At 68.8% G+C, this 52672-nt stretch carries 53 protein-coding genes and 7 pseudogenes; 32 read left to right on the top strand and 28 right to left on the bottom strand.

Going from position 1 to position 52672, the window contains the following annotated elements; all coding sequences use genetic code 11:
* The coding region (locus AC07DC_RS38225) for an MFS transporter (RefSeq protein ID WP_478919363.1) at positions 1-652 on the bottom strand (652 nt) is incomplete at its 3' end.
* 137 nt (positions 653-789) lie between these two features.
* Between AC07DC_RS38225 and AC07DC_RS38220 the strand changes: the two genes are divergently transcribed.
* On the top strand, positions 790-1734 hold the full coding sequence (locus AC07DC_RS38220) for a LysR family transcriptional regulator (protein WP_478919361.1): 945 nt from the start codon (positions 790-792) through the stop codon (positions 1732-1734).
* Between the two features lie 14 nt (positions 1735-1748).
* Positions 1749-2414, top strand: a complete 666-nt coding sequence (locus AC07DC_RS38215) for a nitroreductase (RefSeq protein WP_478919359.1) — start codon at positions 1749-1751, stop codon at positions 2412-2414.
* 611 nt (positions 2415-3025) lie between these two features.
* On the opposite strand, the gene AC07DC_RS38210 is transcribed toward AC07DC_RS38215, so the two are convergent.
* Together AC07DC_RS38210 and AC07DC_RS38205 are read right to left on the bottom strand one after the other, a co-directional pair.
* Positions 3026-3595, bottom strand: a complete 570-nt coding sequence (locus AC07DC_RS38210) for a GNAT family N-acetyltransferase (RefSeq protein WP_478919358.1) — start codon at positions 3593-3595, stop codon at positions 3026-3028.
* Positions 3596-3684: 89 nt separating this feature from the next.
* Positions 3685-5055 (bottom strand): MFS transporter, encoded by a 1371-nt coding sequence (locus AC07DC_RS38205; RefSeq protein WP_478919356.1) that lies wholly within the window; start codon positions 5053-5055, stop codon positions 3685-3687.
* 71 nt (positions 5056-5126) lie between these two features.
* On the opposite strand from AC07DC_RS38205, the gene AC07DC_RS38200 reads away from it, so the two are divergent.
* The gene (locus AC07DC_RS38200; RefSeq protein ID WP_478919355.1) at positions 5127-6116 is read left to right on the top strand and encodes a GlxA family transcriptional regulator; all 990 of its coding nucleotides are present in this window, start codon (positions 5127-5129) and stop codon (positions 6114-6116) included.
* A 93-nt stretch (positions 6117-6209) separates the two neighbouring features.
* Entirely contained in the window at positions 6210-6629 is a 420-nt protein-coding gene (locus AC07DC_RS38195) for a hypothetical protein (protein WP_478919353.1), read from the top strand.
* A 141-nt stretch (positions 6630-6770) separates the two neighbouring features.
* Here AC07DC_RS38195 and AC07DC_RS38190 read toward each other — a convergent pair whose 3' ends face one another.
* The 3 genes from AC07DC_RS38190 to AC07DC_RS38180 all read right to left on the bottom strand — a co-directional run bounded on the left by AC07DC_RS38190 (position 6771) and on the right by AC07DC_RS38180 (position 9516).
* Positions 6771-7970, bottom strand: a complete 1200-nt coding sequence (locus AC07DC_RS38190) for a cytochrome P450 (RefSeq protein ID WP_478919352.1) — start codon at positions 7968-7970, stop codon at positions 6771-6773.
* Positions 7971-8024: 54 nt separating this feature from the next.
* Positions 8025-8795, bottom strand: coding sequence for a class I SAM-dependent methyltransferase (locus tag AC07DC_RS38185; protein WP_478919351.1), 771 nt, complete (start codon positions 8793-8795; stop codon positions 8025-8027).
* Positions 8796-8967: 172 nt separating this feature from the next.
* Positions 8968-9516, bottom strand: a complete 549-nt coding sequence (locus AC07DC_RS38180) for a nitrobindin family protein (protein WP_478919350.1) — start codon at positions 9514-9516, stop codon at positions 8968-8970.
* A gap of 507 nt (positions 9517-10023) precedes the next feature.
* Between AC07DC_RS38180 and AC07DC_RS38175 the strand changes: the two genes are divergently transcribed.
* Complete coding sequence (locus AC07DC_RS38175; protein WP_478919348.1) at positions 10024-11379, top strand: phosphoribosyltransferase family protein; 1356 nt, start codon at positions 10024-10026, stop codon at positions 11377-11379.
* Between the two features lie 99 nt (positions 11380-11478).
* Here AC07DC_RS38175 and AC07DC_RS38170 read toward each other — a convergent pair whose 3' ends face one another.
* On the bottom strand, positions 11479-11805 hold the full coding sequence (locus AC07DC_RS38170) for a winged helix-turn-helix transcriptional regulator (protein WP_478919451.1): 327 nt from the start codon (positions 11803-11805) through the stop codon (positions 11479-11481).
* A gap of 140 nt (positions 11806-11945) precedes the next feature.
* Here AC07DC_RS38170 and AC07DC_RS38165 point away from each other — a divergent pair, with 140 nt between their 5' ends.
* The 3 genes from AC07DC_RS38165 to AC07DC_RS38155 all read left to right on the top strand — a co-directional run bounded on the left by AC07DC_RS38165 (position 11946) and on the right by AC07DC_RS38155 (position 15141).
* Positions 11946-12518 carry a carboxymuconolactone decarboxylase family protein gene (locus tag AC07DC_RS38165; RefSeq protein WP_478919346.1) on the top strand — a complete coding sequence of 191 codons (573 nt, stop codon included), beginning with the start codon at positions 11946-11948 and terminating at the stop codon, positions 12516-12518.
* Entirely contained in the window at positions 12515-13507 is a 993-nt protein-coding gene (locus AC07DC_RS38160) for a PhzF family phenazine biosynthesis protein (RefSeq protein WP_478919345.1), read from the top strand. Before AC07DC_RS38165 ends, AC07DC_RS38160 begins: the two co-directional genes overlap by 4 nt.
* Positions 13508-14295: 788 nt before the next feature.
* The gene (locus AC07DC_RS38155) at positions 14296-15141 is read left to right on the top strand and encodes a hypothetical protein (protein WP_478919344.1); all 846 of its coding nucleotides are present in this window, start codon (positions 14296-14298) and stop codon (positions 15139-15141) included.
* A 53-nt stretch (positions 15142-15194) separates the two neighbouring features.
* Here the strand turns inward: AC07DC_RS38155 and AC07DC_RS38150 are convergent, their stop codons facing one another.
* The gene (locus AC07DC_RS38150; protein WP_478919342.1) at positions 15195-16277 is read right to left on the bottom strand and encodes a sugar ABC transporter substrate-binding protein; all 1083 of its coding nucleotides are present in this window, start codon (positions 16275-16277) and stop codon (positions 15195-15197) included.
* A 385-nt stretch (positions 16278-16662) separates the two neighbouring features.
* Positions 16663-16839 (bottom strand): N-acetyltransferase, encoded by a 177-nt coding sequence (locus AC07DC_RS38145; RefSeq protein ID WP_478919340.1) that lies wholly within the window; start codon positions 16837-16839, stop codon positions 16663-16665.
* Between the two features lie 463 nt (positions 16840-17302).
* Here AC07DC_RS38145 and AC07DC_RS38140 point away from each other — a divergent pair, with 463 nt between their 5' ends.
* Positions 17303-17530, top strand: coding sequence for a hypothetical protein (locus AC07DC_RS38140; protein ID WP_478919339.1), 228 nt, complete (start codon positions 17303-17305; stop codon positions 17528-17530).
* A gap of 285 nt (positions 17531-17815) precedes the next feature.
* Positions 17816-18058 (top strand): ricin-type beta-trefoil lectin domain protein, encoded by a 243-nt coding sequence (locus AC07DC_RS38135; protein WP_478919450.1) that lies wholly within the window; start codon positions 17816-17818, stop codon positions 18056-18058.
* A gap of 56 nt (positions 18059-18114) precedes the next feature.
* On the opposite strand, the gene AC07DC_RS38130 is transcribed toward AC07DC_RS38135, so the two are convergent.
* The 3 genes and pseudogenes from AC07DC_RS38130 to AC07DC_RS38120 all read right to left on the bottom strand — a co-directional run.
* On the bottom strand, positions 18115-19068 hold the full coding sequence (locus AC07DC_RS38130; protein ID WP_478919337.1) for an expansin EXLX1 family cellulose-binding protein: 954 nt from the start codon (positions 19066-19068) through the stop codon (positions 18115-18117).
* 133 nt (positions 19069-19201) lie between these two features.
* Positions 19202-19372, bottom strand: a complete 171-nt coding sequence (locus tag AC07DC_RS38125; RefSeq protein ID WP_478919335.1) for an RICIN domain-containing protein — start codon at positions 19370-19372, stop codon at positions 19202-19204.
* Positions 19373-19407: 35 nt separating this feature from the next.
* A pseudogene (locus AC07DC_RS38120) lies at positions 19408-19506 on the bottom strand (hypothetical protein); the annotation flags it as partial.
* 433 nt (positions 19507-19939) lie between these two features.
* Between AC07DC_RS38120 and AC07DC_RS38115 the strand changes: the two are divergent.
* Positions 19940-20347, top strand: a complete 408-nt coding sequence (locus AC07DC_RS38115) for a hypothetical protein (protein ID WP_478919334.1) — start codon at positions 19940-19942, stop codon at positions 20345-20347.
* Between the two features lie 241 nt (positions 20348-20588).
* Here AC07DC_RS38115 and AC07DC_RS38110 read toward each other — a convergent pair whose 3' ends face one another.
* Together AC07DC_RS38110 and AC07DC_RS38105 are read right to left on the bottom strand one after the other, a co-directional pair.
* Positions 20589-21155: a hypothetical protein gene (locus AC07DC_RS38110; RefSeq protein WP_478919333.1), complete on the bottom strand. Its 567-nt coding sequence runs from the start codon at positions 21153-21155 to the stop codon at positions 20589-20591.
* Between the two features lie 344 nt (positions 21156-21499).
* Complete coding sequence (locus AC07DC_RS38105; protein ID WP_478919449.1) at positions 21500-22951, bottom strand: amidase; 1452 nt, start codon at positions 22949-22951, stop codon at positions 21500-21502.
* A gap of 176 nt (positions 22952-23127) precedes the next feature.
* Here AC07DC_RS38105 and AC07DC_RS38100 point away from each other — a divergent pair, with 176 nt between their 5' ends.
* Positions 23128-23343: a hypothetical protein gene (locus tag AC07DC_RS38100; RefSeq protein WP_478919331.1), complete on the top strand. Its 216-nt coding sequence runs from the start codon at positions 23128-23130 to the stop codon at positions 23341-23343.
* A 264-nt stretch (positions 23344-23607) separates the two neighbouring features.
* On the opposite strand, the gene AC07DC_RS38095 is transcribed toward AC07DC_RS38100, so the two are convergent.
* Positions 23608-24063 carry a hypothetical protein gene (locus AC07DC_RS38095; RefSeq protein ID WP_478919329.1) on the bottom strand — a complete coding sequence of 152 codons (456 nt, stop codon included), beginning with the start codon at positions 24061-24063 and terminating at the stop codon, positions 23608-23610.
* 320 nt (positions 24064-24383) lie between these two features.
* Here AC07DC_RS38095 and AC07DC_RS38090 point away from each other — a divergent pair, with 320 nt between their 5' ends.
* Genes AC07DC_RS38090 through AC07DC_RS38080 form a run of 3 tightly spaced genes read left to right on the top strand, consistent with a single transcriptional unit; the run spans position 24384 to position 27105 of the window.
* Positions 24384-25028: a helix-turn-helix transcriptional regulator gene (locus AC07DC_RS38090; RefSeq protein ID WP_478919328.1), complete on the top strand. Its 645-nt coding sequence runs from the start codon at positions 24384-24386 to the stop codon at positions 25026-25028.
* Positions 25029-25033: 5 nt separating this feature from the next.
* The gene (locus AC07DC_RS38085) at positions 25034-26167 is read left to right on the top strand and encodes an aminotransferase class I/II-fold pyridoxal phosphate-dependent enzyme (protein ID WP_478919326.1); all 1134 of its coding nucleotides are present in this window, start codon (positions 25034-25036) and stop codon (positions 26165-26167) included.
* Entirely contained in the window at positions 26146-27105 is a 960-nt protein-coding gene (locus tag AC07DC_RS38080; RefSeq protein WP_478919325.1) for an ornithine cyclodeaminase family protein, read from the top strand. Before AC07DC_RS38085 ends, AC07DC_RS38080 begins: the two co-directional genes overlap by 22 nt.
* Before the next feature lie 118 nt (positions 27106-27223).
* On the opposite strand, the gene AC07DC_RS38075 is transcribed toward AC07DC_RS38080, so the two are convergent.
* The gene (locus AC07DC_RS38075) at positions 27224-27781 is read right to left on the bottom strand and encodes a pyridoxamine 5'-phosphate oxidase family protein (RefSeq protein ID WP_478919324.1); all 558 of its coding nucleotides are present in this window, start codon (positions 27779-27781) and stop codon (positions 27224-27226) included.
* 386 nt (positions 27782-28167) lie between these two features.
* Positions 28168-28830 (bottom strand): histone deacetylase, encoded by a 663-nt coding sequence (locus AC07DC_RS38070; RefSeq protein WP_478919323.1) that lies wholly within the window; start codon positions 28828-28830, stop codon positions 28168-28170.
* Positions 28831-29413: 583 nt separating this feature from the next.
* On the opposite strand from AC07DC_RS38070, the gene AC07DC_RS38065 reads away from it, so the two are divergent.
* The 5 genes and pseudogenes from AC07DC_RS38065 (at position 29414) to AC07DC_RS38045 (ending at position 31239) form a co-directional block, all read left to right on the top strand.
* Positions 29414-29560 (top strand): hypothetical protein, encoded by a 147-nt coding sequence (locus AC07DC_RS38065; RefSeq protein WP_478919322.1) that lies wholly within the window; start codon positions 29414-29416, stop codon positions 29558-29560.
* 155 nt (positions 29561-29715) lie between these two features.
* Positions 29716-29862, top strand: a pseudogene (locus tag AC07DC_RS38060) (IS256 family transposase); the annotation flags it as partial.
* Positions 29861-30175: pseudogene (locus AC07DC_RS38055) on the top strand (hypothetical protein); the annotation flags it as partial. The pseudogenes AC07DC_RS38060 and AC07DC_RS38055, both read left to right, overlap by 2 nt.
* 69 nt (positions 30176-30244) lie before the next feature.
* Positions 30245-30829 carry a dihydrofolate reductase family protein gene (locus AC07DC_RS38050; protein ID WP_478919320.1) on the top strand — a complete coding sequence of 195 codons (585 nt, stop codon included), beginning with the start codon at positions 30245-30247 and terminating at the stop codon, positions 30827-30829.
* Positions 30826-31239, top strand: coding sequence for a VOC family protein (locus AC07DC_RS38045; protein ID WP_478919319.1), 414 nt, complete (start codon positions 30826-30828; stop codon positions 31237-31239). The genes AC07DC_RS38050 and AC07DC_RS38045 overlap by 4 nt, the downstream gene beginning before the upstream one ends.
* 137 nt (positions 31240-31376) lie before the next feature.
* Here the strand turns inward: AC07DC_RS38045 and AC07DC_RS38040 are convergent, their stop codons facing one another.
* Both AC07DC_RS38040 and AC07DC_RS38035 read right to left on the bottom strand, forming a co-directional pair.
* Entirely contained in the window at positions 31377-31724 is a 348-nt protein-coding gene (locus AC07DC_RS38040; RefSeq protein ID WP_478919318.1) for a VOC family protein, read from the bottom strand.
* 15 nt (positions 31725-31739) lie between these two features.
* Entirely contained in the window at positions 31740-31901 is a 162-nt protein-coding gene (locus tag AC07DC_RS38035) for a hypothetical protein (RefSeq protein WP_478919317.1), read from the bottom strand.
* Between the two features lie 141 nt (positions 31902-32042).
* Between AC07DC_RS38035 and AC07DC_RS38030 the strand changes: the two genes are divergently transcribed.
* Positions 32043-32651 (top strand): TetR/AcrR family transcriptional regulator, encoded by a 609-nt coding sequence (locus AC07DC_RS38030; RefSeq protein ID WP_478919316.1) that lies wholly within the window; start codon positions 32043-32045, stop codon positions 32649-32651.
* Positions 32652-32732: 81 nt separating this feature from the next.
* Here AC07DC_RS38030 and AC07DC_RS38025 read toward each other — a convergent pair whose 3' ends face one another.
* Positions 32733-33392 carry a hypothetical protein gene (locus tag AC07DC_RS38025; protein WP_478919315.1) on the bottom strand — a complete coding sequence of 220 codons (660 nt, stop codon included), beginning with the start codon at positions 33390-33392 and terminating at the stop codon, positions 32733-32735.
* Between the two features lie 416 nt (positions 33393-33808).
* Here AC07DC_RS38025 and AC07DC_RS38020 point away from each other — a divergent pair.
* Both AC07DC_RS38020 and AC07DC_RS38015 read left to right on the top strand, forming a co-directional pair.
* Positions 33809-34623, top strand: a pseudogene (locus AC07DC_RS38020) (oxidoreductase).
* 510 nt (positions 34624-35133) lie between these two features.
* Positions 35134-35724 carry a TetR family transcriptional regulator gene (locus AC07DC_RS38015; protein ID WP_478919314.1) on the top strand — a complete coding sequence of 197 codons (591 nt, stop codon included), beginning with the start codon at positions 35134-35136 and terminating at the stop codon, positions 35722-35724.
* A gap of 342 nt (positions 35725-36066) precedes the next feature.
* Here AC07DC_RS38015 and AC07DC_RS38010 read toward each other — a convergent pair whose 3' ends face one another.
* Positions 36067-37071 carry an NADP-dependent oxidoreductase gene (locus tag AC07DC_RS38010; protein WP_478919312.1) on the bottom strand — a complete coding sequence of 335 codons (1005 nt, stop codon included), beginning with the start codon at positions 37069-37071 and terminating at the stop codon, positions 36067-36069.
* A 130-nt stretch (positions 37072-37201) separates the two neighbouring features.
* Positions 37202-37888 (bottom strand): SDR family oxidoreductase, encoded by a 687-nt coding sequence (locus tag AC07DC_RS38005; protein ID WP_478919310.1) that lies wholly within the window; start codon positions 37886-37888, stop codon positions 37202-37204.
* A gap of 111 nt (positions 37889-37999) precedes the next feature.
* Here AC07DC_RS38005 and AC07DC_RS38000 point away from each other — a divergent pair, with 111 nt between their 5' ends.
* Positions 38000-38560, top strand: coding sequence for a TetR/AcrR family transcriptional regulator (locus tag AC07DC_RS38000; RefSeq protein ID WP_478919309.1), 561 nt, complete (start codon positions 38000-38002; stop codon positions 38558-38560).
* A 313-nt stretch (positions 38561-38873) separates the two neighbouring features.
* Here AC07DC_RS38000 and AC07DC_RS37995 read toward each other — a convergent pair whose 3' ends face one another.
* Positions 38874-40553, bottom strand: coding sequence for a carboxylesterase/lipase family protein (locus AC07DC_RS37995; protein WP_478919308.1), 1680 nt, complete (start codon positions 40551-40553; stop codon positions 38874-38876).
* Positions 40554-40728: 175 nt separating this feature from the next.
* On the opposite strand from AC07DC_RS37995, the gene AC07DC_RS37990 reads away from it, so the two are divergent.
* Both AC07DC_RS37990 and AC07DC_RS37985 read left to right on the top strand, forming a co-directional pair.
* Entirely contained in the window at positions 40729-41712 is a 984-nt protein-coding gene (locus tag AC07DC_RS37990) for a MerR family transcriptional regulator (protein WP_478919307.1), read from the top strand.
* 188 nt (positions 41713-41900) lie between these two features.
* On the top strand, positions 41901-42404 hold the full coding sequence (locus AC07DC_RS37985; RefSeq protein WP_478919306.1) for a P-loop nucleotide/nucleoside kinase family protein: 504 nt from the start codon (positions 41901-41903) through the stop codon (positions 42402-42404).
* Between the two features lie 38 nt (positions 42405-42442).
* Here AC07DC_RS37985 and AC07DC_RS37980 read toward each other — a convergent pair.
* Positions 42443-42520 (bottom strand): annotated as a pseudogene (locus AC07DC_RS37980) (integrase); the annotation flags it as partial.
* A 4-nt stretch (positions 42521-42524) separates the two neighbouring features.
* Positions 42525-42959 (bottom strand): VOC family protein, encoded by a 435-nt coding sequence (locus AC07DC_RS37975; RefSeq protein WP_478919305.1) that lies wholly within the window; start codon positions 42957-42959, stop codon positions 42525-42527.
* Between the two features lie 519 nt (positions 42960-43478).
* Between AC07DC_RS37975 and AC07DC_RS37970 the strand changes: the two genes are divergently transcribed.
* On the top strand, positions 43479-44063 hold the full coding sequence (locus AC07DC_RS37970; protein WP_478919303.1) for a TerD family protein: 585 nt from the start codon (positions 43479-43481) through the stop codon (positions 44061-44063).
* 107 nt (positions 44064-44170) lie between these two features.
* Entirely contained in the window at positions 44171-44311 is a 141-nt protein-coding gene (locus tag AC07DC_RS37965; RefSeq protein ID WP_478919302.1) for a hypothetical protein, read from the top strand.
* A 282-nt stretch (positions 44312-44593) separates the two neighbouring features.
* On the opposite strand, the gene AC07DC_RS37960 is transcribed toward AC07DC_RS37965, so the two are convergent.
* Complete coding sequence (locus tag AC07DC_RS37960; RefSeq protein WP_478919301.1) at positions 44594-45232, bottom strand: nucleotidyltransferase domain-containing protein; 639 nt, start codon at positions 45230-45232, stop codon at positions 44594-44596.
* 131 nt (positions 45233-45363) lie between these two features.
* Between AC07DC_RS37960 and AC07DC_RS37955 the strand changes: the two are divergent.
* The 3 genes and pseudogenes from AC07DC_RS37955 to AC07DC_RS37945 form a co-directional block, all read left to right on the top strand.
* Positions 45364-45483: pseudogene (locus AC07DC_RS37955) on the top strand (helix-turn-helix domain-containing protein); the annotation flags it as partial.
* A gap of 67 nt (positions 45484-45550) precedes the next feature.
* A pseudogene (locus tag AC07DC_RS37950) lies at positions 45551-45712 on the top strand (transcriptional regulator); the annotation flags it as partial.
* 494 nt (positions 45713-46206) lie between these two features.
* Complete coding sequence (locus AC07DC_RS37945) at positions 46207-47040, top strand: SCO2400 family protein (RefSeq protein ID WP_478919300.1); 834 nt, start codon at positions 46207-46209, stop codon at positions 47038-47040.
* Positions 47041-48048: 1008 nt separating this feature from the next.
* On the opposite strand, the gene AC07DC_RS37940 is transcribed toward AC07DC_RS37945, so the two are convergent.
* Positions 48049-50472, bottom strand: coding sequence for an ATP-binding protein (locus AC07DC_RS37940; RefSeq protein ID WP_478919299.1), 2424 nt, complete (start codon positions 50470-50472; stop codon positions 48049-48051).
* A 64-nt stretch (positions 50473-50536) separates the two neighbouring features.
* Between AC07DC_RS37940 and AC07DC_RS37935 the strand changes: the two genes are divergently transcribed.
* Positions 50537-51682, top strand: a complete 1146-nt coding sequence (locus tag AC07DC_RS37935) for an epoxide hydrolase family protein (RefSeq protein ID WP_478919298.1) — start codon at positions 50537-50539, stop codon at positions 51680-51682.
* Between the two features lie 146 nt (positions 51683-51828).
* On the opposite strand, the gene AC07DC_RS37930 is transcribed toward AC07DC_RS37935, so the two are convergent.
* On the bottom strand, positions 51829-52149 hold the full coding sequence (locus AC07DC_RS37930; RefSeq protein ID WP_478919296.1) for a hypothetical protein: 321 nt from the start codon (positions 52147-52149) through the stop codon (positions 51829-51831).
* Positions 52150-52672: the final 523 nt, after the last annotated feature.

Raw genomic sequence — 52672 nt, 5'->3', positions numbered from 1 at the left:
GGTACCGCCACCATGCGTCCTGGGGCCGGGCCCGGCGCCGCCCCCGGGGCGCCCGGGGGCCCCGGGGGCGCGGCTCACTGCCGCCGATCGCACGGATCCCTGCGGCCGAGAGCAGATAGCTGACCGCATTGGCCACCACGGTCATCGAGGGGCCGAACAGCCCGATCGCGGCCGTGCCGGCCGGCGGTCCGAGCACGGTTGCGGTCCAGGTGGTGGATTCGAATCGCCCGTTCGCGACGAGCAGGTCTTCCGGCCGCACGAGCGCCTTCAGATACGCGCCACTGGCCGCGTTGAAGGCGATGTCGGCCGCACCGACGACGACGGACACGACCAGGAGTTGCACGAAACTGAGCAGACCGAGTGCGTACGCGGCGGGAACACTCAGCAGTGCCACGAACCGGGTCAGGTCCATCGCCACCATCACCGGCCGCTTGCGGCGGAACTCCACCCACGGCCCGAGCGGTACCGCGACCACCGCCCCCACTGCCAGCCCCGTGGCTGCCAGGACCGAGACCTGGGTCGGCCCGGCGTGCAGCACAAGGATCGCGATCAGGGCGAACGCGTCGAATGCGAGCCACGTGCCGAACGTACTGACCGCATACGCCGTCCACAGCCATCCGAACTGCCGGCCCAACCGTCTCCTGCCCACCATGCTCAGCGCCCCCCTTGATGTCCCGCTCGAACAAACCAACGTTGGCCAGTGAGAGCAAAGCCAGTAAGCAACAGCAGGTCAAACAACCAACCAGCAAGCAAGCCACAACCAGAAGTTGTGCACTAAGGTGCATCAGTGTGGACCTCGACACCGTACGCACCTTCGTCGCCGCCGCCGACGCGGGCCAGTTCCAGGAGGCCGCCGCCGACCTGTCGATCACCCAGCAGGCCGTCTCCAAACGCATCGCCGCACTGGAGAAGGACCTCGGTGTGCGGCTGTTCACCCGCACCGCGCGCGGAGCCCAGACCACCATCGACGGCCAGGCATTCCTGCCCCACGCCCGCGAGCTGCTGCGCGTCGCCGAGCGCGCGGCCGCATCCGTACGCCCCGGCCGCCGTCCGCTGCGCGTCGACGTGATCGCCTCACGCGTCGCGGCGTCGGGCCTGATGCGCGGCTTCCACCGCGCGCACCCCGAGATCGAGCTCGACGTGCTGATGCTGTTCGACATCGAGACAGCCGTCGCCGCCATCCGGTCCGGTGCGATCGACGCGTCCTTCCGCGCCGTCGCCGTGCCCGGCCGGCCCCTTCCCGAAGACATCGAGTCCGTCCGAGTGCTCGACGAGCCGCTCCAACTTCTCACCGGCCCCGCCCACGCGCTGGCGGGCGCCCGGTCGGTGACCGTCGCTCAGCTCGTCGGGCACCGGATCTGGATGCCCGGCATCGTCCCCGGTACCGAGTGGTCCGCCTACTACGACGAGCTCGTCGCCGAATTCGGCCTCAGCATCGAGGTGACCGGCCCCAACTTCGGCTCCGACGCGCTCCTCGACACCATCGCCGACACCCCGGCCCTGGCCACCTTCATGGGCGAGCAAACCCGCCTCGTCTGGCCCGCAGGCCACGGCCTGCGCCGCATCCCGGTGACCGACCCGACGCCCGTCTACCCGCACTCACTGATCTGGCGCCGCGACAACCCACACCCCGCACTCACCACACTCCGCAACTACCTCGGCTCCACACAGCCAGACCACCCCGACGGCGAGACGTGGACACCCACATGGACACAGCGGCAAGCAGCACCGTGAGAGGTCGAAAAGCCGTGGATGTGTATGAAGCCGTAGACAGTCGCAGGGCTGTGCGGGCGTTCAGCGATGAGCCGATACCCAAAGAGGTACTCGAACGAGTGCTGGCTGCAGCAACGCGGGCTCCGTCGAGTGGGAACCTTCAGCCGTGGCATGTGTACGTCGTGACCGGCGAGCCCCTGGCCGAACTGAAGAGGCGCGCAACGGCCAGAGCACTGGCGGGAGACCCGGGTGACGAGCGGGAGTATCCGATGTACCCGGCCGAACTGACCTCACCGTATCTGGACCGTTTCTCCGCCGCGGCTGCCCAGCGGTACAAAGCGCTGGGAATCAAGCGCGACGACCTCGACAGGCCCACGAAGATCGCCGCCTTGAACTCGGAGGCGTTCGGGGCTCCGGTCGTGCTGTTCTGCTACCTCGACCGGACGATGGGGCCCGGGCAGTGGGGGGACGCAGGGATGTATTTGCAGACAGTCATGCTGTTGCTGAGGGCGGAAGGATTGCACAGCTGCCCCCAGGTGATGTGGACGATGTATCGCAAGACCGTCAGCCAGATGGTCGGAGCCGATGACGAGCTCGTGCTGTTCTGCGGTGTCGCGGTGGGTTTCGAGAAGGAAGGCGTGCCACGGCTGCGTACCGGGCGGGCGGACATGACGGAGACAGTGAGCTTCATCGGCGTGTGACCTGCTGACCAGTGGCCCTCACAACAGTCGGGTCGTCAGCCCGTGTTGTCCGCTCAGTGCGGGCGGCCCGGGCTTGGGGGCGGTGCCCATGTTCCGACAGACCTGACGGAGCTGAGCTGTCGTGTTCCACCAGCCCGGGCCGGAGATGGCGCACCGTCAGGTCCTACTCATCCGGGCTCCAGTCCAGGAGCAGGTCGAAGAGACGTTGGTCCACGTCGAGTTTCAGGGAATCCACCGGATTACGGCCGTACAGGACCATGACCAGCTCACTGGCCGCGCCTCGGGCGGAGGCGTAGGCCGCGTCCGGGTCCTCGCCGGCAGCGGCGGGGGCACGGTGCCGGGTCTGGGCAGCCGGGCGGTCCGTGCGCCGTCGGCGGAGAGCCAGAGGCGCCAGGAGCGGCCCTCAGCGGCGTGGTAGTCGACGGCAGCGGGCTCGTGCGGCCAGGTAGCCGTCGTTGTGCAGCAGGTGGACAGCAACTCCTCGACGCCGTCGAGTGCCACCTCGTGCGGCAGCGACTCGGATGACGCGGTGTCCTTTGTGAAACGGCCAGCATGAGGTCGTCTCGTTCGGTGTGGAAGGGATAGAAGCTGACCTCGGTGGGTTCAGAGATTCAAGCGTGGTGAGTGCCGTTGACGGGCGGTGTGGAGCGGTTCAGGCGCCAGACCACGTCGATCCCGATGCCCGAGGGAGCTGCGGGCGGCGTTGCTTGTTCACGGCGGACTTCGGTGAAACCCAACCGGCGCGGTATGGCGGCGCTGGAGGTGTTGGCCATGTCGTGTGCGATTTCCAGGTACTCCACGTCCGGCAGGGCAAACATTTCGGTGACCAGGGCGGCTGTCGCTCGCGTGGCGATGCCCTGGCCGGTGGCGGCGGGGTGCAGCCAGTACCCGATACGCCGGCCCTGAGGTTCGGGCCCGCGGTAGGTCTGGCACATGCCGATGAGGGTGCTGTCCTGGGCGATGGCGTAGTTGTACACGTCACCGCTTGCCCACTTCGACCCGGACTTGGCGAGGAAGTCTCGGGTGCTCTCCTCGCTGTGCCGGGTGACCCACGGCTCCCAGGGGCGCAGGTGCTCCACTGACTCCTTGATCAACGTGAACGCCGCAGCGAAGTCGCTCTGTCCCCGCCAGCGTCGCAGGGCGAAGTCTCCGCACTCGATGATCTGCCTCGGTCGCTCCATGACGGCCATGATTGTTCGCAGATCGGTTCTCGGCAACGAGATACAGAAGAACCGGCCGGCCACCCCCCGGTGGGCTCCACAGTCCGCGCTCATTCTCCGTCCGGACCGTCCGGCGCCCCCGGTTTGGCGCCGTCCGCGGGAGCGGCGCGGCGCAGCGTGCGGATCGCCGGCGTCGCGAGCAGCGCCACGCAGCCCGCCAGGCAGGCGCCCGCCGACACCAGCAGCAGCCGCTCCGGGGAGGCCAGCGAGAGGGCCGGCCCCGCCAGCATCTGGCCGAGCGCGATCCCGGAAACGGAGCCGGCCAACTCGTACGCGGAGACCCGGTTGAGCACCGCGGACGGGGTGTGGGTCTGCACGCTGGTCGCCCACATCACCGACCAGAACGCCAAGGCGCCGCCGCCGAGGACGTGGCCCGCCAGCAGCACCGGCAGGCCGGCGTCCAGCGCCACGCAGAGCGGCAGCACGGTGAACAACGCCATCGCCGCCGCGCCGGCGGCCAGCGGCCGGGCCGGTCGCAGCCGCAGCGCCAGCAGGCCGCCGAGCACAGTTCCGACGCCGAGGAAGGAGACCGCCAGGCCGTAGGCGTTCGGGCCGAGCCGGGCGCCGATCAGTGCCGAGCCGAGCGGTACCAGCGGGCCGAAGAGCAGCACGCCGTAGCCCACCCAGATCAGGATCACCGCCCACATCCAGGTGCGTGCGCGGAACTCCTGCCAGCCCTGGCGCAGGTCACGACGGAGTGAACTGCCGGTGCGGGGAGCAGAGTCGGCGTCGGCCGGGGTGTCCGTGGGCGTGTCGGCCGGGGCGAGCCGGATGAGCGCCAGGCACAGGGCGCTCAGCAGGAAGGTGCCGCCGTCGATGGCGTACACGGTCCCGGCGCCGGTCAGCATGATCAGCAGCCCCGCCAAGGCCGGGCCGAGCAGTTGGGCGAGCGCGTCGGCCACCTTGAGTGTGGCGTTGGCCCGCTGCGGCTCGCGGGCGACCAGCGGGACCATCCCGTTCACCCCCGGCAGAAACATCGCAACGGCCGCGCCGGCCAGTGCCGCCATGGTCACCAGCAGCCAGAACGGCGGCGCCCCGGCGAAGAAGGCAACGGCCAGCACACCCTGGGTGAGCACTCGGGCGAGGTCCGCGCCGACCATCATCCGGCGCGCGCCGAAGCGGTCGGCGAACACGCCGCCGAACAGGACCAGGGCGACGAACGTCCCGGTCCAGGTGCCGAGGACGAAGCCGACCCCGGAGATGCCGTACAGCGCGCCGACTGCGAGCGCGGCGGCGACCGGCATCATCGCGTCGCCGACCTGCGAGACCGTGCGGGCGGCGAAGAAGAGCGTGAAGCGCCGGTCCCACAACGGGGGCCGGGCGGGCGGCCGGGAAGTTGACGGATCGGTCTGGGCGGTCTGAGTCTGGGTCTGGGTCGAGGTCTGAGTCTGGGTCTGGGTCTGGGTCTGCGAGGTGGTCACACCACAGATACTGGTTTGGACCAATCGGTCACCCCAGTGTCCCAAACGACATGATGGGGTACTTTCACGCCATGATGCTTCGTTCGCTGCCGAAGTCCCCGGCGCCGCACCGGGTCGTGGCCCTGCTGCAGGCCCCGCAGTCGACCTTCCCGCTGGCCTGCGCGGCCGAGGTGTTCGGCGATCACGGCCCGGCGATTCCCGCCCGCTACGCGTTCGAGGTCTGCACCGAGCACCCCGGCCCGGTGCGCACCCAGGCCGGCTACGACCTGCTGGTCACGGCGGGCCTGGACGCGCTGGAGCGCGCGGATACCGTGTTGGTCCCCGGCTGGCAACAGGCGCCCGGTACCGAGTTGCCGCCGGCGGTGGTCGAGGCGGTCCGCCGGGCGCACCGGCGCGGGGCGCGGATCGTCGGCATCTGCTCGGGCGCCTTCGTGCTCGCCGACGCCGGACTGCTGGACGGCCGGCAGGCCGCCACTCACTGGGCCCAGGCCGCCGAGCTGGCCGCCCGGTTCCCGCAGGTCCGGGTCGACCCCGCGGTGCTCTACGTGGACCACGGCGACGTCGCCACCAGCGCCGGCTCGGCGGCCGGCGTGGACCTCTGCCTGCACCTGGTGAGTGCCGACCAGGGCGCCGCGTATGCGATGCGGATCGCCCGGCAGATGGTGATGCCGCCGCACCGCGAGGGCTGCCAGCTGCAGTACGCCGAACTGCCCACCTCCGGACCGGTCGCCGACTCGCTGGCCCCGCTGCTGGAATGGCTGGCCGGACGGCTGGACCAGCCGGTCAGCGTCGCCGAGATGGCGGCCCGCTCACGGGTCTCGGCCCGCACACTGACCCGGCACTTCACCGAGCAACTGGGCATCAGCCCCGGACGCTGGCTGCTGGACCGGCGGATCGCCGCCGCCCGGGCGCTGCTGGAGGAGACCGACCTGCCCGTGGAGACCATCGCGCGCCGCGTCGGCCTCTCCTCGGCTGTCAACCTGCGCCGGCGTTTCCACGAGGCCCTGCGCACCACGCCCGCCGCCTACCGGCGCACCTTCCGCGTGGACAAGGCGGGGTAGGGAGCTCGAGTTCGTCGTTGACTCGCCGAGGCTGCGGCCTCAAGCCGCTGTGCAGCCTGACGAACTGTTCGCACAGGACGAGGGGGGTTGAGGATGGACGTCGGACCATCGCATGCAGCGGTCCAACTCCCTGAAGGGTCTTGGTGGGATTGGGATGTCGTCGCCTGGGGCGGCGGACAGCTCCGGCTGGCCGCCGGGCACGATCTGACCTATCACCATGGTCTGGAGCTGGTCTTCCACGACCCGGTCTACGTCAGCTGCCCGTCGGACTTCCAGGATCCGAACTTCCGTGTTCCGTCGCCCGATGAGCTTGTGAAAGTGGCCCGTCAGCTCGGCGTTGAGCCGTCCGTCCTGGTTGCCTTCGAGGCGGACGCCGGCGGGCCGGAGCCGGTCTCGTGCCTCATCGCCGCCGAGCGGCTCGACATCGTCCGTGAAACCGTCCTGAGGTACTGGCGCGAGGATGCGGCGCCCGACCAGCGCTTCGCCCCCTGGGTGCGGCCTCCGGGCCAGTAGGCGGTGGCGCTTTGCGATCGTCGCCAACACTCGTCAGACGAAACCCGGAAGGCCGGTCTGTCGTTTCGCTGAGCTGCGGCGTGCCAGTCTGCCGCTTCGCGCCGTCGCAGAAGTGAGCATCGGCCCCAGGCGAGTTGCCCTCTAAATCGCTATGGGGAGTTTGGCGGGGCCGCGGAGGTTGATGCGGCCGTTCCAGACGACGTCGCCGGCTGGGGCGAGGTCGGGGAAGCGCTGGACCAGGCGTTCGATGGCCACTCGGCCTTCCAGGCGGGCCAGGGCAGCGCCCAGGCAGTGGTGGGGGCCGGCGCCGAAGGAGACGTGGTTGCGGGCGTTGGGGCGGTCGATGCGGAGGCGGTCGGCGTCGGGGCCCCAGAAGTCGGGGTCGCGGTTGGCGGAGGCCAGGCAGGCGAAGATGAAGGTGCCGGCCGGGATCGTTCGGTCGCGGACGGTGTGCGGGGCCAGGGTGATGCGCTTGGACTGCTGGACGGGGCTGTCGTAGCGGAGGAACTCCTCGACGGCGTTGCCGGCCAGGTCGGGGCGGGCACGGAGCAGGGCGAGCTGGTCGGGATTGCGCAGCAGGGCGACGGCGCCGTTGGAGATGAGGTTCACGGTCGTCTCGTGGCCTGCGATGTAGAGCATGACGATCTGCGCGATCAGCTCATCGTCGCTGAGCTTCTCGCCGTCGTGCTCGGCGGCGATGAGTCCGGTGAACAGGTCGTCGGCCGGGTTGACGCGCTTCCAGGCGATCAGCTCGCGGGTGAGTTCGGTCATCTCCCGGCCCGCGTCGTTGATGCTCCGCATGACGACCGGGTCGGTGACGACTTGGAGGGAGAGCGCCAGGATGCCGGTCAGCTCGCGGATCCGGGTGTGGTCGGTGGGCGGCATGCCGAGCATCTTGGAGATCACCGCGAACGGCAGCGGGAAAGCCAGCGTGTCGACGAGGTCGGCCTGCCCGGCCTCGGCGATCCGGTTGAGTGCGGCATCGACCAGTTCGGTGATTTCGCCCTCCAGGGCGGCCACCGATCGGGAGGTGAACACCTTGCCGACCTGGGAGCGCAGTCGGGTGTGGTCGGGCGCATCGCGGTGGACCATGGACTGGTTGAGCACGCCGAGGTCCACCTGGTCCATCTGCGCACGGATCTGGCCGCCGGCGACCATGCGGTCGTCGACCGACAGCCCGGCCCGCAACAGCGCCGCGATGTCGTCGTAGGCGCTCAGCACCCAGAACCCGAACGGGTGCTCGTGCACCGGATCCACCTCGCGCATCCGGCGGTACGTCGGATACGGGTCGTCGGTGAAACCTGGGGCGAACGGATTGAACAGCATCTCCGTGGCGGTCAACGAAAGCCTCCGGTGGGCGTGGCGATCAGGTCCTTCGGCGAGGAGGGGAGCCGGTCAGGCGCGGCGTCCCCACATGGTGACCATTCCGATTCCGAGGTCACGGGTGGCCGGATCGGCGAGATAGGCCAGGGCGTCGTCAACGGTCTCGGATCCGAGCTCGTTGACCAGCGCGGGACGGGCGGCGTTCGCGGTGCTGGTCCAGAACCGGGCCAGCGTTCCGCCTCCCTCGAGCACCGGGACGTCGACCCCGAAACCGACCTGGGCGAAGCCCAGTTCGGCCATCGGCCGCGGATAGCGGCGGCCCACGTTGAAGTCGCTGCCGGTCGTCCGCGCGCCGAGCTCGCTCGCCACCGCGGCGGTCTCCCGGTACGCCGCGCAGGGTGAGGTCGCAGGGCCCAGGTCCCAGGAGTCCGAGACGACCAGCCATCCGCCGGGTCGTACCCACTGCGCCATGCGCTGCAGCACCGCGTCCCGCTCGCGCAGGTGCATCAGGACGAACCGCGCGTGCACCAGGTCGTACTGGCCGGGTGCGAAGGCGGGATCGGTGATGTCGGCCTGGAACTCGCGGAAGCCGCGGCCGCCAAGGTGGCGAACGTCGGTGTCCACGACAGCTGTTTCCGCGCCGGAGGCGCTCATCAGCCACTCGGCGACCGTGCCGAGGCCGGCCCCCACGTCGCAGCTTCGGAACCCTGGCTGGACGATCGGCCGTAGCCGTTCGAACGAATACGGGTCGAAGACCCGCGCCAGAGCCCCGAGACGGTTCGCCTCACTGGGATCCTGATGCGAGTAGAGCCGGTCCCCGTACCGCTCTCCCTCTTGCGTCATGACACGATTGTTCGGCGCTGCCTCGCATTCCCCTCGACGATGACTGGAAGACGCACCTGGCGGGGCTCTTCGTCCCCGCAGGAGCCGGTCGGCTGCCGCGTCGGTCGGGGCCGTGCCGTGAGCGGCCTCGTCCTCATCTCACGGAGCCTTCGGCAGGGTGCGGTCTGGGGGGCTACTCGGGGCGTTCGCGGCGGAGTCGGGCCGCGAGGTGGTGCTGGAGTGGTTGGCCGACCGCCGCGAGGTCGTGGACGAACTCGAGGGTGTCCTCGTCGACCAGGGTGTAGCGGCGCCGGGTGGCGGTGACCTTCTTGGCGGTGGGGGCGAGGGCCACCTGATCGGTGGCGAGATCGATCACGCCTTCGGTCGCGCTGCCGACCGAGATCTCCGCGATGCCGGTGGGCTGGGTGATCAGGGCCTCGACACGCCCCTCGGGCTGGATGCGCCACCAGCCGCTCTCCCGGGCCGACGGCCGCAGCGGGGCGCCGTCCGCGTCGAGCAGCCAGGCGCGCGCCTCGTAGTGGAGGAAGGGCCGCCCGTCATGGCTGAAAGTGATCTCCTGCGCGTAGACAAACTCCTCGCCGATCGTCGGATACCCGCCGCGGCCCCGGCCGGCCCAGGTCCCCAGCAGCCCGCTCACCGGGGCGAGCAGTGCGTGTGGTGCAGGCGCGTCGTCGAGTCCCAGGGCATCGGGAAACGGGTACTTGCGGGCGGGGTCGAACATGGTGTGCCCTCCTGGGTGGGTCGAGGCCGGTGCCGGCCCGGACCGGCCCAGAGTAAGCCTTTGGGATCATGGCGGACCCGCGACGCCTGGCACGGTGTCTCGCCGCACGGCGCTCGCTGCGCTCGCTTGGTCTCGACTCCCCGTCGAGGGCCTTGGAGACCGAGCTCTCGTCCGTCGCCGATGTACCGCGGTCCGTATCGGATCGAACGCGTTTGTGCAGGTCAGTGCGGTACCTCGGCTGTCTGTGGCAGCGGGTCTCATCCGGTGCCCGGCCGATATCGTGCGGTCTCGGCGTGCCGCAGCAACGGCTGCTCCGCAGTGTGTACGGCGCCGTCTGCGCGAGTACGCCGTCCGCCACTTCCTGACTGCGCCAGCGGGGGCGGCGCTGGGGCCTTGGAGAGAGACTGGAACCGTGGCCTGGCCATCGTCCGACGGCGTGGGGTGCGCCCGCCCCCGCAGCGATGGCCGTGACACGGGTGCTTCCCGGGTCCTCGTAGGGAGGCCGTCATGGAGACGTTTCTGGACCGTCACGACGCGGGGCGACGGCTGGCCGGCGCGCTTCAGGAGGTTCAGCTGCCGGGTCCCGACATGCTGGTGCTGGGTCTGTACCGGGGCGGGATCCCGGTCGCGGAGGAAGTGGCCCGCATGCTGAGAGCGCCTTTGGACGTGTGCCTGGTGCGCAAGCTCGGTGTGCCCCGCAGGCCGGAGCTGGCCATGGGAGCCGTCGGTGAGGATGGTGTACGAGTCCTCAACGAGGATGTTCTGGGTTCCTCCGGGGTCTCACCGGACGAATTGGCCGCGATCGAGGCACGGGAACGGGCGGTGCTGAAGCAGCGTGCCAGCACCTACCGGAAGGACAGTCCGCCGGTCGACGTCACGGGCCGGACCGTGATTCTCGTCGATGACGGCGTCGCCACGGGCGCAACCGCCCGAGCCGCCTGCGAGGTGGTCCGGGCCCGGGGCGCGGCCAAGGTGGTCATGGCCGTGCCAGTGGCGCCTCATGGCTGGACCGACAGGTTCGGGGACGCCGCTGATGTGTATGTGTGCCCGTACACACCGTGGGATTTCTCGGGGGTCGGCCAGTTCTACGCCGACTTCTCCCAGACCGACGAAGCGGAGGTCGTCGCCTGCCTGGCACGCGCCAACCGCACATCGGGCAACCCTGGGGACGCGGGGAACGGCACACCTCCGAGGAGCGCCGGCGCGCTGCACCGGAGGGAGGTCACGATCCACGCCGACGCGGTGCGGCTGCCCGGAGAACTGACGGTCCCGGGGGACGCGCGGGCCGTCGTGGTCTTCGCGCACGGCAGCGGCAGCAGCCGGCACAGTGCGCGCAATCAGTTCGTTGCCCGGACGCTGAACCGAGCGGGCCTCGGCACCCTGCTGTTCGACCTGCTCACCCCGCAGGAGGCGGATGATCGGGCCGTGGTGTTCGACGTGCGCCTGCTGGCAGGCCGGCTGCGCACGGCCGTCCACTGGCTGCTCGAACAGCCGGAGACGTCGGGGGCTGAGGTGGGTCTGTTCGGGGCGAGCACCGGCGCTGCCGCGGCCTTGTGGGCCGCGGCCGAACCGGGCGCGGACATAGCGGCGATCGTCTCCCGGGGCGGCCGCCCCGACCTGGCCGCACCTCGGCTGGCCCTGGTCACCGCACCGACCTTGCTGATCGTCGGCAGCCACGACTCGGTCGTGCTCGACCTGAACCGGCAGGCGCAGGCAGAACTGCGCTGCCCCTGCGATCTGGCCGTCGTCCCGGGTGCCACCCATCTGTTCGAAGAACCCGGAGCCCTGCCCGCAGTCGCCCGCCTGGCATCCGAGTGGTTCACCCGTCACCTCGCCGGGGCGGGGCACGCCCGCAGCGCATAGCGGGGCACACACCCGTGGGACGTCGGTCGGGGTTCCGGTTCGTGGGCCAAGGTGGGCCCCTGAACCTCCACGAGTCGGTGCGGTTTTCGGTCGGACCTGTCAGTCCCTGTCCGGCGACGGGCCCGGGTGCTCGGCCCGCTCACCCTGAGCCTGCTCCTGCTCCTGCTCCTGCGCCCAGGCGTTCGCCCACTGGTCGAGGGGAGCGAGGGCGTGGCCGAGGTCAGCGCCGGTACGGGTGAGTTCATAGCCGTCGGCTGAGGGGACGATGATCCCGCTCGACGTGAGCTCGCGCAGCCGCTGGTACAGGACGCTGGAGGACAGGCCTTCGCACCGGCCGAGCAGGGCGCGGGCGCCGAGCGGGCCTGCGCGCAGCTCCCAGAGGATGCGCAGCGCCCAGCGGCGTCCGAACAGGTCCATCGCGGCCATGATCGGACGGCCGGTCGTCGAGCCGCGGACCGGTACGCCTGGGCGCGGTGCCGGCATGACCCTCCTTGTGTTTCGTTATTCGAAACACTAGCATCGCCCATCCCTGCTTCTGAATTCGAAACAGCGCAACGGGAGGGCCGATGGCACGGATAGAGCCGCTTGAGCCGCCGTACACCGATGAGGTCGGCGCACAGCTCGCGGGCATGATGCCTGCGGGGGCTCCGCCGATCGGGCTGTTCCGGATGTTCGCCAGAAATCTGCCGATGACCGGCGCCATGCAGGGGTGGGGCCGCTACGAGCTGGGCAGGCAGCTGACCTTGACCCTGCGGGAGCGCGAGATCGTCATCGACCGGACGTGCGCGCGGTGCGGCTGCGAGTACGAGTGGGGCGTGCACGTGATGATGTACGGCGACCGGGTCGGCCTCACCCACGAGCAGACGGCGTCACTCGTCCACGGCGGAGCCGCCGACGCATGCTGGGCATCTGAGCGGGAACGGCTGCTCATCCTCGCCGTCGACGGCCTGCACGAGAGCTCCGACATCGACGACGCGCTGTGGGCGCGGCTCGCATCGGCCTTCGACGACATCCAGTTGATGGATCTGCTCCTGCTGTGCGGCTGGTACCACGCCGTCAGCTTCGCCGCGCGGGCCGCGCGCCTGCCGCACGAGCCCGGCGCGCCCCGCTTCGCCGACGTCGTCCCCCGCGCCCGATGAGCCGCCCCTCCGGTCCACCGGAGGTCCGTGCCGGCCTGCCGATCACGATCGTGCACGCGTGCCTGCGCGAGGGCGGTGGCGGAAGCCCGACCGCGGTTCTGGACGAGGCGTCATCACTCCTGTCCGGAGGCCTGTTGACCGATGGCGAGCGCCGTGCGACACCCGCCCTGGCCGGCACGTCCCACGCGGTCTTCCTTTCCAAGGCCCGCCATCCGGCAGCCGGGCGTGGGCACGAGCGGCCCGTGGTCGCGGTGCGATTCTTCACTGCGGAGGGGGAACTGCCCGCGTGCGGCCACGGCACCGTGGCCGCCCTGGCCTTCCTCGCCCAGCGCGCGGGCGGCGGGGAGTACCGGGCCGGCCTGCGGGTGGCCGGGCGCGTCGTCGAGGGCCGCGCAGTGTGCGGGGCGTCATCTGTCGAGACCGCCTTCGCGGCGGGGCCGGTCGGCCTGCGTGAGCCCACAGCAGACGAACTCGCGCTGCTCCTGCCTGCCCTGGGGCTCCGCACGGCGGCGGTCGCCTCCGGAGCGTGTATCGCCACGCTGGGACGTCCGCGGCTCCTCCTGCCCGTTCCCACCCGCTCCGCTCTCGCCGCCCTGGCCCCGGCCCCCGACCGGCTCGCCGCCGCCTGCGATCGCCTGGGCCTGCTGGGCTGCTTCGTCCACACCCCGATGTCGCCCTCTGGGCGGGTCGCGGCCCGCATGTTCGCCCCGTCGATCGGCGTACCGGAGGACATCGCCAACGTGAACAGCTCCGCCTGCCTGGCCGCCCACCTGCTCGGACGTCAGGGCGCCACCGGGATCGCCGTCGACGTCGGCGATGCCCTGGGCCGCCCTTCCACCGTCACCGCCGGCGCCCGCCACACTTCGTCGGGTCCGATGGTCGACGTCAGCGGCGCCGCAAGGATCGGGCATGTGCTCCACTTGCCGGGCCGGCCTCCTCTCCCAACCCGCGGACAGTCCGGCCGGGCACCCGGAAGCCCGTCCCCGTGACGACCGCGCTATGCGGGTTGCTGTGACCTCTCCTGGGCCTGAACAGGAAGTAGTGCATCGTCAGGCAGGAGAGGCCGCCCCCAGGCTCGCTGGTATGGGTGCGAGCCCGGATCTGCGAGCAGTTGGTGCACACGATCCAGGGCGTACCAGAGCTCGAAGGGACTGGCGGGACTGGACGAGCACCACGTAGGCCGCTGGGACTCCTGGCACCGCTGGGTCACCCTGGCCCTGTTCGCCCGCACCTTCTCGCCGTCGCCGCCGCTCTCGAACGCTGCGACCAGGTCCCGACCCATGACGGGAAGATCCCCGACGGCCTGATCCCCCTCACCTGCAACGAGATCAAGCGCCTCTTCACCGCGCCGGCCGTCCGGCCCGCTCGCGACATGGCAGACCGGTTGTCCCCCATGCGAGGGAGGCGGATGGTCCGCGCGGCGGATGTGACCGGTGTGAGTGCTGCGGATCCTTGAGTATCAGCAATTCGAAAGGCGGAGGTCACGGTGGCTGTTCCTACGCAATCGCGGACACACACCGGCTCCAGCCGCCCGTTGGAGGACGCGGGGTGGGCGGTGTGGTCGCGGCGCTGGCCCACGTGGGCACCGCATGCCGCCGCGGTGTGGGGCGTGTTGTTCGCCGTAGTCCAGGTCACATGGGCCACATCAGGCGCCACCGTGCCCTGGTCGCCGGATATCGCGTATGCGCCGACAGTCCAGCTCCTCCTGGCGGCCCTCGCCGTCCTGGCTGCCGTTGCCTGCCTGGCCACTACCCGAACGCTTGCCAGGCGTGGCCGAGTGACGACAGCAGCGGCGCTGATCCTGACGGTCCCAGTGTTCGTGATGGGAATGGCCAGTCTGCCGGCGTACTTCGTGACGCTGGCGTCGTTCTCCGGGGTGGGCAGTGCCACCGGCCTGGCGCATGACCTGTTGAGCGCGGTGGGCGCAGCTCTTCTCATCCTCGTCGCGATGTCGTACCGCCGACGGCTGCGAGGCAGGTGCCCTCGGTGCGGACAGGACCACGCAGGCGGTTTTGACGGTCCGCTCGCCCACCCTGGCCCGTCCCTCGCCTCGAAGCGAACCCGAGTCGCGGTCTACCTGCTCATGTGCGGGCTCCTGCCGTGGGCGGGAGTCAAGACCATCTGGACGCTGGGTGGCGATGCGATCGGCGTCACGGCCCAGGGGTGGCGGGAGATGAACGCAGGCGAGTCGGGGCTCGCAAAGGCCCTCGCATCGGTGGGAATCGATGTCACCGTGCTGGCCGCGATGGCTGCGATCTTCCTGCTGCTGGGACTGCTCCACCCGTGGGGACAAGCGTTCCCCCGATGGACCCTGATCCTCTCCGGGCGGCGAGTCCCACGCCTACTGCCTTTGCTACCAGCGTGGTTGAGCTCCGTTGGCCTGTCGGTATACGGAGTCTCCTTGCTGATCTACGCCCCGCTCAGTGCCACCGGAGTACTGCCGAAGCTGAAACCGTCGGGGCCCTTCACCACCAGTTCCGGGATCACCTGGATGGTCGCCTTCGGCGGTCTGGCCTTCGCCGGCCTGGGCTTCGGCCTCATCGCGGCCGCCCGTTCCTACTCCGCCCGGACCCTCCCCATCTGCGCCAGTGCCGCCACCCGCGAATCGGCACCGTCAGCGTAGCGATCGAGCTCCGCCGGCCCCCACCAGCGAGATCATGATCCACAGCTGGAGTGCTAGTGAATGCCGGCCGCCTCACAGGCGGCGGCGTAGCCGGCGGTACAGATCTGCACCACGAGGTACACGGCATCCTTGACGACCGTGTCCTTGATGTTGGCCTTGGTCACCGACACCGCGGGGAGTAGCTTCGCGGGGACGGTGGTGCCGGAGCCGCTGGTCGCCACGGTGTTCGCGATGTCCGTGATGTCCTCATCGTTGAGCAGCTTGACGGCGATCTCGGCGGTCGCGTCGGCCTCGGGCTTGAACGCCTTGTATACGGTGCTGCTCTGCCGGCCGACCAGGATCCGCTGGATGCCGGCGAGGTCGGCGTCCTGACCCGTCAGCGGGACGTCGATGCCCGCGCCCTTGAGGGCGGTGGCGATACCGCCGGCCATGCCATCGTTCGCGGAGTAGACACCGTCGATGTTCTTGGCGCCGAGTCGGGCGATCGCCTCCGTGACCTTCTGATTCGCGACGGTGTCGTTCCACAGACCGCTCCGCTCGTACGCGATCTTGACCTTGCCGTCGAGCACCTTGTGAGCTCCGGTCTTGAACTGCGCGGCGTTCGGGTCGGCGTCGTCGCCGTTGATCATGACGACGTTTGCGGTCGGGGTCGCCTTGGCGCCCATGGCGTCCAGGAGCGCCTGGCCCTGCAGCTCGCCGACCTTCTCATTGTCGTACGAGACGTAAGCGGAGACCGGACCCTGGGCGAAGCGGTCGTACGCCACGACCTTGATGCCTTTGTCCACGGCCGCCTGGACCGAGGCCTTGATGCCGACCGCGTCCTGCGCGCCCAGGATCAGGACCTTGACACCCTTGGCGATCATGCTGTTGACCTGCAGCGCCTGCCTGGCCGGGTCACCGCCGGCATTCGCGTAGGCGATCTTGCAGTCGGGACAGAGCGATGTGATCTTGCCTTCGATCAACGGACGGTCGAACTTCTCGTACCGCCTCGTGGCGTAGTCCGGAAGCAGCAGACCGATCGACTTGTCCTTGAGACTGACTCCAGTGTTGCCACTCGTCTCGCCGCAAGCGGCCGCGGACATGGTCATCGTTACCGCAAGCGAGCCCATGACGGCACGACGCATTACCGCGTTCATTTTTGGGTTGCCTCCCTGACGAGGCCGCAACGCTGCGGCCGAGGTTCACGCGAGTAAACTCGGCCGACGCCATACCGTCAACAAGTAAACTATTAACGAGATGGAAACGACATAGTCGTTAATTGTCTGAACCAAGAGCAAGGACCGACAGTGGGACCGCCATCTCCCAGCGCCAGGTTGTCCGTCGTCACACCTGTCAACGGACCCTATGCGCTGCCACTGGCAACCTGAGACGCGACCCCGGGCGCCGTACGCGTCGGCGACGCGGTCCACGGGACGACGCAGCCGTGGACATTCGTGGTGCACGCGGTGCGCCACGGGGCACCCGCGGTGCACGCGGTGCTGCACCACCTGGTGTCCGAGTCAATCCCTGGGCTCACCGCATTCAATCGGTGGCACCGGTCACCGCCTCATGCCGCGCAGGAGGGTCGCCGAGTACGAGCTCGAACCCGACGTGGGTCGGACGGAAACCGAGCTGCTCGTAGAAGCGGTGGGCATCGCCGTGGGTGGCGTCCGACGTCAGCTCGACCAACGCGCGACCGCGCTCGCGCGCCCGGTCCACGCACCATGGATGATCATGGTGCCAAACCCCAGCCCTTGTGCGGCACTACCGATCCGCACGCTCTCGATCTGGGCGCAGGTCGTGCCCTTGCGGGACAGGAGGAACCAGCCGTACGCAGGGTGCTTGGACCACTCCAGTCCCGGGCGATCCAGATCGCCGTCGACCTCGACGAGATACCGGCACGGTGCTGGCTCCGTCGGTCCGCCACAGATAACCCCGGGCTCGGTGGGAACCCATCGGTCGGCGGCGCCGCGGCGTGGAAGTGGCGGCGTCCATGCCGTACGGGGGCTCTGAGGCTGCTTCGACGCAGCCCTCGGTCGGGGTGCGTCGGCCGTGTCCCTCACGGTCAGGCCGCGGCGGGCCCAGCGGTCGGTGCGTGCCGGTATTCCGCCAGCCACCCAAGGGATTCGGCCGACTGTGTGCTGAGCCGTGACCTGCGCACGTGGTTGCCGGTTGAGTGGGCATGAAGAAACGAATGATGCTTGCGGTTGCTTCCTTTGCCACGGGAGTGGTGACTGCACTGATCACCCCCAGTGCACATGCCGGCGTTGCCGATGGCACCTTGAACAACCCGCATGCGTTGACGGGCGTCGATCTGCTGAACACATCGGTCAACAGCCACCCTCACAGCGGAGAGAACAACAACGCCAACACCCGGGCTGAGGGTCACCACAACAGTCGCGAAGGGTAACGGCGGCACACACACCAGGGGCCACCCACCCCGTTGGCGGTACCGCGGCCGGTGGCGTCCAGGCACTTCCCGAACGCCCGCGCTCTACGTGACTCCGGCCGGATCGACGAGCGGAGGAACCAGCGGCGAACTGCACGCGGTGGACGCGGGCAGGTGCCTGGACGTACTGAATGCGTCCACCACGGCGGGACCACAGATGCAGATTTGGGACTGCTCGGGCGGCTCCCACCAGTCTTCACGCGTACCTCTTCGAACCAGTTGACCGTCGTCGGTGGCACCAGCCAGATGTGCCTGGACGCGAACAACCAAGGCACCAGTCCTGACACCAAGGTCATCGTCTGGCCGTGCAACGGCCAGACGAACCAGCAGTGGAACACCAATCCCGACGGCACTGTCACCAGCGCCCCGTCGGGGCTCTGCCTGGACGTGACCGGGCAAGCACCGCCAACGGCACGCCGGCCGAATTGTGGTCCTGCAATGGCGGCAGCGATCAGCACTGGACCCTCGGATAGCCCGGAATCGCCCTAGTCGGCACCGGATGCGTCGGGAGTTCCGTTCGGAAGGGCCCACTTCTTGCGGTGGGGTCAGTGCCGTGCGAACTGGACCCGCGTCGGCTGCACGGTTCCCGGCCGCAGAGCGATCCCGTTGATGGTCAGTTGTTCTCCGTAGATATCGGTGAGCCTGATCGGGCCGCCGCACCCGCTGCCGCCGGGGGAGAGGAAGTAGTTGTAGCCGGTGCGGGCGAGTTGGCGCCAGCCGCCGCTGGTGCGGACCTCCAGCCGGGCGAGCGGATTGCGGTGGCCGATTGCCTGAATGCCGCACCAGTAGGGGCTGGATCCGTCCTTGTAGCGGATCGAGAGCGTGCCCGACGTGCCGGGGCTCAACAGGCTCCAGGTGATCGCGATCCGGCCGGTCGAGGTGGGAGCCAGTTGGGCGAAGGCCTGTTCGCTGAGGTCCAGTTGCCGTGGTGCACAGGGCAGTGGGCATTCGTTGGTGATCCGGACCGTGACGGAGGCGCCGTTTGCCGCGCGGACGAGCACATAGGCCCCGCAGGCCTTGGACGTCTCGTAGTCGGTAGTGTTCATCGCCGCGATCATCATGTCGCCGCTCGGGCCGTACGAGCAGGCGCCGTCCCCTACCCCGGCCTTGTAGACCGTGGCGACTCCCTGGTAGGTGCTCTTGGGTCGAATCCGTCCGGCCTGGGATGACGTGGCAGGAGCCGTCCGCGGGGAGGCCGATGACGGCGCCGCCGACGTGGTCGCGGAAGGCGTCGGAGTCGTAACGCCGGCCGACGGGGTCGCGGAGACGGCGGACGGGGAGGCTGTGGAGGGCTTCTTGCCTGGAGGTGTCGGCGGGAGAGTCTCCTGGGAGTTGGCGACGGCCGTGGCCGGGGCCTGCCCGGCATCCTCCTTACCGTCTGGTTGCAACATCATGCCGAGGCAGACAAGAAGACCCGTGACGACCAGCCCCGTGGTGGTGCCCACCATCAGTCCGCGTCTGCGCCTGCGCTGCCGCGCGGCCTGGCGTGTTTCCTGCATGTTCATCCGTTCGGAAGAGCGTGTCGGTGTTGTGCTACTCAGTGGCCGCAGGTGGCGAAAAGGTTGCCGCCGATTTCCCGGTCGGCTGAACGGTCCCGGGTGGCGGGCTCAGGGCGCGCCACCCCGGGACCGTTCAGCCGACCTTGGTCATGTTCCACTGCTGCGGAGCGCCGCCGTTGGGGGACCACTGGATGACCGGGATCTGCTCCGCGCCGTTGTCGGCGTTGTCCAGCGCCTTTCCGCTGGGCCGGTTGATGAGCCGGTAGGCGCCGCCGCCGAGCGACCCAGCGCTGTGATGGCCCACTGCTGCTGATGACTACCGTCGTCGGTCCGCTGCACCATCACTCCGTTGTCGGAGGCGCTGTTGTTGTCGTCGAGGGCCTTGCCGCTGCGGACGTAGACCAGCCGGTAGGCGCCGCCTGCGAGGACAGCCTGCATGCCGTTGACCTCCACGCAGACCACGGAGTCGTTCGCGTTGGACGCGGTGGCCGGCACCGTGACGTTGATCTGGCCGCCATTGACCCAGCAGTTGAGCGAGGCGGAGGGGTTGTCATCAGGTAGACGCGGTTGATCGTGTTGTACACCGCCGGAATCTGCAGAGTGCCGCCCGTGGGCCAGCTGAAGACGTGGGCGAAGAGCTTGCCGTTCTTCTTGGTGACCTTGCCCCAGGATGGCTCGGTGGCGAAGGGCTGCCGCTGGTGCCGTGGATGCTGTCGCCGTGGGTGGCCATCCAGGAGGCCATGCCGTTCAGAACGGTCACTGATCTGATGCGGAGCCCGAATTCTCCTCAGAGCTGCTCGAGTAGGGAGCGAGGCTGAGCACGACAGACTGCTCTTCGAACCGTGTCAGACCCGCGGGCGATGATCGGTCCATGCTGCAAGCGAGAGATGAACATGGCCGGCGGGCGGGAAACCCGAAGACTTCAGCGTTGAGCCGGATGGTGGCGAACCTTGGCCGGGGAAACGCCTTCGTCATCGTCGAGCGAGTCGACGATGAGGCGGACGGCGACTGGTATGTGCAGGTTTGGCTGAGGGACGACAACACCTATCAGCTGGAGTTCCGTGATGTGCTTGCCGCGGAGCACTACCAGACCCGGACGATCTCCCAGGACAAGATGATCGCTGCCTTGAGCGGTTGGGCTGAGGGGCGTCCCGGGTGGAAGGACGCCTTCATGTGGAACAACATCAGCACCATGTTTGGAGACGTCGGCGGACCCTGCCGTCCTGCGATCGGCAGGATCAGTGACCTGCGTCTGTTCAGCTGCGGCCCATGGGGATGACATCTGGGTTCGCCATCGGGATGGTGGGTCGTGCGGCCTCGGGAGTGGCCAGCAGGGTGACGATGGTGAGGCTTCTTGCCCGAGGCTCTTGAACGGGTGCGCGCTTGAGGCGGGCCTGCGTGGATCACCGCTCCTGGGGCGGCCTTCGCGGGATCGGTGCCGTATCGAATGAGGCAACTGATCAGCACGAAGGCCGTGGGAATGAGTCTGCTCCTGCCGTCGGAGGCTCCGTGTATGGCGGTCAGCTTCCGTCGGTGATGTACCAGTCCTTCTTGAGGTACTCCAGGGTATAGCTGCCTAGGTCACTCTCGGAGAAGGTAGCGGAGGACCTGACCGCTTCGATCGGCATCACGATCTTGGCCGGCGTGCGCACGGCGATGCGCTTCGGGTCGACCGTTGCGCTGCGCAGGGCCTTCTTCTGCGCGGGCGAGATCATCTGGAACACGGCGACGTACGTCGACGTGCACGGGCCGAACCCCTTGTCCTCTGCCTTCTTCGCGCCGGGTCCGGCCACTTCGCAGACGGTCTTGATGTCCTCGCGGCCGAGGGCGTGGAGGTACTGCTCGTACCGCTGGATCGCGCGCTCCTTCGTCCTGGGCGCGGGCTGATCGCCGGTCGGGGTGGCCGACGGCTTCTCGGTCCGAGCGGACGCGGACGGCGTAGCCGACGGCTCGTTCGCCCGCGTGGATGCGGATGGCTGCGAAGGCTTCGCGTCCGCGTTGTCCTTCGATTTCTCCGGACCGCACGCGCACGCCATCAGGGCCACACAGGCCGACACCGCCACGCTCACGATCGTCCGCGCTCTCATTCCGGTCCCCTCACCAGTCGACTACACATCAAGAGGTCACGCAGGATCCGGGGGAACGGTTCCCGAGTCGGTGCAGGAGTCGTGATCGGTGCCGCGCTCGTCGCCGTCCCACTGACATCTGAGAGCCGGCCATAGCCATTGGAGAAGAACAGGGCACCCTGCGATCAGTGACGAAGGGTCAACCAGGCAAGGTCACTTGGTGCCCCGCCCTGCGGTCGGTCTCGGTCTGGTCGTGTTCGGGGATGACGGGGATGACGGGGACGCGTAGGTAGGACGGGTGGTCGGGCCTGTGTGAAGGGTGGGTCACCGTCCTGTCCACCCGCTACGACACCTGGCAGTACGCCCTACTTCGGTACCTGAAAGCCGCCGATCTTCTGCTCGAGCAGTTCGGCCAGCCTCAGCGGGGTGCGGTCCTCGAACATCGGACCGATGAGCTGCACCCCCACTGGCAAGCCCTCGGGGGACCGGCCCGCTGGTATGGCGGTGGCGGGCAGGCCGGGCATGGTGGCCAGGCCGGCCCAGACGAGCTGGTCGAGGTACGGGTACTCGACGCCGTCGATGTCGATCCGACGTTCCAACAGATCGGGGTTGTGGTCGTGCGGGAACGCGGGAGTGGGCGTGATCGGACACACCACGGCATCGAACTCGGCGAAGAGCTGGCGCCAGCCGTGGCGGTGGAGCTCGCGACGGTTGTTCGCCTCGATCCAGTCGCGGTGGCTGAACACCAGACCGCGCAGCCGCGCCGCACCGAGACTCTGGTCGTCTGCGCTCAGTCCGGCGGCGCGGGCCCGCAGCTGCTCGTACGCTTCCACGGGAAAATGTGCGCCGGAGCCTGAAAACAGCAACTGCGTGTAGATCATCGCGGCTTCGGCCAGATCGGGCAGCAGCGGACTGTGCCGTTCGACGCGGGCGCCGCCGTCGGCAAGCGCGTCGGCCACCCGGTCCACGCCCGCGCGCACCGCGGACCCGGTCGGGAGGAGCGGATGTGTATCGAGGACCAGGACCCGGAAGTCGCAGAGCCGCTCGTGGCGCGCGGGCGCCAGTGTCAAGCCGTACCCCACACCGAGCGTCAGCGGGTCCGGTCCGGCCATTACGTCGAGCAGGAGCGTGAGATCGCGGGCCGTGCGCGCCATCGGACCGACGACGGCGAGGTCAAGCTCGGCCGGCAAAGCCGGCGCGGGCGGCGGGACCATACCGCGGCTCGCCGCCAGCCCCAGCGTCGGCTTGTGCGCGTAGACACCGCAGAAATGTGCGGGGGTGCGCAACGAACCGCCGATGTCGGAGCCGATGGACAGCGCGCCGAATCCGGACGCCAGGGCCGCCGCTGATCCGCCGGAGGATCCACCCGACGTGCGACCGTGATCCCACGGGTTGTTGGTGGTGCCGTAGATCTCGTTGAAGCTCTGCACATCTTGCAGCCCCAAAGGCACATTGGTCTTACCGAGCACCACCGCGCCCGCGGCCTTGAGCCGCGACACCTGTACCGCGTCCTCGGCGGGCATGTAGTTCCGGTGTTGCGGTATGCCCCAGGTCGTGGGCAGCCCGGCGATGTTGTACGACTCTTTGACCGTCACCGGGATACCGAGCAGCGGACGGTCCTCACCGCGTGCGCGCGCCTGGTCGGCATCGCGTGCGGCGGCCCGTGCACGGTCGAAGTCCGGCACACAGATCGCGTTGATGTCCTTGTCGTCCCGCTCGATACGGGCGATCGCCTCGTCGGTCAGTTCCGCCGAGGTCACGTCACCGGCACGCATGGCAGCCGCGAGATCTTCGGCCGTCTGAAATTTCCACTCCATGGATCCGACCGTACCGGCCTCTGGAACAGGCCATGAAATGCCGCTTCGCACAACGGGGTTGATGTCTCCATACTCATCGTATTCCTCTCCGGTCACAGACGAGTCGCCCGACCGCTGGGAACCGGAGCGCTTGCGCGGGCGTGCGGATGGCAGCCCTCAAGCCCTGTGGGGACACTGTGAGGATCACCGCGTTACGCGACCCGCCGATCTCGTTCGTCGCCACCCCGCCCCACCGCGAGGTCTACGAAAACTCTCTGCGGGCGGCGGGCTTGACCGCGTTGGCGTGGGTACCGCTGACGGTGTCCGATGCCGGCGTGGTTGAGTTCGGTGCGGAGTTCTGGGCGGATCTCGGTGACAATCATCCGTTGAACCCGGACGACGTTCTGGGCTGACGGCCAGTCTCAGGAAAAGGCAGTCTCCCCAATCGGGGCGCTGGGCTTCATGGGTGCTCGTGATGACGACAGTGCCGCGGACAGCTATGAGTTGGCAGATCCCGAGCCTCGGGCCTGTCCACGGTTCGCGACGGATGCAGCGCCACACCGTGATCCTGCAGCGGCCCGCCATCCCCAGGAACGGGGTGACGGGCCGCACGATTATGTCTGGAACCCCCTGCTCCGCACGCCGTAGCGCGTGGATTTGCGCGTCTCGCCGGCCGGTTACTGCAGCCGGCGTCTGATCGTGCGCATGAGGTCGACGGCTTTGTCCTCAGTGAGGGTTTCTCCGGGAGCGGTGGATGCGAAGCTGGTCAGCCGCAGGCAGTGGTCCTTGTAGGGGCCGCCGACTTTCACGATTCCGTCACTCGTGCCCTTGTAGGCGTCGACATCCAGTTCGTCGGCTATGCCCGTGCCCGGTTCACCGCACTGGGCTCGACTTTTGTTGACCTTGAGCCACACCACCCAAGTGTCGAGGGCTTGAGGCTGCCGCCAGTGGCATTCGTAGCCGTAACTTCCCTCGATGGCATCTGCTTTGACCTTGGAGCCGATCGCCTGCTCGACCTCTGTGGTGGTCAGCAAGTCGCACGGGCTCGTCCAGGCCACCGACGCGGAGTCGGAGTCCCCGCCCCCACCGCAACCGGCCAGTACCACCATCGTTGAAGCGGCCAGTACCGCCATCGCTCTTCGCATACTGGATTTTGGCATTGGTGATGTTCCCACGTGGGGCTTTCGTCAAGCTCCGCCCGGGACGGTGGCCGATGGTGCCGCGCCTGGTGCCGCCAGGGCGCCCGTTGGTGCGGACCGGGCGTCACGCACACGGACAGCTGCCCCACCCGGCTCTCCCACGGTTTCTGCGGCCTGGGCATCGGGACTCGCTCGCCAGGTGCCGGGCACGAGGTGCCGGATGGTGCCGATGCTGCTCGCCTGGAACGGGATCGGTGGTGGTCCACTGCCAGCCCATCTGGACGTACTGTCCATTTTGGACGTACAGTCCAGATATGAAGACTGTGGAGGAGGGCGACGACCCTCGCGTGCGGATGTGGGCACCGGCGTGTCAGGCCATTGCGCTGCTGATAGGGCCGTATGCCGAGGTGGTCCTGCACGACCCGGACTCCGACCGGATCCTGGCCATCTGGAATCCGATGAGCTCCCGCGGCGCGGGAGATCCGTCGCTGCTGGGCGAGCTGGATGCACTCGATCCGTCGGCCCGGGACGTGTTCGGCCCGTACGAGAAGCTGCTCGCGGACGGCCGGCGCCTGTCGTCGGTCAGCGCCGTCCTGCGCGATCCAGGCGGAAAGGCGTCCGCGGTCCTGTGCGTGAATCTGGACCGCACTCCGCTGGAGCAGGCCGCAGCCGTGCTGTCCGCGTTCGGCGCCCCGAGCGTGGCCCGGCCGGAGCCGCTGTTCGAACAGGACTGGCACGAGCGCGTCCAGCACATCGTCGGCGCGTACGTGCGCGAGTGCGGCCGCCCGGTCGAGCGGCTGACCCGCGCCGACCGCCTGGCAGTCCTCGCCCGGCTGGACGAGGCCCGGGTGTTCGCCGTACGCCGGGCCGCTCCCGTCGTCGCCGGCGTCCTGCGGGTCTCCCGATCGACCCTCTACGGCCTGCTGGCCGACGTGAGAGCACCAAGAGCGAAGGACTGAGCACCATGACCCGGCTGCCCGACTTCCGCCTGGAAACCTACTTCTCCCAGTGGGAGTTCACCGCGCGGCATCACCTGACCGCCTCCGACGTCCAGACCATGACTCTCAGCGAACTGCTCGCCCTGGCCGACGATCAGGAGCGGGCCGCGTTCGAGAACCTGTCCCTGGGCTACACCGAGACGTTCGGTGATCGCGCCCTGCGCGAGGTGATCGCGCAGATGTACGAGCGGGCCGACGCCGCCGACGTCATCTGCTTCGCGGGCGCCGAGGAAGCCCTCTACCTGGCGATGAACGTCCTGCTGGACGCGGGCGACCACGCGGTTGTGGTGACACCGAACTACCAGGCGGCCGAGACCGTGCCCCTGGCACTGTGCGAGGTCACCGGCGTCGCCCTCGATCCCGACCGCGACTGGGCCCTGGACCTCGACGAGGTGAAGGCGGCGATCCGCCCGAACACCCGGGTCGTGTCGGTGAACTTCCCCAACAACCCCACCGGCAAGGTCATCAGCGCGGCCGACTTCACCGAGGTGGCGCGGCTGTGCGACGAGCGCGGCATCCACCTGTTCAGCGACGAGGTCTATCGCGGCCTGGAGCGCGATCCGGCCCGCATCCTGCCGCAGGCCACCGACCTGTCCGAGCGCGCTCTGTCGCTCAACGTGACCTCCAAGTCCCTGGGCCTGCCGGGCCTAAGGATCGGCTGGATCACCTGCCGCGACCGGGCCCTGCTGTCCCGCCTGGAGCGGGCCAAGCACTACACCACCATCTGCAACTCCGCGCCCAGCGAGGTCCTGGCCCGCATCGCGCTCAAGGCCCGCACCACGATCCTGGACCGCAACCGGGCCCTGATCGCCCAGAACCTGCCGGTGTTCGACGCGTTCTTCGCCGAGTTCGCAGACGACTTCGAGTGGCAGGCGCCGGACGGCGGATGCGTCGCCTATCCCCGCTACCGCGGCCCGCAAGGAGTGGAGGGGTTCTGCACCCGCCTGGTGAGGGAAACCGGCGTCCTGCTGTTGCCCGCCAGCATCTACCGCTCCGAACTCACCCCCACCCCCACCGACCGGTTCCGCATCGGCATCGGCCGCCGCGACCCGGAAGAGGGCCTGGCAGCCTTCTCCCAATGGATGCGGACGAGCCGATGACCCTCACCGTCTTCGACCCGGCCACCATTGAAAGGGCCGCCACCTCGCAGCTGGTCCTCGACAGCGTCCGGGACGCGCTGATCGCTCACGCCGAAGGCCGCACCAGCGTGCCACCGCCGCTGCACATGGACTTCCCCGCGGCCGACGGGGACTGTCACGTCAAGGTCGGCTGGATCACCGGTGCCACCGATTTCACCGTCAAGATCGCGACCGGCTTCTACGGCAACCCCGGCCTCGGCCTTCCGTCCAATCACGGTCTGGTGTGCGTCGTCAGCGCCCGCACCGGACAGATACGCGCGCTCCTTGACGACCGGGGCCTGCTGACCGCCTGGCGCACCGCTGCCGCGGGCGCGCTGATCACCCACGCCATGGCCCGCCCCAGCGCCGACACGCTAGCCGTATTCGGTACCGGCGAACAGGCCCGCCTCCAGGCATCCTGGCTCACCAAACTCCGCCCCATCAGCACGGTGCTCGTCCACGGCCGCACTCTGCCCAAAGCCAAGCTCCTGTGCGAACAGCTCAACTCACGCGGGCTGCACGCCCGGCCCGCCGCGGCCCAAGAGGCCGCCGGTGCAGACATGATCATCACCACGACCCCGGCCACAGCTCCCGTCCTGGATGCCACCCACGTGCGCGAAGGCGCACACGTGACGGGCATCGGCACAGACATGCCGCACAAGAACGAGCTGCCACCGGCGCTCTTCCACCGCGCACAACTCATCGCCACCGACGACCACGCCCAGTGCCTCGACCATGGGGACTTCGGCCACGCCGTCCGCGCCGGGACCACCGCCCACGACAGCGACATCGCGGCCGGCCAGCTGCTCAAAACGCCCGTCAACCGGCCGGACACGTGGATCACGGTCGCCGACGTCACCGGTGTAGGCGCCCTCGACGCGGCCCTCGCCTCGGCCGTACTCGACCAACTCCTGCGGTGACCATCGGAGCCGGGCAAGCAAAGCGCAGGCCGCCCCGGCTCCGGTGCGGGGGTGGACCCGTTGGCGGCTGCGGGCGGGCGGGCGCGGCCTCCGGGAGCCCTGTCGTTCAGAACGTCGTTCAGAACACCCACCGCGTGTGGCTGTAGACCCCGTTGTCCCGGCCGAAGCCGTACGCGGTGGCCGGGGCCACCGCGAAAACCACTGCGTCCCCTGTGCGGAACGCATCCCCGATCCCGTGGAAGGGGCCCTTAGGTGAGGTGATGTGTGGCCCGTACTTCGCCTCGTACGCCGCGATCACTTCCTCCAGCATCGCCGGATCAGTGACCGGCTGCGCCGTGCCCTCGATCACGAGGTCGAGCCCTTCGGTGAGGGAGTTCCCCCCGGTGGTCAGCGCGCAGTGAGCGTCATGAGCGAGGTTCTTTGCCTTCTGCTCTCCCGGGCCGGTGGAGAAGTACAGCACTCCGTCGTGCCAGGCGGCGATCACGGGTGTGACGTGCAGGCGGCCGTCGGACCGCACCGTGGACACCCAGAAGATCTCGGCGGCCTTCAGTTGCCCTTGAGCCTGGGCCCATTCGGTGGCGGTGACGCCCGCGGCACCTGGGCGGGGATGGAGCGCGGAGCTGTAGCGGGCGTCGAGTTCAGCGGTGGGTTGCATTGCGGGTTCCTGTGCCGGCATGGCGGGTCTCCTTTTCGTCTCTGTCCTAACGACTGACAGCCCGCACGGAAATCATCGCCCGCTCCTGCGCGTTCTTTTGCCTCTCCGCCCAGATCGTCGCTCGCTTCTGCCTGCCCCCCGAGAGCTGCTATGACAGCGAGCGAGCCGAGGGCAAGAGCCGCAAGCAGGCGATCCTTGCTCTCGACTGCTGGTCGTATCTGGTGACGGCTCGCAGGCGCGTCAGTTTGTTGATTGCCCGTTCGGCGGTGTCGCGCTTGTTGCAGTGCTCCGCATGGAGGAATGAGACGGGCGGCCGCCATTCCTGCCGCGCAGGGGGCCTGCCGTGTGTTGCGGCCAACCTGAGATCGCGGGCAACGCAACGTCCGCGCGGTAGAGCGGGTTGCGGTTCACCGGGTGAGCAGGTCGGCGATCTGGTGCGTGTTCCAGTGTCCTGCGGCGCCTGGGCAGGCCTGCAAGTAGGCGGAGATGGCGGGCACGTCCCAGGCTCCGGCCTCCAGGAGCCCGCGGGCCAGGTGCCGCAGGTAGGCGGGGGAGGGCGGCGTCCATTCGGCTTCGCCCACCGGCCAGGGGGCTGTGAACGTGAGCAAGGGAAGGTCGTCGAGTGCTCCGGGGCATACCAGCGTCTCGTAGCGGCCGTGCCCCAGCGCGGCCACGCCGCAGCGCAGGACCTCGGCCAGGTCGAGGTCGACTCCCGGTTCCCGGTACATCTCCTGCGCGGCGATGTCGGAGAACTGCTCGGCGGTCACCAGGTGGGCGCGCGCGTACACGCGCCCGGTTGCGTGCGGATCGTAGAAGGCCCGGCCGCCGGACCACACCGGCGACTCGGTGGCGAAGTACAGCGCGCCGCACAGTTCCACAGGAACGCTGAGCGCCGGCGGCCGGCTGTCTCGGCAGCCGGGGTAGCTGCGCGATGCCCCGGGAGGCTGCCCGCCGCCGAGGTAGTACATCAGGCGGTTCATGTGCATGTTGGAGCCGTAGGAGGCGTACCAGACCTGCGTGGGTACGGCGCCTTCGGGCCGAACCGGCTGCAGCGGTCGTACCGTGGTCACGTCAGCCCCCTCGAGAGGACTGGCCTACTCCCCGGCTGTACGACCGTGCCGTGCGGCGATCGCCACTGCCGCGAACCTGTGCGCAGCCCTGCTGCCGGACCGCGGCGCCGCGTGCGCCTCGGCGGTGGCGGCTCTGGCTCGAAAGTCACATCAACCGCCTCAGGATGCACACACGCCAGATGTTCGGCCTCACCGGACTCCCGCCGCTGCGCAAGCGGGTCCTGCTCGCAGGAGCCCACTCTATGACTCTGCTTGATGGCTCTGCGATGACCGCCGCCGGCTCGGCTGACGTCTCCCGGTGCAACTGCCCATCAGAGCGTGCAGCCGGTGGGGGGTGGCGAAGGCGGTCCAGGGGGGGTGTTCACTCGGTGGAGGCGCGCTGGGTGGGTGACCGGTTCGCCGGTTCGGGGTGAGGACCGCTATGTGTGGCACAGCCAGGTAGTGCATGTCCGGCTGCGGCACTCGTGCCGTGGTTCGATGCTGGATGTGATCGCGTCGACGAAGCACAGGCGGTCGGCAGGGAGGGTGATAGGCGGCGGTGATGGTGGTGGGTGGTGGTGTGCGGCCTGGCAGACTCAATGGCATGTCCGAGCAGCTTCCCGGCAACGCAGCGCCGAACGATCCCATGCGCGAGTACGTGACGCTCTATCCCGAGGTCGTCCAGGCGGGGTCCTTGCAGAACGCGCTGCAGACGGGTGGCCGATCGTGCGGGCCACGGGCTTGCGGTTGAGCTGACGTCCTCACCGGGCAGCAACGCTCATGACTTGTGGATCGGTCTCGGGTTGGACGCGGAAGGGGTACCTTCCCGAGTGATCGACTTCTGGTCATCGAGCGGGTCGACGTTGCGCCGTCGGCCGGGAAGGCACGCCCGTGCTGAGCGAGTTGGCTGAACAGCGTGACGAGAACGGGCGTCGGCTCGTGGTCCGTATCGGGTACCACCAGCCCGGGAAGGTCACCACCGCGGCCGGGGTGGTCGCGGTAAAGGCACCGTGGGGCAACGACAAACGTGTCGACGAGGTGAGCGGCGAGCGCGACTTTCGCCACCGTCCGGCTGCGGACCAAGGTCACCCGGGGCGTCGGCAGCGCAGCCGCCGCCCTGGTCTTCAAGCTCGTCGAGTCCGCCCAGCGGCGGTGGCGGGCCGTGAGCGCACCCCACCTCGTCGCCCTGGTCCGTGCCGGAGCCCGCTTCGAGCGCGGCCACCTCGTCGAACGCTCCGAGAGCCACGCGGCCTTAACGACCGCAAATGATCCACAGGTCATGGCGCCTACCCCCTCAGGAGACCCGGCAGCAGGGGCGGCGTGTCGGGCCGATGAGTTTGCCGGTTGCCTGAAGTCTTCCTTGTGACAGGCCCGCCCCGTCGGCGGATCAGGAAACGCCGGATCCCGGTGTCATGGAGGAGAGAGGGAGGCCAGGATGCACAATCCGATTCGGCTGTACATGTCGATGTCGCTCGACGGCTATATCGCCGGCCCGGACGATCGGCCAGGTCAGGAGCTCGGGCGCGATGGTGGGCGGCTCTTCAACTGGCTCGACGACCGGGAGTCCGACGGTCCGAGCGGCCAGGTCTTCCGCGAAGCGCTGGCGACCGGCGCGGTGATCTCCGGCCGTCGGACTTTCGAACTCGCCGGGCGCTGGCAGGGCGACCACCACGACGGCGTGCCGATCTTCGTCCTCACCCACCAGGTGGATGACGGGGACGTGCCACCCGGCCACGCGCGTTTCGTCACCGATGTCGAGGACTGCGCCCGTCAGGCTCGCGCAGCCGCGGGGGACCGGCCGGTCATGGTCCATGGGGCGGGGGCGGCCCAAGCACTTCTCCGATCCGGGCAGGTGGACGAGATGGAGATCCACCTGATTCCGGTCCTCCTCGGGGACGGCCGGCGGCTGTTCGAGCGCCTGGGTAGTGATCACATCGAACTCGACCTCGTCCGACGGCTCGAGGATCGAGATGTCACGCACCTCCGCTACCGGGTGCGTCGACCCGAGGAGGCCGCGTGAAGACGCTCTTCGTCTCCTACCGAGTCACCGACCTGGACCGCTCGCTCGGTTTCTACACCGCCTTGGGCTACGTCGAACTGGGCAGGGTCGAGGTCGGCGACGGGGCTCGCCTGGTGATCCTCAAGTTCCCCGACGAGCCGGCGGCCTCGCTCGAGCTGGTCCACCGCCCCGGCGGCGGACCGGTCGACGTGGGCAGCGGTTTCGACCACCTCGCGATCCAGGTGGAAACGCTCGCCACCACCCTGGAGACGCTGACCGAAGCCGGCCTGGGGCCCGAACCCCTCCAGTACCCTGGCGGCCCTCACGGCCCGAAGACGTCGTGGCTCACGGACCCGGATGGTTACCGGATCGAGTTGGTGGAGTGGCCGTCCGGACATCCCGACGGCATCACCGCAGCAGACTTCGCCTGAGGCGGCCACGGTCTGTGGAGTGACGAAGCTCCCCCTCGACGCGACCGCGGCGCAACGCGCAGCGTCATCCCCGCCCCATCCACAGGTCTTGGCGATTACTCGGTGGCGGCCAGGAGCGAGGGATCATCCCTTCGGGCTCAGGAGCGGGGCTGCATGTACTCAAAGACAGAGCCGTCCGGGTGGCGGGCGACGATCCTGGTGCCGTTGGGTACTTCGTTGGGTGCTTCGAGGATCTCGGCGCCGGCCTTGGCGAGGGCTTCGAGAACGGGCGTCAGGGATTCGACGATGACTGTCGCATTCTGCGAGACGTACTTCTCCAGCGGGCCGGAGTAGAGCAGGAAGGGTCCTACCAGTGCCACCTCCAGTTCACGGTAGGGGAAGCGGCGGACTTCCACGTCCCCGGCCAGGTCCTGGTAGAGAGGGATCGCGTTTTCGAGGTTCTCTACTTCGACGTTCGCGACTATTGCTCGGATGTTGCTGCTCACGGGGATCTTCCTTGCTCAGTTGGCGGTGAGGGCGGGGTGGTCGGTGTAGCCCTCGGTGTGACCGGCGTAGTAGGTGTCCCGGTCGCCCTCGGCCAGCGGGTGGCTCTGCGCGAAGCGCTCGACCTGGTCGAGGTTGGCGATGAAGGGGGCGCCGAAGGAGGCCGCGTTGACGTCCACGTCGGGAATGCTGGTCGTAAGCGATGGCGCGCGCGACGCTTTCCTTCCGAGAATTATTGATGACGGGCGTCATTAGAACTGTTGCTATGATGAAAGACATCATTAAAAAGGTCAAGTCGAGAGCGACGCGAGAGGACGGCCATGCCGCGGATCACCAAGGAGGACAAGGCCCGCAACCGGCACAACATCCTCGAAGCGGCGGGCCGCATGTTTCGCTCGCAGGGCATAGACGCGGTCGGCATCGCCGAGTTGATGAAAGAAGCCGGACTCACCCACGGCGGCTTCTACAACCACTTCGCCTCCAAGAACGACCTGGTCGTGGAGGTGTGCCGCGACTCCTTCGCCGCCTCGCTCGGGGGCCTGGCCCGGACGATCGAGGACGGTCCGGGCCAGGCCGGCTCTCCCCTGGAGCGGGTCGTAGCCGGCTACCTGTCCACCACGCACCGTGACGCTCCGGACGGCGGCTGCCCCTCGGCCTCCCTGGTCACCGACGCCGGACGGCACAGCGAAGCCGTGCAGGGCGCGTACGCCGAAGGCGTCGAGGGTTACCTCACCGGCTTCGCGGCCGAGTTCGTGCACGAAGCCGAGGAAACGGGTCACGAGCTCGACCCGACCGAGGCCCGCTACCGGGCCATCCGCCTGCTCAGCGAAATGGTCGGCGCGCTGACGCTCGCCCGCGCCGTACGCCACGTCGAGCCCGAGCTCTCCGACGAGATTCTGCATGCCGGCCGCAGCTACGCCCTCGACTGATGCGACTTCGGGCGAGAACGTACGGCGCCCGGAGTGTGTGCGCGGCCCTCTCGGGTCGCGCTGTCGGTGCTGACGGGGCGTCTACCGCCCTTCATCGGCGGGCGCGCCATGCCAACGCCACTTCGTCAGTCGTGGATGACCCGGGATTTCCGCACGGCCGGTAGCCCACAGCAGGGTGGGCCAGCGCTCAGTGTTTGTCGGAGCATGAGGGAAGAGCCGGGTCAGCACCCGGTGGCACAGGTCAGCATCCGGCATCCAGTCGATGCCGAGGCCCTCGGCGATGTCGTGCATGTGCACCAACGTCTCAACGACCCCCATGGCGGCGAAGCCCTCGGGGTCGGCTACGCCGAAGACATGGTGCGACCTCACCGTCGGCGGAGTGGTCCGCACGATGGCCGTCAGCAAGGCGCCGCTGGCTTCCAGCACCTGCAACAAGCCGGCCGTACCGGCGTCACGGTCCGCGAAGATGACGTTCGCCGGGCCGCCCGGCTTCTTTCGACCCCAGACGAACGGGATATGTGTGTCCCGCGGCGGGCTCTCGGGGCCCAGTTGGGCAGCGTAGGAGAACAGATCGTCGGCGAGGTGCTCGACGGTCTCCCAGCAGTTCCACTCCAAGGAGCCAGCCTTGGCATCCCAGTCCGGCGTTTCCGCCCCGCGCAAGGTGGCCACCGCCAGGCGGACGGAGTACTCGACGTCGGCCGCGGTGACGGGATCGCTCGATCCGCCGTGTGTTTCAGGCATGGCGGGACCGTATCAATGATCACCTGGGATGAAGATCGCTTCGTCGGACTGCTGCACGGAGCGCCACATGTGTTGCACCCGCCACTGTCGCTCACACCGGCGCTGAGCTGCACAAAGTGGCCGCACTCGCCTCGCGCCACATCGTTGACATGACGGTGAAGTCGCCGGGCGACGTCACGGCAGCGGCCATCCCAGCCAGCAGCCGATTGCCCGCGATGGTGAGCGTGGCAGCCACACGAAGACTTTGCCTGGCATGGCCTGCACCGCATCGCAGACCTCGCCGACGCGCCGCTGCTCGCGAGCCAAGCTGCAGGTTCCAGGCGATCGCAGAGCCGCTCCTTGCCATCCGCCCCATCCCGTCATAGCCTTACGACCGTAAGCTAAACGATCGTAATTCAATGATCAAGGAGTCAGTGATGGCGACAGATCGGCCAGTAGCATTCGTGACGGGGGCATCATCGGGGATCGGCAACGCAACCGCTCGCGCCTTCGTGGCGGCTGGGTTCGAGGTGATCGGAACCGGACGGAACACCTCGGGACTCACCCCGCCCGCCGGTGTGACCTTCCTCGACCTCGACGTGACCAGTGATGAATCCGTCACCGCCGCCGTCCGGGAAGTGATCGAACGGTTCGGTCGGATCGACGTCCTCGTCAACAATGCCGGTCTCGGCTCGGCCGGCGCCGTCGAGGAGAATTCTGTCGCCCAGGCCCAGAGCCTCTTCGACCTCAACTTCTTCGGTCTCGTCCGCATGACGAAGGCCGTCCTGCCGCACATGCGCGCCCAGGGCCGTGGCCGCATCGTCAACCTCTCGTCCGTCCTCGGTGTCATCCCGCAGCCCTACATGGCCCTCTACGTTGCGGCGAAGCACGCCGTCGAGGGCTACTCCGAGTCCCTGGACCACGAGGTCCGCGAGCACGGCGTCCGCGTCCTGCTCGTCGAGCCCGGCTACACCCGGACCGCCTTCGACGCCAATGCCGCGCAGCCCGACACGCCGCTGCCGCTGTATGCGGAGCGACGGCGTGTCTTCGACGAGGTGGTCGCCGCGGCGATGGAGACCGGCGACGACCCTGCCGTCGTCGCCAAGGAGGTCGTCACGGCAGCCACCGCCCGAAGCCGAAGCTGCGCTACACCGCGGGCCCGCTCGCCTCACGCATCACCACCGCGCGTCGCCTCGTCCCGGCCGGGATCTTCGACAAGCAGATCCGCAGATTCAACCGGATGCCCGGCTGACGTCGCACCCCGCCCACGATCCGCACTGCGCGCGAGAGGCGCGCTCAGCTTTGACCTGACCCGGAGCATCACCATGGGAATCAGTAGGGAAGCACAGCAGTTCGCGCAGTTCCTCGAGAGCGTGCGTGCGAAGGCGTCGACGCCCGGCCTCGATCTGGCCGTCGTCCGCGACATCGTCGACGCACACGCTTCGGCGTCGACCGAGCCGGAAGGCGTCACCTATGCCGGCGTGGACGCCGACGGCGTCCCCGCCCTGTGGGCCATCCCCGAGGGTGCCGACCCCGACAGGGCGCTGCTCCACTTCCACTTCGGCGGGTCGGTCGCCGCCTCGATCGCATCGGACCGCAAGGCCGCCGGCCACATCGCCACGGCGGCCGGGCCGGCCGCAGAGCAGGCGTGCCGGTGCTCCCAGACGCCGCCGGCACACCATTGGAGTACGTACGCAATCCAATACGATGGCGAAGCCACCGGGGGGCAAATGACCCTTCCGGCCCACAGAGGAGCGAGCGCGTGGTGCGTTACGGGAAAGAGCACAAGCAGGCGACGAGGCAGCGGATCATCGAGACCGCCGGCCGCCGGTTCAAGCGGGACGGTATCGACGCCTCGGGCATCTCGACGCTGATGGCGGACGCCGGACTGACCAACGGCGCCTTCTACGCCCACTTCGCATCCAAGGACGACCTCGTGGCCACGGCGGTCGCGGACCAGTTGCGCACGCAGTACGCGAACGTCATCGAGCAGGCGGCCCCCGGCATCGCCGGACTCGAGCAGATCGTTCGGTGGTATCTGTCGCCCCAGCACCGCGACAGTCCCAACGACGGCTGCCCCTCCGCGGCCCTTCTCGATGAGATCGGGCGCTGCGCGGACCAGACCAAGCAGGCGTACACCGACGGCGTGCTCGCTGTCATCGACGGTATCGCCGCTCACCTGGCGCCAGCCGATCCGCGCTCGGTGCACACGAAGACCCTCAGCGTCTACGCCATGATGGTCGGGACGCTGCAGCTCTCCCGCGCCCTCGCCGACCGGCGACTCTCCGACGAACTCCTCGAAGAGGGCATCCGCAACGCCCTCACTCTGCTCGGCGTACAGGAGTCCCGCTGACGCGCCGCAGCACCACGCGGCAGCCTCGACGAGTCGCTCCGGCGGGGCCTTCTTGCTCTCGGCGGCGAGGTGACATCGGCGGTCAGGAGTGGGGCTGTGCTTCGAGGAAGGCGAGAACTCTGGCCACGAACTCGTCGTGGAACTGGAAGATCCCGCCGTGTCCGGCGTCGGGGTAGAGGGGGACGAGTTCGCCCCGGGGTTCCTCGGCCTCCCGATTGCGGGTGCAGTGTGCGGAGTCGACGGCCCCATGCTTCGACAGCGCTTGCGACGTGGTGATGGGAAGCCGGGATCACCGTTGCCCGGGGCCTGCCGGTCGCGTGGAGACGGGGACCGGATTCAGCCTCACACCATCGCGACGACGACCTTGCCGGCCTTGGCGCGGCCCCGCTCGGCGTACTCCAGGGCTTCACGGGTCTGGTCGAAGGGGAAGACGCGGTCGACGACGGGGCGAATGTCTCCGGCGTCGATGAGATGGGTGAGTTCGCGCAGCTGGTCGCCGTCGGCCTTCATGAACAGGAACGAGTAGGTGACGCCCTGGCGCATGGCGCGGCGGCGGGTCCGGAAGCTCAGCGCGTTCATCGCCAGTCGCAGGACCGGGTTCGCGCCGAGTTCTCGGGCGAAGGCCGCGTCGGGCGGCCCGGCGATGCTGATGACCTTCCCGCCGGGCTTGAGGACCCGCAGTGATTTTTCGAGGGCCTTGCCGCCGAGGGTGTCCAGGACGACGTCGTAGCCGTCCAGGACGCCCTCGAAATCCTGGGTGCGGTAGTCGATGACGATGTCCGCGCCGAGTTCCTTGGCCAGGTCGGCGTTGGCCGCGCTCGCGGTGGTGGCTACGTGTGCGCCCAGGTGCCTGGCGAGCTGGAGGGCGATGGTGCCCACTCCGCCGGAGCCCGCGTGAATCAGGACTTTCTGGCCCGGCTGGACCTGCGCTCTCTCGACCAGCGCCTGCCAGGCGGTGAGGGCGACCAGCGGGAGGGAGGCGGCCTGCGCCATGGTGAGGGCGGCGGGTTTGAGAGCCAGGTCGTCCTGGTGGACGGCGATGAGTTCAGCGAAGGTGCCGATGCGGTCCTTGTCAGGCCGGGCGTAGACCTCGTCGCCCACCGCGAACCGGGTGACGGCCGAGCCGACCTGGACCACGACGCCGGCGAGGTCGTTGCCCAGGATGAGAGGGAGGCGGTACGGCAGGATCGTCTTGAACGCGCCGTCGCGGATCTTGAAGTCCAGCGGGTTGACGCTCGCCGCATGGATCTTGACCAGGACGTCGTCGGGGCCCGGCTCCGGATCGGGCATCTCGGCAGCGCGCACCGCGGACCGGCCACCGTACTTGTCGATCAGAAAGGTCTTCATCGCCGTCTCCGTGTCTCTCACCCGCACAGGGACGGGATCTCCGCTCGCTCCGGGCATGCCCCGTTACGAGTCACTTTCTGGCATTCACTGCTGGTTCGTGACGCCCCACGCCGATGCGGCGGGACGCGCCTCACACCGCGTTCGGCGACGCGGCCAGGCTCCGCTTCACGTACCGGGTGGTCTCGTCTGCGAGGATCTCGGGCACGCCCGTCTCGATGCCGGAAAGGGCTTGCGCGGCGACCTCGGCGGGGTCGGCCTTCTGATCGGCGGGAACGCCGGCGGCCATGTCGGTGTCCATGTACCCGACGTGCAGCGCCGTCACGGTGATGCCGCGGGGCGCCAGTTCTTCCCGGGCCGCGCCGGTCAGCGCCCATGCCGCGGCCTTCGCCGCGGCGTAAGCGCCGAGACTCGCCGGATGCAGCCAGGACAGGACCGACAGAACGTTGAGCACGGCGCCACCGCCGTTGGACTCGATGACCGGGGCAAAGGCCCGTGTCACGGCGAGCGGGCCGAAGAAGTTCACCTCCATCTCCAGGCGTACCGCTTCCTGGCTGCCCGCGATCAAGGGCGTGCCGGTGGAGATGCCGGCGTTGTTGACCAGCAGCGTCGCGTCGGAGGCGGCGCGCGCCACCTCCCGGATCGAGTCCGCGTCCGTCACGTCGAGCCGCAGCGGGATGACGCCCGGAAGGTCCACGGTTTCGGGGCGCCGGCCCGCCCCGTACACCTTGGCCCCGCGCTCCACGAGCTGGGCGGCCAGATGCCGCCCGAGCCCCCGGTTGGCGCCGGTGACCACCGCGACCGCGTCCTTCAGTTCCATGAGCACTCCCAGCGTTGCGGACGGCAGCGACCGCGCGCAATAGATTACATTCAACATCTAAATCTCAGTCTAGAATAGATTTGACTCGACATCCAAACGGGAGGGTGGCCGATGGGCCGCGTATCGCAGGCACAGGCACAGGAGAACCGCCGACGGGTCGTGGAAACCGCCTCCCGGCTGCTCCGGGAACAGGGGATCCATATCAGCGTCGCCGACCTCATGAAGGCGGTCGGCCTGACCCACGGCGGCTTCTACAAGCAGTTCGCCTCCAAGGAGGAGCTCGTCGACGAAGCCACCGCCCACGCGTTCGCCGAACTCACCCGGCACCACAGGGCCGGGCTCGAACAGCACTCCGGACGGCGCGACGCCGCCCAGCGGGCAGCGATCGACGCCTACCTCTCCGTCGAGCACCGCGACAGCCCGGCCGACGGGTGCCCCGTCGCAGCGCTCGCCACTGACGTCACCCGGGGCGGCGTGGGCGAGCAGGCCCGCCGTGTCTACACCCAGGGCGTCGGCGACTTCGCCGACTGGCTCGCCACCGACGACCAGGACGGCATCAGCCGGCTGTGCACCATGCTCGGCGCACTCGTCCTGTCCCGGGCGACCAAGGGCTCACCGCTCTCCGAGGAGATCCTCACCACCGCACGCGAGGCGTTGACGGCCACGGATTGACCGGAATCTGACTCGCACATGGTCAATCCCCGAAGGACTTGCGACGCAGACCACTTGGCGACGTTGCACCGAGCTGCTCCAGGCGCCGCTCACCCTGCCCGTCCATCAGCCCGGTCCAGATCGTGTCCTGGCGCTGCCGTGGCAGCCATTGCCTCGCGCGTCCCTGGCTGGGATGGCGAGGCGTACCTCAAAAACCGGCGAGCCGACCGCTAGCGAACGGCCGACACCTCAGATACTCGGCCGCGACCAGCGCGACCACCCCGAGCACCGGTCACGCCACCCCTTTGAACCGTGACGTCAAGGTGGCGGAGTCTCAATGAGGCAGGCGGTCCCAGAACGAGCAGTGGTGTGCGGAATCCGCATCGACGGGGTGGATTCCGTCTGGTCCGGGAGCCAACGACTGCACCGACTGCGCGAGGGGTGACGAAGGGCGGAGGACAGGCCAGAACGGCGCGTCGGGAGAGTTCGGGTTGCCGGTGTGCGCGAAGTTCGTCCAGTAGTCGACTATCCGGTCCGACAATGCGCGCTGGGCGTCGGTCAGCGCTCGCTCGGTGGGGAAGGAGGAGAACAGGAACGGCATCTCGAAGCCGTGCGCCGCACCGTAGGGGAAGCCAGGGTTCGCCGGCAGACCGGTGAGGGCAGGAGCGTCCGGATCGCTGAACTCGTACCCGTAGAGGGGCAGGCCGGGGGCATGAGCGGCGATTGCCCGGTCGGCTGCCAGTGTGGTGCATGTGAGGGATCGATCGGTCAGCACCGCGGCCCAGGCCAGTGCGGGCGTGGGGTGGTGTGCTGCCGGATACTGCGCCTCGACGGCCGGGGCTGCAAGTCCGAAGGCGTCCACCAGACGGGCGCGATAGTCGTCCTCGGTGCGGATCGGGAACGCGGCGAGCGACAGACCGACGAACATCCGCATCTCATCGTGGTTCGTGCCCTGGATGACCGGCACGCGGTGGAAGTGCCCCGACGCCAACGCCTGGTCCGGCGCCAGCGGCAGCAGCGTATTGCCGAAGGCGGGACGGTTGAAGGACTGCATCAGCTGCGCGGTGGCGAGGCGATCCGTGCTCTGCCCGCGCAGGCACGCCAGTACCTCGTCTCCGCCGCCCGCTGTGCAGCCCAGTTGCCGGGCGGCTTCCGCACCGGCCGTCTGGACTTCGCGCTGTGAGGCGAACGGCTCGTATGCCGGTATTCCGCGTCCCAGAGCACCGCGTGGGAAGGACATGAGGCAGGAACCGCTCTGGAGCACGGCCCGCTGGAAGAGCCCGACGGCCGTCGGCGAGGTGAGGTGTGCACAGATGCTGAGGGCGCCTGCGGACTCACCGAACAGCGTCACACTGCCCGGATCACCGCCGAAGCGCTCCGCGTTCGCCCGCACCCAGCGCAGGGCGGCCTGTTGGTCCGCCAGGCCGAACGGTGGGGCGGAGCCCAACCCGGGGTGGCCGAAGTAACCGAAGATCCCCAACCGGTAGTTGACCGTGACGACTACCGTGTCACCCCGGACCGCCAGTTGCTCGGCGCTGTAGTCACTGCCGGCACCGCCCAGGAACGCACCGCCGTGCATCCACACCAGCACGGGCTGCTTCTGTCCGGCCGGCTTCGGCGTCGGCATCGTGACGTTGAGGTAGAGGCAGTCCTCCGACCCGAGGACCGCGCCCGCACCGGGTGTTGGCATCTGTACGCAGCGTTGAGCCGCTGTCGTCGCATCCCGGACACCGTGCCAGGTGGCGGCGGGGACTGGGGCGCGCCAGCGTAGCGGTCCGGTCGGCGGCGCAGCGTAGGGGACGCCGCTGAAGGTGGTGTACGAGCCGTGTGACACGCCGCGTATCAGGCCGTGGTCGGTCCGTACGACGGTACCGCTCTGCCTCGCGGAGTGCGGGGTATCGGGTTGTGCGCCGGTCGCCGGTACAGCGGTGGCGGCGAGTAGGGCCACCGCGCAGAGCAAGGGAAAGAGCACCGCACGGATCCGGTCTCTTCGGCATGGACGCGGTGCTGTCATGGTCGGGGACATACGTACCCACCGTTCTTGGTCGGACGGGATCGGACGGGATCGGACGAGGCCGCGCGAGGCCGGTCGGGCCGGAACGCGGCCTGAGCGGTGGGGAGGGGTGCGGACCGACGCGGTCAGTGCTCAATACGCTAGGACCTCCCGCGCGCTGGAGGTTCAAGAGACTGTGACGCACGACACGTGGAGCATCGGTGAACTCGCGGCTGGAACGGGGGTCCCGGTGAAGACCCTCCGCTACTACTCCGACAGCGGTCTGCTGCCCGTGGCCGGCCGTAGCACCGGTGGTCATCGGCGCTACGGTCCTGAGGCGTGGGAGCGGATCCGTCTCATCAGACGCCTACGGGCGCTGGACACTCCGATCGCGACCATCACGCAGGTGGTCACCGGTGAGTGCTCCCTCGGCGAACTGGTGGCAACCGAGCTCGAAGTGGTGCAGGAACGACTGACCGAACTGCGGTGGCGCCAGGCCACACTCAAGTCCCTGGACAACTGCCCGAGCGAGGAACGGCTCCGGCGTCTGGAGATCCTCTCTCGCGTGCAGCGGCTCCCGCAGGCGCATCGCACCCTCACTGATCATTGGTATCGCGAGCTGTCCGCGGCCATGCCCAAGCGCCGGCTCGACATCATGATCGCCATGCTGTCACCCGGCCCGCCGCAGGACCCGGATCCCACCACGGCCCTGGCCTACGCCGAGCTTCATCTGCTGATCTCCACGCCCAGTTTCACCCGCTGGACCCAGGACCACGACGAAGAGATGAGGGACGGCCCGGCCTTCTACGGGGAGATCGACGATGCTGCCGTTCTGACGGCCGCCGCTGTGGCCCAGGGTCTGCCGCCCAGCGCCGGGGATGCGGTGAACGCCTTCGTATCCGCCCACGCACGAGCCCGGCGGGAGTCGGACACCCCCGCTTTCCGCGCTTACCTGCATGGGCTGGTGTCGAGGTCATCCGGCTTCGACCCCCGCCTGGAACGCTATTGGGGCCTGGTCGGCACCGTCACCGGCGGGGGCGTGTTGAACATGACGGTGGCTCACAGATGGCTGACCGACGGACTGGCGATCTCGATAGCCGACAGCGCACCTCCGACTTCGAGGGGCCGGACCTCCAAGAGAGCTACGACCGAGCACGGAAGCGGGGTGAAGCAGCACTGAACGGCGCCCCTCGATGCCATCGGACCCACGCGGTCCGCCGTAGGCGACCCGGACCAGACGCACGCTGTACTCGCACAGCAGCGGCCGGATGTGCCGCCGGCAATCGGCCCAGGGCGTCCTCCCATTCATACGTCCTCCAGGGCTCTGACCGCGTAGGTTCGCCAGATTGGTCGGTCTAACCTGGCTCAATGACGCAGCAAGCGAGCACGGTGGTGCTGATGTGCGGTCTTCCCGGAGCGGGCAAGACCACCTACGCGATGGAGCTGGTGCGGCGCGGTTTCGCCCGGCTGTCGATCGACGAAGTGGTCTGGCAACGACTCGGGCAGCGCGACGCCGGCCTGGTGCTGGGAGCTGAGGCGTTCGACCGGCTCAAGGAAGAGGTCCGCCGCGAGCAACGGCAGGAACTGGTCGAGCTGATGCTGGCCGCGCGCGACGTGGTGGTGGACTACAGCTTCTGGAGTCGCGCCGCCCGCGACGACTACAAGGCGCTGATCGAAAGCCACGGTTGCCACTGGGAACTGGTCCACCTCAAGGCTGACCGGACGACGCTGGAGCGCCGCCTCGAAGTACGGAGCGGAGTAGAAGGTGCCAACGCCGTCACCGTGGCTGAGACGCTGTTCAACCGCTACCTGGCCAACTTCGAGGAACCGAACGGAGAGGGTGAGCAGGTCGTCATGCAGTCCTCGACTTGAGGATCTGAAACCCTTCGGCGGGGAGGGGACACCCGCCCGATGCCCTTCTCGCTGCGGATGCGAGCGCGCTCCTTCCGCTGGGCGGCGAGGACGTCGAGGTGGCGTGCGCTCTTGTTGTCCTCAGTCGAGACAGAACTCGTTGCCCTCGATGTCCTGCATCGCGAGGCACGACTCATTGTCGTCATCCGCGGTCAGTAGTTGCACGCGTACCGCGCCGAGCGGGACCAGTCGTGCGCACTCGGCCTCGAGTGCGGCCACGCGCTCTTCACCCACGAGCCCGGTGCCGACCCGCACGTCAAGATGCACCCGATTCTTGACGACTTTGCCTTCGGGAACGCGCTGGAAGTACATGCGCGGGCCCACACCTGAGGGATCCATGCAGACGAACGCTGCACCCTGACGCTCAGGCGGCAGCGACCGATTGAAATCGTCCCAAGTAGCAAACCCCTCCGGTGGCGGCGGTACGACGTACCCCAGCACCTCGCACCAGAAACGAGCGACGCGTTCAGGTTCCGCGCAGTCGAAGGTGACTTGGAACTGCCTGACCGATGACATCGGTCCATCATAGAGGCGGGGTCGTTCGTCGTCTCCACGGGTCCGTCCCTGGCTGGGTGGTGGTGTGTGCGCCGACTCATGGCGATGAGTGGGACCTTGAGTCGTGAGATGACGATTCGGACAGCCTCAATGCCCACTGGTTCGGGAGTCCAGTGAGCCTGAACAGACGACGCGGGTTGAGACGTGAGGGAATGAAGGGCCTCCTCGGGTCCGGACGGGCCCGGCGGTAGTCGCGCTGTGCGTCCCAACCCGCGCCCCCGTCTGCCGAGGCATCACGGTCAGGGCGGGCGCCTCAGCAAATGCCACCGCAGTCAATGGGATGCGTTACGCCGGCGGCACTGTACGTCACCGGCGGCCTCGTGCTCGCCGTCGAAGTGACCGCGGACCGGACGGTGACGACCCACTCAGAGGTCCTGAAACGGCGCGGTGATCGCTACCATTCCTGGACCTGGTGGGTCGGTCGGCGAGGGCACCAGGCACACTGCTGGGTACGCAGTCTCACCACCAAGAGGATCACGCATGATCACGCTCACGAAGGAAGACGGCCCGGCGGATCTGGACGGGGTGACCCACCTGTCCATCGGGGTGTCCTGGGATCCCACGGTCGGAAGCAGCGGGGGACTGATCGGGAAGCTCCGTCAGAAGACCGGGACCGACCTTGACCTGATTGCCATCGCCATGCAGGGGGCGGAACCGGTGCGGCTGGCCGGTCTGGACTCCCTTGATCCGTTGGGCAACGGATCGTTGGTGCACAGTGGGGACAATCAGACCGGTCACGGGGACGGCGACGACGAGACGGTGACCGTCGACTTCGCCCGGGTGCCGACCAACATCACCTCCATCGTGTTCGTTGCCGCCGCGTACAAGAAGCACAGCGCCTTCCAGAAGGCGCGGAACATCAGCTTCAAGGTGTACGACGCGACAGGCGGCAGCACCCAGCAGGTCGCCGACATCTGGCCGAGCCTGCTCACCAACGACAACGGGTGCGCCGTGGCCAAGGCGATCCGGAACGGTGCGGGCTGGAAGCTCCAGGTAATAAACGAGACCGGGAAGATCAAGCAGGGCGACGAGCAGGCCCTGATGCGCTTCGCCATGAGCAAGTAAGAGAAGTTCGGGCAGGCCCGGGGCTCGCGGATGCGATGAAGCAATTCCGCGGGCGTCCGTGCCGTGGCTGCCCGCCCCGACCCTGCCCTGACTACCACCCGTTCCTGATGGTGCTCCTGCTGATGGGCCCGGCGCTCTTCATTCTCATCGCGCGGCTGACCTACGTGCCGTACCAGCACCCGGCCCTCGTCAAACCGTTCATGACGGCGTGTGCCGGGGGCGCCATCGTGGTCACGGTCTTCCCGTAGGGCTTCATCCGTTGGTGAACGCCCGCCAGTGCTGGCTGGGTGCTGCACCGCGCAGCACCCAGGCAGTGCGGCGGTGCTCACTTTGCGACCCGGAGCATCGGTGGCAGGGAAGGACAGGGCAGATTTGCCGGCCCGGTGTCCACAGCCGCACGCATCGGCCTGACGTGTGACGGTGCGGCCACATCGATCGACCGGCCCCGCAGCACGATCAGAACGCGCTCGGCCGCCCGGTTCTCGCCGACTGGATCATCCTTGGCCATCCACGGATGCGGCCGGCGCCACTCACCCCGCCAGCTCCGCCATCCACGGATGCCCGGGGTGCACGCGGTCCAGCCACCCGCCAAGGGCATCCCGCCGCGCCCGGCCCAGCAGCGGCAGCACCTGGTCGAAATCCGCCTGATCCTTGGGCCGCACCGCCTTGGCTTTAAAGAGCAGCACCAACTCCGGCACCAGGTATGGGACCCCGTCGACCGTCCGCTCAATGATCGCGTCGTACGGCAGCCGCAGCCCCTCGTCCCGCCGGCAGATCCACGTACCGCCCTCATGTGGCTCGCGGAAGACATCAAACAGGAACTGACCACTCACCGGATCCCGCAGCCAGGTCTGGTACGTGGCCGCCAGCGCCTCAGCACCCGCCCCCGCCCAGACCCGTCCCGAACCCACCGCGTCAAATACGCACTCGGGGAAGCGCTCCCGGATCTCCGGGAACCCCGCCGCAGGCACCGCAATCTCCAGATCGCCGTGCGGCCGCGACTGCCCCCCGCAGAACAGATCCAGCGCCCACCCCGCCGCAATGCACCAGGGTGCATCGACCCCGCCCAACCGCTCCGCGACTTGTTCCGGACGCCAGGCATCCGCCCAGCGGGCCTCCAGTTCGTCCACATCCAGCAGAGCGCCACCGGGCGGCAAGGATTCGGTCATCGAATCTCCTTCGTGGAAACCCCGTGCTTCAGCCCGGGGAGGAAACGAAGCTCCTGTGGAGCAGGACAGGAGGAGCCGGTTCGCACCCTGGGCGCAGCGGCGTTGTCAGTGAGGGTCGGTAGGTTGGTCGCATGCATCTGCGGTACTCCTTCCGTAGTGAGCCGACGCCGGTCCAGCGCATCGCGTTGGCTCGTACGTTCGGCTGCGCGAGGGCGGTCTACAACGATGCTCTGGCTGCTCGGAAGGCGGCCTACGCGGCGGACCGGTCGAAGATCGCGACGGTGTTCCGGCTCGTACGTGATGCGCAATGCCTGGTCTGGCGTCATCGCGTTGGACTGTCACACTCTGTTCAGCGAGGACGGCCGCCAGCGCCTCCTGTGGTTCACGGCCCCACCCGGTACTCAGGGCGCCGCTCAACCTGAGCTGCTCGGCGTCATCGGCACGCAGGAGATGGCGGCTGAGGGCGCCTCCCGTACCAAAGGCGGGTACCCACGCCGGCTGACAGCGGGACAGGCCCGCAACCGCCCGGGCGGCATGCCCCCGCCGCCTCTCGCGGCCATCACCAACGACGCCACAGCACAGCAGATCACGAGGACTAGTGTGCTGCACCTCCCCGACGTCTCACGGACAATCACGGACCGCTCCCAGACGGGCTCCGCCTCCCGCAGTTCGACCTGAAGATCCTCCACCTGCGGCGCCGATCAGCACGCTCCCTCTCCTCCAACAACCCCATCGCTGACGGCACCCGGCACCTCAACAGCAGCGACGACACGACACGTCATCTCTGACGCCGAAACATTAGTCCCACGCCTGACCAGCAGACATGCGGCGATCTTGCTCGGAGACAACGGCTTCTTAAGGATCTTTACGAGAGCATCACAAAGCATGCAGAAGGTCTACCTGAGCTGCTGCTACCTTCGGACGCCTCGTCCAAGGACGGGCGCACCACTGCCGACGCGTCAGAGAGACTGTCCATGGACTACTGCCACACGTGCCAGCGGACCCTGAACGGGGCCCTGGCCTGCCCGGGTTGCGGCGTTTACGGGCCGGGCACGGGCCTGGTGGCGGCCGGCCCGGACTCACGCACCACGGGGACGTACGCCCCTCTGCCTTATGCCGACGCCGGAACGGGTGGAGGCACGGACGGGGGCTTCGCGGCCGACGACCCGGTGTTGGGCCCCGCATCGCTCGCGCCCACCTTGCACAGCGGTCGCGCCGCACGGCGGCGGCAGATGAACCGGTGGAAGAAGAGCCGGCGTCGTGCCGGAGTCGCAACAGCAGTCGCGCTCTTCGGCGGCGGTGTTGCGGCGCTGGCGATGAATTCCCCCTCGGGCAGGAACACCACCGCATCCACCGCTACGACCGACGACATGGCGCCCGTACCACTGACCTCCCACGTCAGCTCGGACTCGGTCACTGCTCTGCCTTCGACGGATGGGACCACCGGCAATCAGGGCCCACACGCTCCGGTGACGCACGCAGTCGCACTAGCGCCGGGCACCGGTGTGCATACCTTGTCTGTGCCCTCCGGGCAGGTCGTCAAGGGTGCCGACGACAGTGGCAGCTCCGCCACGGTCACGAACCTGCACGCCCCGACCGCCGGCGCGGACGGCAGTCACCCCGCGCCCGGTGGGACCTCGCAGAGCACCGGCAGCCCCGCACCCGGCACCGGCTCGAGTCCGGGCACGAACGCCGGTGGGGGAACCACCTCGACGACCCCGCCGCCGACCACCGCGCCGTCTGCACCGGCACCGACGACAACTTCGCCCCCGCAGCACCTCTGCCTTCTCGTGATCTGCGTCGGTTGACGTCGGCCCCAAGCACGTCTGCGGCGCAGCGGCGGGCCTACGGGCGCCCGGGCGCGGAGCGATGGCGACGCGATCGTGATCGGTCTGCAAACGCAAGGAGCAGTTCGCCGATCTCGATTTGATGGCTGCCTGTGCGCGAGGACGCCACTTCGGCCTGGGCGCAGTGGTCGGGGCGCACTATCGATGTCTACTTCGTGCTGGGCGCGGTCGTGCTCGCCATGGCGCTCGACCCATACGGTCAACTACCGCGCTCGGCGAGAGGGTCGTCATGCCTGGGAATCGACTGTCTACATCTCCCGAGTGACCTCGACCCAGGACTCCCACTGGCCGCTGACGGTGTGAGGGGGTCTTCGGCGAGGTGGACGACATTGGTAGGCGCTGCGGTGGCCGTCACCCGGTCGATCGGGCGCACTCGGGCTGCGGCCCGCTTCTCGGCATGGCGCTGAGACGTGAGCCTGGGGCGCAGTTCGGACTGCGATGTTCCGCCCATCGGGCGTACCGGTCCTGGCGCGCGGCGGTTGCGGCGACGGTCGGCGTGGGGATCCGCCACGTTGAGGCGTGTCACTGCGGCGCGTACGGCGATCTGGCGGCGCGTCTGTGGCTGGTGCGCGCCGTGTTCGGCCAGGACGGGGCCCGCACGCTGACCAGTTGCGGTGGAGTTTCCAGGCATGGAGCGGGGCGTCCTTCGGCCGCGTGGGGGCATCGCGCGGCGCATCAGGAGCTGAGGGCGCGGGGCCATCCGTCGTCCGTGGGTGGTGCCAACAGTGTGGCTTGGTCGTTGTGCTGGCCGGCGGTTGCGGCGGGATGCGCACTGGCCCTCGATGGTGGAGGCCCGCAGGTTGTACGACAGGCACCAGGCCGTGCGGCCTTGGAAGGCCACCAAGGGGACTGTCCATGCAGGGTGTCCGTGGTGGTTGACCAGCGGTTCAGGTTCCTTCGTCCGGAGATCTTGAACAATCGTCGGCAGGTTGATCTGGAGGTTGGTTCGTCGGCCGGTTCCGGGGTGGGTCAGCCCATGGTGGCGTCGAGGAGCTTGCGTGCAGCCTCGGTGCGGGTGGCTGCGCCTAGTTTGGCGAGGATCCTTGATACGTGTACACCGGCGGTGTTGCCGCTGATGAACAGCTCGGTGGCGATCTGCCGGTTGCTCTTGCCTTCGGCGACCAGGTGCAGCACTTGCATCTCTCGGACGGTCAGACCAGGCAGGCCCGGGGCGCGCTTGGGCGTGTGGGGGGCCGGCGGTTCGGCAGGGGGCGTGCATCGCGACAACTCGTACGGTTGGCCGAGCGCGCGCCAGCCCCGGGCGGCCTGGTCCAGATCGCCGCCGGCCATGGCCCGGTAGGCCTCGTCGACCGGGCCGACGACGGGAAGGCTCGGCAGCTCGCCCGGGGGCGCGGCGGCGAGCAGTGCCCACGCCTCGTGCGGGTGCGCGGCCAGCTCTGCGGACTGCAGGCCGTGGTCGGTTCCGGAGTCGAGCCGGACCTGCAGGGTGCGCAGCCTGATGCGGTAGGGCCGGCCCCAGGGCTCGTCGCCGAGCAGTTGTGCCGCGCTGTCGGCCGCGGCCCGGGCGCCGGCTCTCTCGCCCTGCGCCAGGTGAATCTCGCCGCGGGCGATGAGCAGCGCCGCGTGGCTGAGCTGGGGCAGTTCGCTCTCGCCCAATGTCTCGTCGATGAGGTCGAGCGCCTCAGCACCGCGGCCCAGTGCCGTCAGGGCCTGCACCCATTTGACCATCAGAATCGGTGCGTGCTTGGTGTACTGGAATGACTCGTGCGCGGCCTTGAGGCCCACCGTAATGACCTCGATCGCCTCGGCGTAGGCACCCATGGCCACGCACAGGGCCGACTCCCAGGTTGCGACGTCGATGGTCGTCCGCGGATCCGCAAGGGCGCGGGCTGCGGCGAAGTGGTGGCGGGCGGTCTGGGGATCGGCGGCGGCCAGGCCGAGGTAGGCGTGGGCGTGCGCCATGAGAGCGGCGTCGCCCAGCTGCTCGGCGATCTCCAGCGCGGCCTGCGCGTGGCGTTCGCCCTGGACACGATCGCCGGTGAACGCACTGCTGATGGCCAGATCGGCCAGGACCTGGCCGCGTAGCAGCGACGGCTCGGGCAGCAGTTCCAGCGCGGTGAGCAGGTCGTCGCGGCCACCGCCGCGGCCCAGGTTTCTCAGCCGCGCCCGCTGATGGAACCGGCGCGGGTGCGGGGCGATGGCCAGCGCTTCGGCGCACCAGCGCAGGCCCGACTCGACCGCGCTGGTGGCCAGGCTGGCCTCGGTCGCGTGGTCGAGCACGGTGAGTCGCTCGAGCCCCGGCGGGCCCTCCACGGTGTCCCACAGCTGCAGGACTCGTTCCAGTAAGTGCAGCCGCTCCGGCTCGGCGCCGGAGAGTTTGGCCTGTCCGGCGGCCTCCCAGGCCGCGGTGAGTGCGAGAGCGTGGTCGCCGGCGGCATGCGCGTGCGCCGCCAGCTGGGCGGCGCGCTGCGGCATCGCCGACAGCGCAGCGGCGAAGCGGGCGTGCAGGACGGTGCGCTCCACCGGTAGCAGCCGGTCGTAGAGGGCCTGGCGGATCAGCGCGTGCCGGAAGCAGTAGCCGATGTCGGTCGCCAGCAGGACGTGCTGGTCGACGAGGTGGCGCAGCGCCTGGTGCAGTTGCGGCTCGGGCAGATCGCAAACAGCGGACAGCACCTGGTGTTCCACATCGGCTCCGGCGACCGAGGCGACGTTCAGGACCTGGCCGGTGTCCGCGGTCATCTCGGGCAGCCCGGCCAGCAGCAGTTCGTGCAGCTCGGCAGGGGGATCCTGCGGTGAGTCGCTGAGCGCCTCGATGAACAGCGGGTTGCCGTGGCTGCGGGCGAACACGCGGGTGACGAGGGAGGGTTCCGGCTCGCGGCTCAGCAGGGCGGCCAGCTGACGGCCGGTTTCGTGCCGGGTCAGCGGCGCGGGCGTGACCCGCCGGACGACGGGCAGCCGCGCCAGCTCGGCCACCAGCCGGCGCAGCGGCCCGCTCGGCGCCCGATGGGTGCCGACCAGGAAGACGCCGCTGTGGGCGAGGTTGGCCACCAGGAAGGTGAGCAACTGCAAGCTGGACCTGTCCGCCCAGTGCAGATCCTCCAGGACCAGGATCAGCGGCCGGGCCTGCGCGGAGCGTTCCAGGACCGTCAGGACCTCCCCGAAGTCGCCCGGTACGGCGGACAGGTGACGCAGCGGGGACAGGAACGGGGCGAACGACAGCCCGTCGTTGCCGAACTCCAAGCAGCGGCCGGTCAGCACCAGCGGTGTGGACCCCAGCCGGGAGATGAACTCCTGCACCAGCCGGGACTTGCCGATCCCGGCCTCCCCGCAGACCAGCACGGTGGTGATGCTCTCGTCCTGGTAGGCGGCCCGCAGCGCGGCCAGTTCAGCGCTGCGGCCGATGAAGGTGCTGCTGCTCGTAAAGAGGCCCATGAACAGGAAAGATAACAAGATCTCGTGATGCGGGGCCCAGCTCTTTACCGGCAGCATTGAAGGCATGACGAACGAGATCAAGCCCTTCCGCATCGAGATCCCGCAGGCCGACCTCGACGACCTGCAGGCCAGGCTCCGCCGTACCCGCTGGAGCGATGAGCTGCCCGGCGCAGGTTGGGAGCGCGGCGTCCCGGCCGGCTACCTCAAGGACCTGGCCGCCTACTGGGGCGAGGAGTTCGACTGGCGCGCCACTGAGGCCGAGCTCAACGGCCACCCGCAGTTCACCACCGTCATCGACGGGCAGAACGTGCACTTCCTGCACGTTCGCTCCGAGCGGCAGGACGCCACTGCGCTGCTGCTGATCCACGGCTGGCCGTGCTCGGTCGTCGACTTCCTCGACATGATCGAACCCCTGACCGCGCCCCAGGCCGGCGAGCCGGCCTTCCACCTGGTCATCCCGTCCGTGCCTGGCTTCGGCTTCTCCGGGCCCGTCACCGAGACCGGCTGGAACGACACGCGAATCGCCTCGGCCTTCGCCGAGCTCATGGCCCGGCTGGGATATCAGCGCTACGGCGTGCAGGGCGGCGACATCGGCGCGTTCATCGGCCCGGCGCTGGGACGAGTCGATGCCGAGCACGTCATCGGCGTGCACGCCAATGCACTGGTCACCTTCCCCACCGGCGACCCGGCCGACATGGCCGCGCTGACCGAGACCGAGCAGCTGCGGTTCAAGGCGATGAAGAACTTCCAGGACGACATGTCCGCCTACATGCAGCTCCAGGGAACCCGGCCCAACACGCTGGCCCACGCCCTCGCGGATTCACCCGCCGGCCAGCTCGCCTGGATCGCGGAGAAGTACAAGGAGTGGACCGACCCGGCCAAGGACCTGCCCGAGGACGCGGTGGACCGCGACCGGCTGCTCGCTACCGTCAGCATCTACTGGTTCACCGACACCGCTCGCAGCGTGGCCAACTCCTACTACGAGCGCTTCCACGACGCGAGCATGTGGGCGCCCAAGCCCCCCGCCACCGTGCCCACCGGCGTTGCGGTCTTCGCCGCCGGCGACTACGCCATCCGCCGCTTCGCCGAGAAGGCCCACCACATCACCCACTGGTCAGAGTTCTACCGCGGCGGTCACTTCCCCGCCCTGGAAGCCCCTGACCTCCTCATCGGGGACATCCGCGAGTTCTTCGCCGCACTCGCCCGGTAACACCCACGGCGTGTGCCGTACAAGACCTCCTGACCTCCTTGTACGGCACACAGCTGCGACTCCGCCAAACCGGTCTCCGCTGACCGGCCGGCCGGGCCGCCCATCCACGGTTGCTCACCAAGGCGCGGATGTGCTCAGCTTGCCGTTCAACCTCCGCCGCGAGTCGGGTCCGTTTCGTCGTTCGGGAGAGGGGTGACGTGACCGGTCCAGGTCCAGGGCTCCTGGCGGGGATCCCAGTTCACTTCCACCCTGGTGTCGTGGAAGTCGCGTGCGAGTTCCTTCAGCATCGTGGCGGCAGCGGTCAGCGCCGCCTGCGGGTCGAGCAACTCGTCGCTGAGGCATCCGCAGAGCATGCCTCCTTCCACGGTGATGATGCTGTGGCGCCAGCCGTCCGGCGTCGCCAGCAGGACGATCCCCTTGGGCAGACCGAAGGGAGGCGGCCGCTTCTCCATCCGTCGTCTCGCCACGCAGCCATCCAACACGGCAGGGCACAGACCCTTGGTGTCGGGCTCCGACTCAGGTGCCGCGGTGGGGTTGGGTGCCCGCCTTGTGGTGGGGGGTCGCCGGTAGGGCTGGCGGCGACGAGTTCGAGGCCGAGGTCGGGGCGTGTTGCGCGCCGTTGGTTCTTTGATCCGGGGGTCCGGGGCCTCAGGTGCTGGCGAGGGCAGTCGAGCATGGAGGTTCCGTGATGGGGATTCTTGAAAGCGCCGCTGTCGCTCTTCGCCTCACTTTGTTGTCGCTTGAGTGGTGTGAGGAAGGTGGAGAGCCGAGAGCATGGGTGGGCCCCGCCGTCAGGTCGGCGGGGCCCGGTGATCGTGAACCTCAGTTGGTGGTCAGCTGGTCAGCCCGGACTTCGAACTCGACGCATCCTTCTAGCGATTCGAGCCCCCAAGTTGCAGGGCCCCGGGGAGAGTCGCGTTCGTCCGTTTGATCACGGGATTCCGTGCAGGGTGAGGGCGGCTTCGGGGTGGGTGTGGGCACGTCGGCCGC

The organism is Streptomyces sp. NPDC045021, assembly GCF_056432645.1.
This window is presented reverse-complemented; position numbering and strand designations above follow the sequence as displayed.

Excerpts from the sequence above, each read along its gene's own strand:
- AC07DC_RS37995 (WP_478919308.1), bottom strand. The coding sequence starts at position 40,553 with ATGACAGCACCGCGTCCATGCCGAAGAGACCGGATCCGTGCGGTGCTC.
- AC07DC_RS38090 (WP_478919328.1), top strand. The coding sequence starts at position 24,384 with ATGAAGACTGTGGAGGAGGGCGACGACCCTCGCGTGCGGATGTGGGCA.
- AC07DC_RS38010 (WP_478919312.1), bottom strand. The coding sequence starts at position 37,071 with ATGAAGACCTTTCTGATCGACAAGTACGGTGGCCGGTCCGCGGTGCGC.
- AC07DC_RS38085 (WP_478919326.1), top strand. The coding sequence starts at position 25,034 with ATGACCCGGCTGCCCGACTTCCGCCTGGAAACCTACTTCTCCCAGTGG.
- AC07DC_RS38095 (WP_478919329.1), bottom strand. The coding sequence starts at position 24,063 with ATGGCGGTACTGGCCGCTTCAACGATGGTGGTACTGGCCGGTTGCGGT.
- AC07DC_RS37970 (WP_478919303.1), top strand. The coding sequence starts at position 43,479 with ATGATCACGCTCACGAAGGAAGACGGCCCGGCGGATCTGGACGGGGTG.
- AC07DC_RS38160 (WP_478919345.1), top strand. The coding sequence starts at position 12,515 with ATGAGCCGCCCCTCCGGTCCACCGGAGGTCCGTGCCGGCCTGCCGATC.
- AC07DC_RS37985 (WP_478919306.1), top strand. The coding sequence starts at position 41,901 with ATGACGCAGCAAGCGAGCACGGTGGTGCTGATGTGCGGTCTTCCCGGA.
- AC07DC_RS38000 (WP_478919309.1), top strand. The coding sequence starts at position 38,000 with ATGGGCCGCGTATCGCAGGCACAGGCACAGGAGAACCGCCGACGGGTC.
- AC07DC_RS38110 (WP_478919333.1), bottom strand. The coding sequence starts at position 21,155 with ATGAGAGCGCGGACGATCGTGAGCGTGGCGGTGTCGGCCTGTGTGGCC.
- AC07DC_RS37945 (WP_478919300.1), top strand. The coding sequence starts at position 46,207 with ATGGACTACTGCCACACGTGCCAGCGGACCCTGAACGGGGCCCTGGCC.
- AC07DC_RS37935 (WP_478919298.1), top strand. The coding sequence starts at position 50,537 with ATGACGAACGAGATCAAGCCCTTCCGCATCGAGATCCCGCAGGCCGAC.
- AC07DC_RS38030 (WP_478919316.1), top strand. The coding sequence starts at position 32,043 with ATGCCGCGGATCACCAAGGAGGACAAGGCCCGCAACCGGCACAACATC.
- AC07DC_RS38075 (WP_478919324.1), bottom strand. The coding sequence starts at position 27,781 with ATGCCGGCACAGGAACCCGCAATGCAACCCACCGCTGAACTCGACGCC.
- AC07DC_RS38170 (WP_478919451.1), bottom strand. The coding sequence starts at position 11,805 with ATGGCCGCGATGGACCTGTTCGGACGCCGCTGGGCGCTGCGCATCCTC.
- AC07DC_RS38130 (WP_478919337.1), bottom strand. The coding sequence starts at position 19,068 with ATGCAGGAAACACGCCAGGCCGCGCGGCAGCGCAGGCGCAGACGCGGA.
- AC07DC_RS38025 (WP_478919315.1), bottom strand. The coding sequence starts at position 33,392 with ATGCCTGAAACACACGGCGGATCGAGCGATCCCGTCACCGCGGCCGAC.
- AC07DC_RS38140 (WP_478919339.1), top strand. The coding sequence starts at position 17,303 with ATGAAGAAACGAATGATGCTTGCGGTTGCTTCCTTTGCCACGGGAGTG.
- AC07DC_RS37975 (WP_478919305.1), bottom strand. The coding sequence starts at position 42,959 with ATGTCATCGGTCAGGCAGTTCCAAGTCACCTTCGACTGCGCGGAACCT.
- AC07DC_RS38065 (WP_478919322.1), top strand. The coding sequence starts at position 29,414 with ATGTCCGAGCAGCTTCCCGGCAACGCAGCGCCGAACGATCCCATGCGC.
- AC07DC_RS38135 (WP_478919450.1), top strand. The coding sequence starts at position 17,816 with ATGTGCCTGGACGCGAACAACCAAGGCACCAGTCCTGACACCAAGGTC.
- AC07DC_RS38150 (WP_478919342.1), bottom strand. The coding sequence starts at position 16,277 with ATGAACGCGGTAATGCGTCGTGCCGTCATGGGCTCGCTTGCGGTAACG.
- AC07DC_RS38180 (WP_478919350.1), bottom strand. The coding sequence starts at position 9,516 with ATGTTCGACCCCGCCCGCAAGTACCCGTTTCCCGATGCCCTGGGACTC.
- AC07DC_RS38200 (WP_478919355.1), top strand. The coding sequence starts at position 5,127 with ATGATGCTTCGTTCGCTGCCGAAGTCCCCGGCGCCGCACCGGGTCGTG.
- AC07DC_RS38005 (WP_478919310.1), bottom strand. The coding sequence starts at position 37,888 with ATGGAACTGAAGGACGCGGTCGCGGTGGTCACCGGCGCCAACCGGGGG.
- AC07DC_RS38165 (WP_478919346.1), top strand. The coding sequence starts at position 11,946 with ATGGCACGGATAGAGCCGCTTGAGCCGCCGTACACCGATGAGGTCGGC.
- AC07DC_RS38050 (WP_478919320.1), top strand. The coding sequence starts at position 30,245 with ATGCACAATCCGATTCGGCTGTACATGTCGATGTCGCTCGACGGCTAT.
- AC07DC_RS37965 (WP_478919302.1), top strand. The coding sequence starts at position 44,171 with ATGGTGCTCCTGCTGATGGGCCCGGCGCTCTTCATTCTCATCGCGCGG.
- AC07DC_RS38210 (WP_478919358.1), bottom strand. The coding sequence starts at position 3,595 with ATGGAGCGACCGAGGCAGATCATCGAGTGCGGAGACTTCGCCCTGCGA.
- AC07DC_RS38080 (WP_478919325.1), top strand. The coding sequence starts at position 26,146 with ATGGATGCGGACGAGCCGATGACCCTCACCGTCTTCGACCCGGCCACC.
- AC07DC_RS38115 (WP_478919334.1), top strand. The coding sequence starts at position 19,940 with ATGCTGCAAGCGAGAGATGAACATGGCCGGCGGGCGGGAAACCCGAAG.
- AC07DC_RS37940 (WP_478919299.1), bottom strand. The coding sequence starts at position 50,472 with ATGGGCCTCTTTACGAGCAGCAGCACCTTCATCGGCCGCAGCGCTGAA.
- AC07DC_RS38105 (WP_478919449.1), bottom strand. The coding sequence starts at position 22,951 with ATGGAGTGGAAATTTCAGACGGCCGAAGATCTCGCGGCTGCCATGCGT.
- AC07DC_RS38185 (WP_478919351.1), bottom strand. The coding sequence starts at position 8,795 with ATGACGCAAGAGGGAGAGCGGTACGGGGACCGGCTCTACTCGCATCAG.
- AC07DC_RS38195 (WP_478919353.1), top strand. The coding sequence starts at position 6,210 with ATGGACGTCGGACCATCGCATGCAGCGGTCCAACTCCCTGAAGGGTCT.
- AC07DC_RS38175 (WP_478919348.1), top strand. The coding sequence starts at position 10,024 with ATGGAGACGTTTCTGGACCGTCACGACGCGGGGCGACGGCTGGCCGGC.
- AC07DC_RS37960 (WP_478919301.1), bottom strand. The coding sequence starts at position 45,232 with ATGACCGAATCCTTGCCGCCCGGTGGCGCTCTGCTGGATGTGGACGAA.